The sequence below is a fragment of the Burkholderia sp. M6-3 genome, from assembly GCF_050858985.1.
Lineage (GTDB): Bacteria > Pseudomonadota > Gammaproteobacteria > Burkholderiales > Burkholderiaceae > Paraburkholderia > Paraburkholderia caledonica.
Window position 1 is genome coordinate 748,621 of sequence record NZ_CP110091.1, and the last position, 55,242, is coordinate 803,862.

Annotated in this window: 57 protein-coding genes and 3 pseudogenes (2 of these 60 cut by a window edge); 28 read left to right on the forward strand and 32 right to left on the reverse strand. The window is 60.4% G+C overall.

Annotation, left to right across the window (positions count from 1 at the left end):
- From OH764_RS20645 to OH764_RS20655, 3 genes are all read right to left on the reverse strand, one after another.
- On the reverse strand, positions 1-164 hold the start of the coding sequence (locus tag OH764_RS20645; RefSeq protein WP_020068346.1) for a hemerythrin domain-containing protein. The gene continues 424 nt to the left of window position 1, outside the view; only the first 164 of its 588 coding nucleotides appear in the window; the start codon lies at positions 162-164; its stop codon lies beyond the left edge, outside the window.
- A gap of 149 nt (positions 165-313) precedes the next feature.
- Positions 314-2,362, reverse strand: coding sequence for a glutamine-dependent NAD(+) synthetase (locus OH764_RS20650; RefSeq protein WP_498850570.1), 2,049 nt, complete (start codon positions 2,360-2,362; stop codon positions 314-316).
- 93 nt (positions 2,363-2,455) lie between these two features.
- The gene (locus OH764_RS20655) at positions 2,456-2,989 is read right to left on the reverse strand and encodes a CinA family protein (RefSeq protein ID WP_498850571.1); all 534 of its coding nucleotides are present in this window, start codon (positions 2,987-2,989) and stop codon (positions 2,456-2,458) included.
- Between the two features lie 284 nt (positions 2,990-3,273).
- Between OH764_RS20655 and OH764_RS20660 the strand changes: the two genes are divergently transcribed.
- Positions 3,274-3,783 (forward strand): GNAT family N-acetyltransferase, encoded by a 510-nt coding sequence (locus tag OH764_RS20660; protein ID WP_498850572.1) that lies wholly within the window; start codon positions 3,274-3,276, stop codon positions 3,781-3,783.
- A 32-nt stretch (positions 3,784-3,815) separates the two neighbouring features.
- Here the strand turns inward: OH764_RS20660 and OH764_RS20665 are convergent, their stop codons facing one another.
- From OH764_RS20665 to coxB, 6 genes are read right to left on the reverse strand one after another with little or no spacing between them, the layout of a single operon-like run.
- Complete coding sequence (locus OH764_RS20665; RefSeq protein ID WP_498850573.1) at positions 3,816-5,120, reverse strand: c-type cytochrome; 1,305 nt, start codon at positions 5,118-5,120, stop codon at positions 3,816-3,818.
- On the reverse strand, positions 5,117-6,085 hold the full coding sequence (locus tag OH764_RS20670) for a cytochrome c oxidase assembly protein (RefSeq protein ID WP_498850574.1): 969 nt from the start codon (positions 6,083-6,085) through the stop codon (positions 5,117-5,119). Before OH764_RS20670 ends, OH764_RS20665 begins: the two co-directional genes overlap by 4 nt.
- Entirely contained in the window at positions 6,058-6,390 is a 333-nt protein-coding gene (locus OH764_RS20675; RefSeq protein ID WP_498850575.1) for a hypothetical protein, read from the reverse strand. The genes OH764_RS20670 and OH764_RS20675 overlap by 28 nt, the downstream gene beginning before the upstream one ends.
- 12 nt (positions 6,391-6,402) lie before the next feature.
- The gene (locus OH764_RS20680) at positions 6,403-7,053 is read right to left on the reverse strand and encodes a cytochrome c oxidase subunit 3 family protein (RefSeq protein ID WP_498850576.1); all 651 of its coding nucleotides are present in this window, start codon (positions 7,051-7,053) and stop codon (positions 6,403-6,405) included.
- Positions 7,050-8,999, reverse strand: coding sequence for a cytochrome c oxidase subunit I (ctaD, locus tag OH764_RS20685; protein WP_498850577.1), 1,950 nt, complete (start codon positions 8,997-8,999; stop codon positions 7,050-7,052). The genes OH764_RS20680 and ctaD overlap by 4 nt, the downstream gene beginning before the upstream one ends.
- Positions 8,996-10,093: a cytochrome c oxidase subunit II gene (coxB, locus tag OH764_RS20690; protein ID WP_498850578.1), complete on the reverse strand. Its 1,098-nt coding sequence runs from the start codon at positions 10,091-10,093 to the stop codon at positions 8,996-8,998. Before coxB ends, ctaD begins: the two co-directional genes overlap by 4 nt.
- 322 nt (positions 10,094-10,415) lie before the next feature.
- Here coxB and OH764_RS20695 point away from each other — a divergent pair, with 322 nt between their 5' ends.
- Complete coding sequence (locus OH764_RS20695) at positions 10,416-12,764, forward strand: hybrid sensor histidine kinase/response regulator (protein ID WP_498850579.1); 2,349 nt, start codon at positions 10,416-10,418, stop codon at positions 12,762-12,764.
- A 21-nt stretch (positions 12,765-12,785) separates the two neighbouring features.
- On the opposite strand, the gene OH764_RS20700 is transcribed toward OH764_RS20695, so the two are convergent.
- The gene (locus OH764_RS20700) at positions 12,786-13,064 is read right to left on the reverse strand and encodes a hypothetical protein (protein ID WP_498850580.1); all 279 of its coding nucleotides are present in this window, start codon (positions 13,062-13,064) and stop codon (positions 12,786-12,788) included.
- A gap of 134 nt (positions 13,065-13,198) precedes the next feature.
- Positions 13,199-13,687 (reverse strand): hypothetical protein, encoded by a 489-nt coding sequence (locus OH764_RS20705; RefSeq protein WP_498850581.1) that lies wholly within the window; start codon positions 13,685-13,687, stop codon positions 13,199-13,201.
- A 251-nt stretch (positions 13,688-13,938) separates the two neighbouring features.
- Between OH764_RS20705 and OH764_RS20710 the strand changes: the two genes are divergently transcribed.
- On the forward strand, positions 13,939-14,379 hold the full coding sequence (locus OH764_RS20710) for an Hsp20/alpha crystallin family protein (RefSeq protein WP_310353448.1): 441 nt from the start codon (positions 13,939-13,941) through the stop codon (positions 14,377-14,379).
- 22 nt (positions 14,380-14,401) lie between these two features.
- On the forward strand, positions 14,402-14,809 hold the full coding sequence (locus OH764_RS20715) for an Hsp20/alpha crystallin family protein (RefSeq protein ID WP_498850582.1): 408 nt from the start codon (positions 14,402-14,404) through the stop codon (positions 14,807-14,809).
- Between the two features lie 57 nt (positions 14,810-14,866).
- Here the strand turns inward: OH764_RS20715 and OH764_RS20720 are convergent, their stop codons facing one another.
- Together OH764_RS20720 and OH764_RS20725 are read right to left on the reverse strand one after the other, a co-directional pair.
- Entirely contained in the window at positions 14,867-15,952 is a 1,086-nt protein-coding gene (locus tag OH764_RS20720; RefSeq protein WP_498850583.1) for a glycosyltransferase family 4 protein, read from the reverse strand.
- A gap of 74 nt (positions 15,953-16,026) precedes the next feature.
- Complete coding sequence (locus OH764_RS20725) at positions 16,027-16,200, reverse strand: hypothetical protein (RefSeq protein WP_498850584.1); 174 nt, start codon at positions 16,198-16,200, stop codon at positions 16,027-16,029.
- 299 nt (positions 16,201-16,499) lie between these two features.
- On the opposite strand from OH764_RS20725, the gene OH764_RS20730 reads away from it, so the two are divergent.
- From OH764_RS20730 to OH764_RS20750, 5 genes are all read left to right on the forward strand, one after another.
- Positions 16,500-17,042, forward strand: coding sequence for a DUF4142 domain-containing protein (locus tag OH764_RS20730; RefSeq protein ID WP_310069375.1), 543 nt, complete (start codon positions 16,500-16,502; stop codon positions 17,040-17,042).
- A 223-nt stretch (positions 17,043-17,265) separates the two neighbouring features.
- Positions 17,266-17,694: a GFA family protein gene (locus OH764_RS20735; RefSeq protein WP_498850585.1), complete on the forward strand. Its 429-nt coding sequence runs from the start codon at positions 17,266-17,268 to the stop codon at positions 17,692-17,694.
- A 57-nt stretch (positions 17,695-17,751) separates the two neighbouring features.
- A complete protein-coding gene (locus OH764_RS20740; protein WP_006049380.1) occupies positions 17,752-17,877 on the forward strand; it encodes a hypothetical protein in 126 nt (41 codons plus the stop codon).
- A 164-nt stretch (positions 17,878-18,041) separates the two neighbouring features.
- On the forward strand, positions 18,042-18,335 hold the full coding sequence (locus OH764_RS20745; RefSeq protein WP_087753779.1) for a DUF6723 family protein: 294 nt from the start codon (positions 18,042-18,044) through the stop codon (positions 18,333-18,335).
- A 55-nt stretch (positions 18,336-18,390) separates the two neighbouring features.
- On the forward strand, positions 18,391-19,026 hold the full coding sequence (locus OH764_RS20750; RefSeq protein WP_498850586.1) for a ParB-like protein: 636 nt from the start codon (positions 18,391-18,393) through the stop codon (positions 19,024-19,026).
- Here the strand turns inward: OH764_RS20750 and OH764_RS20755 are convergent.
- The 3 genes from OH764_RS20755 to OH764_RS20765 form a co-directional block, all read right to left on the reverse strand.
- Complete coding sequence (locus tag OH764_RS20755) at positions 19,023-19,550, reverse strand: low affinity iron permease family protein (protein WP_498850587.1); 528 nt, start codon at positions 19,548-19,550, stop codon at positions 19,023-19,025. The two genes, OH764_RS20750 and OH764_RS20755, sit on opposite strands and share 4 nt — an antisense overlap.
- A gap of 56 nt (positions 19,551-19,606) precedes the next feature.
- Positions 19,607-19,822: an FmdB family zinc ribbon protein gene (locus OH764_RS20760; RefSeq protein ID WP_498850588.1), complete on the reverse strand. Its 216-nt coding sequence runs from the start codon at positions 19,820-19,822 to the stop codon at positions 19,607-19,609.
- A gap of 63 nt (positions 19,823-19,885) precedes the next feature.
- Positions 19,886-22,054, reverse strand: a complete 2,169-nt coding sequence (locus OH764_RS20765; RefSeq protein WP_498850589.1) for a response regulator — start codon at positions 22,052-22,054, stop codon at positions 19,886-19,888.
- Positions 22,055-22,268: 214 nt separating this feature from the next.
- Here OH764_RS20765 and OH764_RS20770 point away from each other — a divergent pair, with 214 nt between their 5' ends.
- A complete protein-coding gene (locus OH764_RS20770) occupies positions 22,269-22,490 on the forward strand; it encodes a DUF2795 domain-containing protein (protein WP_498850590.1) in 222 nt (73 codons plus the stop codon).
- Positions 22,491-22,645: 155 nt separating this feature from the next.
- Here OH764_RS20770 and OH764_RS20775 read toward each other — a convergent pair whose 3' ends face one another.
- Complete coding sequence (locus tag OH764_RS20775) at positions 22,646-23,065, reverse strand: hypothetical protein (RefSeq protein ID WP_498850591.1); 420 nt, start codon at positions 23,063-23,065, stop codon at positions 22,646-22,648.
- A gap of 536 nt (positions 23,066-23,601) precedes the next feature.
- On the opposite strand from OH764_RS20775, the gene OH764_RS20780 reads away from it, so the two are divergent.
- The gene (locus OH764_RS20780; protein WP_498850592.1) at positions 23,602-24,063 is read left to right on the forward strand and encodes a VOC family protein; all 462 of its coding nucleotides are present in this window, start codon (positions 23,602-23,604) and stop codon (positions 24,061-24,063) included.
- Between the two features lie 91 nt (positions 24,064-24,154).
- Here OH764_RS20780 and OH764_RS20785 read toward each other — a convergent pair whose 3' ends face one another.
- A complete protein-coding gene (locus OH764_RS20785; protein WP_498850593.1) occupies positions 24,155-24,802 on the reverse strand; it encodes an SNARE-associated domain-containing protein in 648 nt (215 codons plus the stop codon).
- A 133-nt stretch (positions 24,803-24,935) separates the two neighbouring features.
- Here OH764_RS20785 and OH764_RS20790 point away from each other — a divergent pair, with 133 nt between their 5' ends.
- Entirely contained in the window at positions 24,936-25,463 is a 528-nt protein-coding gene (locus OH764_RS20790) for a GNAT family N-acetyltransferase (RefSeq protein ID WP_498850594.1), read from the forward strand.
- 157 nt (positions 25,464-25,620) lie between these two features.
- Here the strand turns inward: OH764_RS20790 and OH764_RS20795 are convergent, their stop codons facing one another.
- The 3 genes from OH764_RS20795 to OH764_RS20805 all read right to left on the reverse strand — a co-directional run bounded on the left by OH764_RS20795 (position 25,621) and on the right by OH764_RS20805 (position 27,670).
- Entirely contained in the window at positions 25,621-26,682 is a 1,062-nt protein-coding gene (locus OH764_RS20795; protein WP_498850595.1) for an alkene reductase, read from the reverse strand.
- A gap of 93 nt (positions 26,683-26,775) precedes the next feature.
- Positions 26,776-27,093, reverse strand: coding sequence for an ArsR/SmtB family transcription factor (locus tag OH764_RS20800; protein WP_027777718.1), 318 nt, complete (start codon positions 27,091-27,093; stop codon positions 26,776-26,778).
- 274 nt (positions 27,094-27,367) lie between these two features.
- A complete protein-coding gene (locus OH764_RS20805) occupies positions 27,368-27,670 on the reverse strand; it encodes a putative quinol monooxygenase (protein WP_498850596.1) in 303 nt (100 codons plus the stop codon).
- Positions 27,671-27,717: 47 nt separating this feature from the next.
- Here OH764_RS20805 and OH764_RS20810 point away from each other — a divergent pair, with 47 nt between their 5' ends.
- Positions 27,718-27,882 (forward strand): hypothetical protein, encoded by a 165-nt coding sequence (locus OH764_RS20810; protein WP_498850597.1) that lies wholly within the window; start codon positions 27,718-27,720, stop codon positions 27,880-27,882.
- A gap of 604 nt (positions 27,883-28,486) precedes the next feature.
- On the forward strand, positions 28,487-29,323 hold the full coding sequence (locus OH764_RS20815; RefSeq protein ID WP_498850598.1) for a c-type cytochrome: 837 nt from the start codon (positions 28,487-28,489) through the stop codon (positions 29,321-29,323).
- Between the two features lie 243 nt (positions 29,324-29,566).
- On the opposite strand, the gene OH764_RS20820 is transcribed toward OH764_RS20815, so the two are convergent.
- Entirely contained in the window at positions 29,567-30,442 is an 876-nt protein-coding gene (locus OH764_RS20820; RefSeq protein ID WP_498850599.1) for a patatin-like phospholipase family protein, read from the reverse strand.
- A 426-nt stretch (positions 30,443-30,868) separates the two neighbouring features.
- On the opposite strand from OH764_RS20820, the gene nthA reads away from it, so the two are divergent.
- The 4 genes and pseudogenes from nthA to OH764_RS20840 all read left to right on the forward strand — a co-directional run bounded on the left by nthA (position 30,869) and on the right by OH764_RS20840 (position 34,439).
- Complete coding sequence (nthA, locus tag OH764_RS20825; protein WP_498850600.1) at positions 30,869-31,537, forward strand: nitrile hydratase subunit alpha; 669 nt, start codon at positions 30,869-30,871, stop codon at positions 31,535-31,537.
- A 23-nt stretch (positions 31,538-31,560) separates the two neighbouring features.
- Positions 31,561-32,113 (forward strand): annotated as a pseudogene (locus OH764_RS20830) (SH3-like domain-containing protein); the annotation flags it as partial.
- A gap of 195 nt (positions 32,114-32,308) precedes the next feature.
- Positions 32,309-32,566, forward strand: coding sequence for a nitrile hydratase accessory protein (locus OH764_RS20835; RefSeq protein WP_498851250.1), 258 nt, complete (start codon positions 32,309-32,311; stop codon positions 32,564-32,566).
- A gap of 343 nt (positions 32,567-32,909) precedes the next feature.
- Positions 32,910-34,439: a CYTH and CHAD domain-containing protein gene (locus OH764_RS20840; protein ID WP_498850601.1), complete on the forward strand. Its 1,530-nt coding sequence runs from the start codon at positions 32,910-32,912 to the stop codon at positions 34,437-34,439.
- A 78-nt stretch (positions 34,440-34,517) separates the two neighbouring features.
- Here the strand turns inward: OH764_RS20840 and OH764_RS20845 are convergent, their stop codons facing one another.
- Positions 34,518-35,132 carry a hypothetical protein gene (locus tag OH764_RS20845; protein ID WP_498850602.1) on the reverse strand — a complete coding sequence of 205 codons (615 nt, stop codon included), beginning with the start codon at positions 35,130-35,132 and terminating at the stop codon, positions 34,518-34,520.
- 617 nt (positions 35,133-35,749) lie between these two features.
- Between OH764_RS20845 and OH764_RS20850 the strand changes: the two genes are divergently transcribed.
- Entirely contained in the window at positions 35,750-36,073 is a 324-nt protein-coding gene (locus OH764_RS20850) for a hypothetical protein (RefSeq protein WP_498850603.1), read from the forward strand.
- A gap of 207 nt (positions 36,074-36,280) precedes the next feature.
- Here the strand turns inward: OH764_RS20850 and OH764_RS20855 are convergent, their stop codons facing one another.
- The 3 genes from OH764_RS20855 to OH764_RS20865 form a co-directional block, all read right to left on the reverse strand.
- A complete protein-coding gene (locus tag OH764_RS20855) occupies positions 36,281-36,649 on the reverse strand; it encodes an NUDIX hydrolase (RefSeq protein WP_498850604.1) in 369 nt (122 codons plus the stop codon).
- Positions 36,650-36,864: 215 nt separating this feature from the next.
- Positions 36,865-37,818: an IS5 family transposase gene (locus tag OH764_RS20860; protein WP_498847679.1), complete on the reverse strand. Its 954-nt coding sequence runs from the start codon at positions 37,816-37,818 to the stop codon at positions 36,865-36,867.
- Between the two features lie 243 nt (positions 37,819-38,061).
- Positions 38,062-39,015, reverse strand: a complete 954-nt coding sequence (locus OH764_RS20865) for an IS5 family transposase (RefSeq protein ID WP_498847679.1) — start codon at positions 39,013-39,015, stop codon at positions 38,062-38,064.
- Positions 39,016-39,250: 235 nt separating this feature from the next.
- Between OH764_RS20865 and OH764_RS20870 the strand changes: the two genes are divergently transcribed.
- Complete coding sequence (locus tag OH764_RS20870; RefSeq protein WP_498851251.1) at positions 39,251-40,162, forward strand: CHAD domain-containing protein; 912 nt, start codon at positions 39,251-39,253, stop codon at positions 40,160-40,162.
- Positions 40,163-40,910: 748 nt separating this feature from the next.
- Here OH764_RS20870 and OH764_RS20875 read toward each other — a convergent pair.
- Both OH764_RS20875 and OH764_RS20880 read right to left on the reverse strand, forming a co-directional pair.
- A complete protein-coding gene (locus tag OH764_RS20875) occupies positions 40,911-41,258 on the reverse strand; it encodes a hypothetical protein (RefSeq protein ID WP_498850605.1) in 348 nt (115 codons plus the stop codon).
- Between the two features lie 229 nt (positions 41,259-41,487).
- Positions 41,488-42,909: a UbiA family prenyltransferase gene (locus OH764_RS20880; RefSeq protein ID WP_498850606.1), complete on the reverse strand. Its 1,422-nt coding sequence runs from the start codon at positions 42,907-42,909 to the stop codon at positions 41,488-41,490.
- A 249-nt stretch (positions 42,910-43,158) separates the two neighbouring features.
- Between OH764_RS20880 and OH764_RS20885 the strand changes: the two genes are divergently transcribed.
- The 3 genes from OH764_RS20885 (at position 43,159) to OH764_RS20895 (ending at position 46,847) form a co-directional block, all read left to right on the forward strand.
- Entirely contained in the window at positions 43,159-44,319 is a 1,161-nt protein-coding gene (locus OH764_RS20885; protein ID WP_498850607.1) for a hypothetical protein, read from the forward strand.
- Positions 44,320-44,646: 327 nt separating this feature from the next.
- Positions 44,647-45,270: an MlaC/ttg2D family ABC transporter substrate-binding protein gene (locus OH764_RS20890; protein ID WP_498850608.1), complete on the forward strand. Its 624-nt coding sequence runs from the start codon at positions 44,647-44,649 to the stop codon at positions 45,268-45,270.
- Between the two features lie 393 nt (positions 45,271-45,663).
- Positions 45,664-46,847, forward strand: a protein-coding gene (locus OH764_RS20895) for an IS3 family transposase (RefSeq protein ID WP_498848630.1) whose coding sequence is annotated in 2 segments (ribosomal slippage) — positions 45,664-45,928 and positions 45,928-46,847 — 1,185 coding nt in all. Because the reading frame shifts where the segments join, the coding sequence is not laid out codon by codon here.
- 283 nt (positions 46,848-47,130) lie between these two features.
- Here the strand turns inward: OH764_RS20895 and OH764_RS20900 are convergent.
- A pseudogene (locus OH764_RS20900) lies at positions 47,131-47,258 on the reverse strand (type 1 glutamine amidotransferase domain-containing protein); the annotation flags it as partial.
- Positions 47,259-47,310: 52 nt separating this feature from the next.
- Positions 47,311-47,766, reverse strand: coding sequence for a BON domain-containing protein (locus OH764_RS20905; protein WP_498850609.1), 456 nt, complete (start codon positions 47,764-47,766; stop codon positions 47,311-47,313).
- 463 nt (positions 47,767-48,229) lie between these two features.
- Between OH764_RS20905 and OH764_RS20910 the strand changes: the two genes are divergently transcribed.
- From OH764_RS20910 to OH764_RS20920, 3 genes and pseudogenes are all read left to right on the forward strand, one after another.
- A complete protein-coding gene (locus OH764_RS20910; protein WP_498850610.1) occupies positions 48,230-49,435 on the forward strand; it encodes an alcohol dehydrogenase catalytic domain-containing protein in 1,206 nt (401 codons plus the stop codon).
- A gap of 273 nt (positions 49,436-49,708) precedes the next feature.
- A pseudogene (locus tag OH764_RS20915) lies at positions 49,709-49,951 on the forward strand (IS6 family transposase); the annotation flags it as partial.
- Positions 49,952-50,175: 224 nt separating this feature from the next.
- Positions 50,176-51,186 carry a zinc-binding alcohol dehydrogenase family protein gene (locus tag OH764_RS20920; protein ID WP_498850611.1) on the forward strand — a complete coding sequence of 337 codons (1,011 nt, stop codon included), beginning with the start codon at positions 50,176-50,178 and terminating at the stop codon, positions 51,184-51,186.
- 360 nt (positions 51,187-51,546) lie between these two features.
- On the opposite strand, the gene OH764_RS20925 is transcribed toward OH764_RS20920, so the two are convergent.
- A complete protein-coding gene (locus OH764_RS20925) occupies positions 51,547-51,876 on the reverse strand; it encodes an ArsR/SmtB family transcription factor (protein WP_498851252.1) in 330 nt (109 codons plus the stop codon).
- Between the two features lie 85 nt (positions 51,877-51,961).
- Here OH764_RS20925 and OH764_RS20930 point away from each other — a divergent pair, with 85 nt between their 5' ends.
- Together OH764_RS20930 and OH764_RS20935 are read left to right on the forward strand one after the other, a co-directional pair.
- On the forward strand, positions 51,962-53,059 hold the full coding sequence (locus tag OH764_RS20930; protein WP_498850612.1) for an NADH:flavin oxidoreductase/NADH oxidase: 1,098 nt from the start codon (positions 51,962-51,964) through the stop codon (positions 53,057-53,059).
- A gap of 474 nt (positions 53,060-53,533) precedes the next feature.
- Positions 53,534-54,919, forward strand: coding sequence for an FAD-binding oxidoreductase (locus tag OH764_RS20935; protein WP_498850613.1), 1,386 nt, complete (start codon positions 53,534-53,536; stop codon positions 54,917-54,919).
- A 307-nt stretch (positions 54,920-55,226) separates the two neighbouring features.
- On the opposite strand, the gene OH764_RS20940 is transcribed toward OH764_RS20935, so the two are convergent.
- Positions 55,227-55,242, reverse strand: the final stretch of a protein-coding gene (locus OH764_RS20940; protein WP_498850614.1) for an alkaline phosphatase family protein. It continues 1,328 nt past the right edge of the window; only the last 16 of its 1,344 coding nucleotides appear in the window; its start codon lies beyond the right edge, outside the window; the stop codon is at positions 55,227-55,229.

A 55,242-nucleotide genomic window follows, 5' to 3' on the forward strand; every position in this document is an offset into this window, starting at 1 on the left:
TGCGCGTGAATTTCGAGTGCCGCACAGACGGAATTGACGATTGCGCGCTTGCGCCACCACGGCGTGTCTGTGTGATAACGATGAAACGCGGCAAGTACATGCATATGATCGAGCCGGATCATCGCGGTAATGGTGGGAGACATCGACGAATTGGTATCGGGCATGGCAGTTCTCCAGAATGACGCGGCGCCGCGCGTCGGTTTGTGGGGATTGTCTGCACGCGAAGTCGACATGCGCAATGGGCACGCGAATCCGGCATGCGGGCGCTCGCGGATGCGCCACACACCGCATTCGCCATACCTGCAACGTCCCGCTAACCGGGAATCCTTTCGATGTCTCGCAGCCAGATCGTTGCCTCGCTGTCGCTCGGTGCACGCCAGTCGCCGCGCGGCGACAACGAGCCGCCCGATCCCACCTTGGGCGCATTCGGAATGCAGGAACGCTTGAACTGGCTGGTGTGAAAAAAGCGTTCGGCGAAGATCGCCAGATTGCGCTTGATATCGCCAAGCGTGTATTCGTTGCGCGCCACATGTGGACCCGCCGGCCAGACGCCGCGCTCGCGGTCGGCCCATGCGCAATGCGCGAGGAACGCGACCTTCGACGGTGAAAAGCCGAAGCGCAACAGGTAATAAAGGTTGAAGTCCTGCAACTCATACGGGCCGATAATGCTTTCGGTCTTCTGGTCGATGACTTTGTCGACCTTGCCGGGCACCAGTTCCGGACTGATCTCGGTCGCCAGTATCTGCTCCAGCACATGCGAGCCCGCGTCGCCGACCTGCCCGGACTCGGCGACCCAGCGCACCAGATGCGTAATCAGCGTCTTCGGCACGCTTGCGTTGACGCTGTAATGCGACATGTGATCGCCCACGCCATAGGTGCACCATCCGAGCGCCAGTTCGCTCAGGTCGCCTGTGCCGATCACGATTGCCTGATGAAAATTGGCGAGCCTGAAAAGATGACTGGTGCGCTCGCCCGCCTGAACGTTTTCGAACGTGACGTCGTATTGTTTTTCGCCCGACGCAAACGGATGGTGCAAGTCGTGAAGCATTTGCATGCAGCTCGGGCGTATGTCGATTTCCTCCATCGAGCAGCCCACGGCTTGCATCAGATCTTTCGCCTGTTGGAGTGTTCGGCTGCTGGTCGCGAAGCCCGGCATCGTGTAGCCAAGAATATTCGAGCGCGGCAGCTTCAACCGGTCCATGGCTTTTGCGCACACTAGCAGCGCCTGCGTGGAATCGAGGCCGCCCGAGACACCAATTACCACTTTCGAGATTCCAGCCGCGCCGAGTCTTTGCAGCAGCCCCTGCACCTGAATGTTGTAGACCTCGGCGCAGCGTTCATCGCGTGTCGCGGGATTTGACGGCACATAAGGGAAACGGTTGATTGAACGCATGAGCGGCAAATGCTCCGCATCGGGAAGCGAGGTCGGCACGCTGATCACCTGGAATTTGCCGACCTCGTTTGCGTGGCGGCGCGTGGACTGGCCGAACGTGGTTTGCCTCATTCGTTCGCGCGACAGCCGTTCAAGGTCGATGTCGCCGTAAATCACATGGGACGTGTCGACGAAACGCTCGGATTCGGCGAGCAGTTCGCCGTTTTCGTAGATCAGCGCCTGGCCGTCCCATGCAAGGTCGGTTGTAGACTCGCCGCGGCCTGCAGAGGAATATAGATACGCGGACAGGCATCGTGCGGATTGCTGCCCAACCAGTTGGTGCCGATAACCGGACTTGCCGATCACAATATTGGATGCCGAAAGATTGACGAGCACTGTCGCGCCCGCGAGCGCCGCAAACGACGACGGCGGCACGGGAACCCATACGTCCTCGCATATTTCTACGTGAAAGCGAAAGAGCGGTGCGTGCGGGACGTCGAACAGCAATGACGCGCCGAAGGGCGCATGCTGTCCGCATAACGTCACTTCGGATGTCGACGCGTTCTCCGCCGCACTGAACTGGCGGGCTTCGTAGAACTCGCCGTAGTTCGGCAGGTAGCTTTTGGGGACCACACCGCACAGCTTGCCGTTCGAAATCACTAATGCGCAATTGAACAGCTTATGCTCGATCTTCAGTGGTGCGCCGATCACCAGTACCGCGGGTATGCTCGTAGAGGCCGCAACGATCTCGCCGATTGCCGATTCGCAAGCGTCGAGCAGTGCTCGCTGGTGGAAGAGGTCGTCGCACGTATAGGCCGATATGCCGAGTTCGGGAAACACGACCAGCAGCGCACCTTTTTGTGCGGCCTCGCGGGCCAGTTGCAGCGTCTGTTGCGCATTGAATTGGGGATCGGCCACGCGGCACACCGGAACGGCAACCGCGACACGTGCAAAATCGTGACTGTACAAGTTGAAGAATGATTGTGTCATGATGTGCGGCGCCTATGAATAGCCGGTTGGATGCGAAAGCTTATCCGCTCCAACCAGTGTTGAACACAGCCCGATGCAGCGTTCGCGACGCGTTCAGGCGGCGTGCGGCGAACCGGGTCGAGCGTATCGTACGTTCGGCAACTGATTGAAGTAATACTCGACTCGCGAAAGCGCGTAAAGCGCTGCGTTTCGGCGGATGGTGGTGCGGTCTCCGTCGAACACTCGCGTTTCGGCAAACATGAATTCACCGTCCCGGCGCTTGTATCGCCACGCAAAGCATTGTGTGCCTGCCGGCAGATCCGTGCCTTTCGGCGGCGGACCCGCGAGCCCCGTATTCGAGACTGCGATATTGGCCGAGCACCCTTCGAGTGCGAGTACACCTGTGGCCATCTCCCGGGCGACTGCCTCGCTCGTCAGACCATGTTCTTCGATCGTCTGCGACCGCACGTTGAGTACACCGCATTTACCCGTCGGCGAGTACACGACAAGGCCCACGTCGAGGCATGCGCCGCTGCCCGGTACGTCTGCCAGCAGGGATGCAATGAGACCGCCGGTACACGATTCGGCGGTTGCGATCACAAGACCGCGCGACGAGAGAAATCCAACCACGCTGCGGGGAATGTTCATTTTTTCGTCCTCGTTTATCCGGGCTCGTTCATTTACGATAAGCCAGTCAGTTGTCATCGAGCAAGTGCAATACCCGTGGCGCATTCGTCTTCATCCAGCGGCACGGCGATTGCTCGATGCGCTTGTCCCTTCACCGGGACGCCATGGTTGTTTGTTCGGTTAGGCGCGCCACACGGCGAGCCGCTTTTTTCTGGGCTGCACGCGCAGCGTTTGCGCGCCGCTTTGTTGTCGGTACAGCGCTTGCTCTTTTTGCTTCGCATGTGACGGCTAGGGAGGCGACGTACATGATGTTTCCAACAATCGTTATCAACCGCGAGGATCCGTCCTCGATTGACGCACAGACGCTACTCGACGAACTGAGCGCGACGCTGGCCGTGTTTACCGGCGATGGCGGACAGAGCCGCTTTTCCATTCACGACGTCGCACTTGAGCGCTCGCGCTTTCTCGTTGCGAGGACCGGCTTTTCAACGCCGCTTGGCTGTGGCGCGTTTCGGCCGTTAGGCGAGCACATTGCCGAGATCAAGCGCCTCTATGCGCGCCCCGGCGCGGAGGGCGCAGGCAGTGCGATTCTCGCGCGACTCGAGAAAGAAGCAGCAGATCTAGGCTATCAGGCGTTATGGCTCGGCATGCACGTGAACAATCGTCGCGCGATCGAGTTCTACGAGAGACACGGTTTCCATCGCATCGCACCCTATGGCCCATACGTGAGCAAAGACGATTCGTGCTGCTTCGAAAAGCGCCTCGACGGACAGGCGCCCGATAACCAGCGCGAGGCCACCACGCGCGGGGCGTAATGCACATTGAATCGCACAGGCTGCGAGCCACGCTACTTGTGAATTTTTTCGCGCAGCGATTGAATGTCGTTGGCCGTTACAGGTCGTGCGTCATTGCCCCATGAAGTGCGGATCCATGAAAGCACGTTCGCCATTTGCGCATTGGTGAGCGTTTGAGCGAAACCGGGCATTGCTTGACGTGGCGGTCCGCTAATAGTCGCGGGACTGTTGCCGCCTTCCACCATCAAGCGAATCAGCGAGGTCGTATCTTCGGTGATCACTGATGGGTTGCCAGCCAGCCGCGGAAATACATTGGGCACGCCCGCGCCTTGCACACCGTGGCACCGCGCGCAGAACGAGATATAGACCCGCGCACCGACCGATTGAGGCGCATCGACTCGATTGCCGTTGCGCGACGGCAAGTCGGGCTGCGCATGCGGCTCATAGCTCCCGGAGGGCTTTTGCGCCGGCAGTGACTTCAGGTAGTGCGCCATGGCGAGCGCATCTTCGTCGGTCAGATATTGGGTGCTGTCTTCCACTTGCTCGACCATAGAGCCGAATGCGACGAGGCCCGCACCGTGTCCCGTCTTCAGAAATGCGGCAAGATCTTTTTCGCCGATACGTCCGAGTCCCGAGCCCGGATCGCGGGTCAGATTCGGCCCGAACCAGTTGTCGTTGACTCCACCCGTCAAATACAGGGGCGACGACTCGTCGTAGCCGCGTTCCTGAAAGCCTGGCCCACGAGGCGTGTGACATGCGCCGCAATGCCCCGGACCTTGCACGAGAAATGCCCCGCGATTCCACTGCGCGTCACGTCCGGCCTTCGGCTGATAGGGTTCTTTCGGTGCAAACGCGAGTTGCCAGAAATAAAGCACCCAGCGCTGATTGAAGGGGAACGGCAGCTTGGTGGGCGGAGCCGGTTCGGGCGCCGGTTTTACACCGTGCATGAAATACGCGTAAAGCGCGCGCATGTGGTCGTCGGACATTTTTGAAAACGACGCATACGGCATCGCCGGATAAAGCCGCTTGTTGCCCGGCGACACGCCCTCCCGCACGGAACGTGCAAAATCTTCGTAACTGTAGGCGCCAATGCCGTACCGGCGGTCCGGCGTGATGTTGCTGCTCATGATCGTGCCGAATGGCGACGTGAGTCCCAAGCCGCCGCCATAGGCTTGTCCGCCGACGGCGGTGTGGCAACCCGCGCAGTCCGAGGCTTTCGCGAGATATTCACCACGCGCTACGAGGGCCGCGAGCGCCGGGTCCGATGCGCCGGCGGGCTCGGCTGTGACACGCGGAGCCGTGAACGCGCCGAGCATCGCCGTGCCGGCCAGCACGATCAGTTTGAAGCGCCGCATCATGAGGTGGTATCCCGACGCGCGGCCAGTGTGTTAGGCATGAGGGTGACTGGCGCTCGATGCGTCAGCCAGCGCGCGCCAGTCAGAAGCGCTGCGATCAGATAGGCCAGACCGCCAGGCACCCACATTACGAGGCCGCCGAGTTGTTGATCCTGCAACGGATCGAAGCCGAGCGCCGAGGTTGGCTCGATATAAGCCGGGTACCAGAGCCCCGGCGCAAGCGTCAGTAATGCGCCCAGCGCGCCGGTGTGAACCATCGTCGTGAAGAGCGACAACATCGCATAGCCGCTTTGATCGCGCCGCGCGCCTTCTCCGAAAACGACCCACCAGAACACGAGCGCGCTCAGCAGGAAGCTCGCGTGCTGAAGCGTATGGATACCGGCCGACGCGAGCGCCGCTTCGAAAAAGCGGGGCATGTGCCACGCCCACAGCGCGGCGGCGTGCAGCAGCCATGCGACGGTGGGCGCACACAGCGCGCGCCACAGTCCGTACGGCACCGGCGTGCGGACCGCCGCGGCTATCGCGTGCCGTGCCGCGGGAGGAAAGGCCCACAGCCATACCGCGAGCGGTCGGCCGAGCACGAGCAGCGGAGCGGCCACGATCATCATCAGTTCATGTTGAACCATATGCGCGGAAAAGAGCGCCGCGCTCAATGCGTCGAGTGGCGAGTTGAGCGCGGCGACGAGCGCGAGCCATCCGGCTATGAACGCGCATAGCTGACGCGTGCGAATGCCGCGCCCGCGTCGGCTGCGCGCGCGCAGACGCCGGTAGCCGGCTGCATAGAGGCCGAGGCTCACGACGAGCAGTGCGACGACCCATGGTTCGAAAGTCCAGCGCAGCACGGGCGGCGCGCTTCTCTCCGCGGCAGTCAGCACATGTGCCTGTGCGCCCGGCGGAATACACAATACGGCCAACGCGAGTGCGCAGCGCATTGATTTGTTCATTGCACGCAGGGGGAAATAAGCCATTGCGGTATCCACATTGCGACGAGTGCAAGCGTCGACAGCATGCCGACCCAGGTGGCCGCGCACGCAAGCATTGCGGGACGCGCGGGGAGCGCGGTCGCCGTCGCGGGGGCGATCATGCCGGTCTCGCGCCAGCGGCGCCACGCCAGCAGCGTGGCGACCATCGAAAACAGCAGCGCACTGCCGGTCACGCTGCCCAGAGGCAGGACCGTTCGCCACGCACAGGAGGGCGTGACGAGCGCATAGTCAGCGCTCAGCGCGGCCAGTACCGCGGAAGGCGCGCCGAGGAGCGCGAGCCAGGTTCGCATGGCAAACCTCCATCACAAGCGGGGAGCGAGGTAGATCACCGCATAGATCGGCAACCAGCTGAGTACGACGAAGTACCAGTACAGCGCGTTCTCGCTCACGTCGACGAAACGTTTACCTTCAAACGGACCGGTGAACAGCAGCACGGCGAGCACCGCGGTGTCCAATGTGTCCGTAATGAGGTGCGTCGTGTGCAGGCCGAGCAGCAGCCACACGACCGAGCCGTAGGCGTTCGTGTACCAGCTCACGTTCAGTGCGGCGAACTCTACGCCGCGCACCACCAGAAAGCCCACGGAGAAAACCAGGCATACGGAGAGCCACAGACGCGCGCGGGCGCGCTGCTGGCGGTCCGCAGCTCGCTTTGCAAGCTGGTTTGGCCACATGCTCACCAGGAGAATCGCGGTGTTTGCGGTGCCCCACAGAAGGTCGGGCGGCGCCGCATTGAGCGGCCACTTTGCAGTGAGACCGCGTAGATAAAAGTACGTCATTGCCGCGATGGCAAAAACGGTCCCCTCGATCAGCATCAGGCAGATGGTGCTCCACCACATCAGGCTGCGATGCCCGAAGCCGAAGCTCGGCAGATGGCGCACGTCCAGCATCAGCACGGGAGTGGCGCCCGCATCGTTTTGCATCGCGTCTACCGGCGCTTTGCGCAGTTCCGTCATGGCCGCTGCTCCAGTTGCACCGCTTGCTGGTTCTGGCCGCGATTCGGCCAGAACCAGCCGATCAACGCGACCGTGACCGGCACCGAGCCCCACACGACAGCCCATGGCGAAAAGATCGAGCCGATAAACAGCACGGTGGTCGCCACCGCACTGATAAACGGCCAGATGGAAGGCGACGGAAACAGCAGACGCAAATCGGGCAGCGCGTCGAGCGCAGTAGTAGACAACACCTCACGCGATTCGGCAGCAAGGCCGCTGACGTAGGCAGGCTGCGCTGAGGGTTCCCACAAAGGGTCGCGTCCGTGAACCACTGGCAGCGCGTCGAAGTTGTGCGGCGGCGGCGGACTCGTGGTGCTCCATTCGAGCGTGCCCGCGCCCCACGGATCGGCGCCCGCCACTTCGCCATGCCGGTAGCTGTGCACCGCGTTGACAATAAACAGCAGCACGCTGACACCTATCGTTAGCGCGCCTATCGTGGCGGCCAGGTTCATACCGTCCCAGCCCATGCCGTGCGGGTAGGTCCACACGCGGCGTGGCATGCCGTGCAGACCGAGCACGTGCATTGGAAAGAACGCGACGTTGAAGCCGATAAAGAACAGCCAGAATTGCAGGCGCCCCAGCGTCTCGCTCATCAGCCGGCCAGTTGCTTTTGGATACCAGTAGTAGAACGCGCCGAATAGCGGAAATACCGCGCCGCCGAGTAAGACGTAATGCAGATGCGCGACCACGAAATAGGTGTCGTGTACCTGCAAGTCGAGCGCCACCGATCCGAGCATCACACCGGTCATGCCGCCCAGCACGAGAATGAAGAAGAAGCCGAGCGCAAACCATAGCGGCGTCTTCAGATTGAGGCGGCCGGTCCACAGCGTAGCGATCCAGCAGAAGATCTGCACGCCTGAGGGGATGGCGATTACCAGACTGGCGGCTGTAAAGAAGTTCTTGCCGAGCGCCGGAATACTCGTCGCAAACATGTGATGCACCCATAGACCGAACGCGAGAAAGGCCGTCATGATCAGCGCGAGCACCATGACCGGGTAGCCGAAAATCGGGCGGCGCGCGAACGTTGGAATGATCGAAGAAAGAAAGCCGAGCGGCGGAATGAAGATCAGGTACACCTCGGGATGTCCGAAGAACCAGAAAAGGTGCTGCCACAACAATACGTCGCCGCCGCGCGCCGCGTTGTAGAAATGCGTCCCGACCAGACGGTCGAGAATCAGCGCGGTGCTGCCGAGCATCACCGCCGGCATCGCGAACAGCACCATGAATTGCGTGATCAGCGTGGCCCACACGAATAAGGGCATGCGGTTGAGCGACATGCCGGGCGCGCGCATCTTGAAGATCGTCGTAATGAGCACGACCGCTTCGAGCAGCGAGGCGAGTTCGGTGAAGGTGATCATCTGCGCCCAGATGTCGACACCCTTGCCCGTCGAGTAATCAGGCCCGGCCAGCGGCACGTAACTGAACCAGCCTGCATCCGGCCCGGCGCCGAGCACGAACGCCACGTAAAGCGTCACGCCGCCGAACAGGAAGACCCAGTAGGCGTAGGCATTCATCCGTGGGAAGGCGACGCTGCGCGCGCCGATCATCAGCGGCACGAGCCAGGTGGCGACGGCCTGCATGACCGGCACGGCGAAGAGGAACATCATCGTCGTGCCGTGAATCGTGAAAAGCTGGTTGTATAGCTCGGGACCGACGAGACGATTGCCGGGCCGCGCGAGCTGCAGGCGCATGGCTAGCGCGAGGAGGCCGCCCAACAGGAAGAAAACGAACGTGGTGATCACGAAGCGCCGTGCCACGGTTTTGTGGTTGACAGCGGAGAGCCGGCCCAGCCAGCCCGGGGAATCGCTCCATGTGCGCGCAAGCGCTTCGGCGACCTGCTGGCCGGCAGCGGGGCCGTCCACCAGATGCGCGGCCGGCCGTCCTGGCGGGGATTGGCGTTCGCTCATTGGAGAGTTCTTATCCATGCGATAAGGGCATTCAGGTCCTGCGCCGACAGCTGGCTTGCCGGCATCGTGGTGCCTGGCTTCATGCTGCCGGGCGCCTTGATCCAGGACTCGAGATTGGCGGGGGTGTTTTCGAATGTTTCGGCGGCCAGCATTGGACGGCTCATCACGTGGGTGAGGTCGGGGCCGATCACCCCGTTTGCGGACGTGCCCCGCACGGTATGGCAGCCGGCGCAGTTGCCGGTCGTAAAGAGCCGCTCGCCTTGCGCCTGTAGCGCGTCGACAGGCTGCGGTGCAGGCGTCCGCTGGCGCGCGACCCACGCGTCGTACTGGGCGGGCGGCTCGGCGACCACCGTGAATGCCATCAGCGCGTGTTCGAGGCCGCAGAATTCGGCGCACTGCCCGCGATACGTGCCGGCGCGGTCGGCACGGAATTCGATCGTCGATTCGCGGCCTGGAATCATGTCCTTCTTGCCGTGCAGATTCGGCACCCAGAACGTATGAATCACGTCGTCGGCTTTGAGCGAAATGACGACGGGCCGCCCGACTGGCACGTGCAGTTCGTTCGCGACCGCGAATCCGCTGCCGGGCGTGTCGTCCGCGTAGCGCGCCTCCCACCACCATTGATGCCCGGTCATCTCCAGATGAACCGCGCCGGCGACGGGTAGTCGCGAGAGCGCGCGATCCGTCATGATATCGGCGAGCAGCAGCCCGAAGAGCAACACCACCGACGCAATCGACGCCCCGCTCACCACGCGGCCCACGCGTCTCTCCGGGCGCTCGAGCGAGCCCAGATCCGGGCTCGCATCGCGGCTGACACGCGGCGCCCGCGCCACGGCGAGGAGCAGGGCGATCAGCACCGCCGCGAACACGAGCGAGCAGACGGTCAGCGTGACGGTCCAGAGTGAGAAGATGTGCGCGGCCTGCACGCCTGCTGGACGCAGCGCGTCGTGAGCCGGGGCGGCGGGCGCTTCGAACGCAAGGCCGCCGGATAAAGCAGCCGCGAGAGCGGCTGCGGCCCTGAGCGCAATCGCGCCGCGCGGCGGCCTGCCTGCAACGCGCTGCAGATCGGTTCGGGGTGCTTGGCCGGATTTCATGCTTGGGCGCAATGGCTCATGGGGCTTTTGTGAGTGGCTTAGCAATCCCTGTACCGGACCAGATCAGGCGTTGGGCGTACTATGGGCGGCTCAGGCCGCTTACACTCGCTTACGCTCGTCGTGGCGGTCTTACGGAAACACTCTTCATATCGCAGGCGTTCGCTAATAAAATGTCAGATGCGCATAAAGCCGCAAAAGGACCGGCTTGACGTGGGCTTTACGTGCAAAACAACGAGAACAGTAGAAAACAACATGCGGTGCGCCGTCAGCGGCGCACTAAAAGCAGATTAGGTCCACAGCCTATTCTCGATGGAGCAGGTTAATGGCGCATGCATACGAGCCCGATGACATCGTTCAGAACTGGGCCAACATCTGGGTTCAATCCCTGCGCGACTACGCGGTGATCGGTCTGTCCGAAGACGGCCGCATCCGCTCGTGGAATGCGGGCGGTGAAGCCATTCACGGCTTTCGCGAGGACGAGGTCGTCGGCAAGCCGCTAGATATCTTTTACACAGCTGAAGAGCGCGCGAAGGGCTCGCCGCAAAGGGCGCTCGACACGGCGCGTAGCGAAGGGCGCTTCGAGGGTGAAGGGTGGCGGCTGCGCAAAGACGGTAAAGCATTCTGGGCGAGCGTCGTGCTCACGGCGCTGCGCTCGCAGGACGGCGCGCTTCTCGGCTATGGCGAGATCGTGCGCGACATGACCGACAAAAAGACGGTGCACGACGCGGTGCTCGAAAGCGAGCGCCGTTTCCGCCTGCTGGTGGACGGCGTGACCGATTACGCGATCTTCATGCTGTCGCCGGAAGGCATGGTGACCAACTGGAATTCGGGCGCGCGCCGTATCAAGGGCTATACGGCGAGTGAAATCATCGGCTCGCATTTTTCGCGCTTCTATACGCCTGAAGACGCCGCCAGCGGACTGCCGCAGCGCGGGCTCGCCGCCGCTGCACGCGACGGCCGTTTCGAAGCAGAAGGCTGGCGCGTGCGCAAGGACGGCTCGCGTTTCTGGGCACACGTCGTAATCGACGCGATCCGCGACGGCGGCGCGCTGGTCGGATTTGCGAAGATCACGCGCGATATCACTGAGCGCATGGAAGCGAATCGTCTGCTTGAAGAGACACGCGTCGCGCTCGTGCAGTCGCAGAAAATGGAAGCCATCGGCAAGCTGACGGGCGGCGTCGCGCACGATTTCAACAACGTCATGCAGATTTTGCGCGGCAACCTCGAATTGCTGGAAAGCCGGCATAAACGCGACGGCTGGACACGCGAGCGCCTCGACAAGGCGATCGACGCGGTCGAGCGCGGCGCGAAGCTCGCGTCGCAATTGCTCGCGTTCGGGCGCCAGCAGCCGTTGCGGCCTATCGTGATCAATCTTGCCGCCGCGATTCGAGGCATGGACGACCTGCTGCGCCGAGCGCTCGGCGAAACGGTCGAGATCGAGACCGTCGTGTCGGGTGGATTGTGGAATACCCTCGTCGACGTCCATCAGATGGAGAACGTGATCCTCAATCTCGCGATCAATGCACGCGACGCGATGAAGGAGGGCGGCAAGCTCACGATGGAAGTGTCGAACGCCATGCTCGACGAACAGTACGTCGCGGGCTTCCCAGACGTGCCCTCCGGCGAGTACGTGATGCTCGCCGTAACCGACACGGGTGCCGGCATGGCACCCGATGTCGTGCAGCGGGCGTTCGATCCGTTTTTCACGACCAAGCCCGAAGGCGAGGGCACCGGCCTTGGTCTGAGCATGGCCTATGGCTTCGTCAAACAGAGTGGCGGCCACATCAGGATCTACAGCGAAATCGGACACGGCACAACGGTGAAGATCTATCTGCCGCGCTCGATGGGAGACGCGGTCGAGGCACCGACCTCGCCGCCGGTCACATTAACGCTGCTTGGCGGGACGGAAACGATCCTGGTCGTCGAAGACGACCAGGCGGTGCAATCGACGGTGGTCGACACGTTGTCGGGTCTCGGCTATAGCGTGCTGAAGGCCAACGACGCCGAGCAGGCGCTCGCGGTGGTTCGCAGCGGTGTGCACATCGACCTTCTCTTTACAGACGTGGTGATGCCCGGTCCGTTGCGCAGCCCCGCCATGGTCGCCCAGGCGGTGCAGTTTTTGCCGCGCATGAAGGTGCTATTCACGTCCGGCTATACGCAGAACGCGATCGTGCATGGCGGGCGGCTCGATCCTGGCGTTGAATTGCTGAGCAAACCATATAGCCGCGAACAATTGGCGTACAAGATCCGGCAGATACTTGGCGTCGCTCCACTCGCGCGTACCGGCGACGCCGGCGAAAATGAGGGAGGAACGGCCGACAAGGGGCTGCGCCTGCTGCTAGTGGACGACGATCTCGATACGTCCGAGGCGATCGGCGAACTGCTGAAGCTGCTGGGCCACGACCCCGCTGTCACCGGCTCGCCGCAAGAAGCGTTGCAGCTCCTCTCGGAACAACCGTTCGACGTGCTGATTACCGATCTGTCCATGCCGGTCATGTCCGGACTCGAACTCGCGCAACGGGCTACCCAGATCCGGCCTACATTACGTGTGATTTTTGCTTCGGGTCACGAGATGCCGTCGGTGGACAAGCTGCCGTTTCGCTGGGGAGCGCTGCGCAAGCCCTATAGCATGGACGAATTGGGCGCGATGCTGCGCGGTTTCGACAAGTAGTCCGGGTAGGCTCCCCGCGCGTCAGCGCCCGGTGCAGTTGCAAACGAACTTGAATTGAGCGACCGCAAGCGCGGCTTCCTTTTTGCCGCGTTGTCGCAATTCTTCTGCGAGGAGCTTCTGGAACAGGGGCAGCTTCGTTTCGCCGTACAGGTCGCAAAACTCGCCGATCGTTTCGACGATTGCGCGCCTTTGTGTCTCTGGACTTAATGTACTGCTAATGTGCGAAGCGCCGCGCGCGAGTTCAAGCGCGTAGGTAACACGGGCAGTCGCGGCGGCGGCGCCTGAAGGTCCCTTCGGCATAGGGGTTCTCTCGTATTTTTATTTGATGTTCGGCGAGCGTTGCTCGCCAGTGTCGCGTGGCAAAAGGCTTTCATTAAATTTATCGCGCAAATTCTGAAGGAAATCTTAAGGCAGGGCTTTTGCGGCCAACATGCCTAGCTTTTGCTGCGCATAGCATCAACGGTGTCGGAAAACTCCAAGGTGCCCAAGGTGCCTTGTCTCGCTGTCTGTGCGCAAAGGCGCGCGCTATCCTGCTCACTGCGCCTGATCGGCGCCAGTCCGCTGATCTTCTCGGCCAGCATTCGCTCGTACACGCCGAAGTGCAAGTCCACCTCTTCCTGCGTGACGACTGTCACGAAGATCCGCACTTGCGAGGGCATCAAGCCGAGAACCGTGGCAATTGCCGTTTCGAGTTGCGGAGCGCAAAGCCGGTCTTCGGCGAAGGTCGTTCCGACCGATACGTCGTACGATTTTTCCTCTCGCACCGTGACATCCACGAGCCTCGCGCGCGCACTCATATTGTTCTCTATCGCCATGCGTATGACGTCCACGGCGGTTCTCATTGCTTCCGTTGGAAAGCCTCCCGGCGAGCGCAGGTAGACCCGATGCCGTCCAAGAGTCAGCCAGTCCGAATCGAATTCCATGCCTGTTTCTCCGACACTTTGATCTCGCACGACTATGTGGTTTCCGTTGTGTTTTTCAAGGCCAAATATTTGCGCAAAAGGGTCTTGAAATCGTCGTGTCCGAATCTATTTTAGATTCCGCTCAGGCAGACGCGCCGTTCCGGCGGCGCGCTGCGTGTTTCGATTTGTCTGTCAGCCGGTGCGGGCAGGCGGACTGGAGCGCGTAGGCCCGTCCGTCTCCTTGCCCCGGTGCTACCGAGGAGGAAACGATCATGAGTGACCTTTACTTCGCGACCGACCTGTTCAGCCAGCTCGACCGTTTGCAGCAGCAGATGTCGGCGGTGTTCGGCGGTTTCCCTTCGAGCATCCGCTCTGGCCGGATGTCGGCCTTTCCGCAAATCAATATCGGCACCACCGACGACTCGATCGAGATCGTCGCGTTTGCGCCCGGTATCGATGCGTCGCAACTCGACGTATCCATCGACAAAGGCTTGTTGACGATTGCCGGCGAGCGCAAGCGCGTCGCGCCCGAAGCGGACGAGTCCACGCGCCAATATGCGCAGGAGCGTTTCACAGGCTCTTTCCGCCGCGTAATCGAACTGCCGCAGCAGGCCGACCCCGACAAGGTCGAGGCGCGCTACACGAACGGCTGTCTGTCGATTAGCGTCGGCAAGCGCGAGTCGTCCAAACCGCGTGCAATCACCATTCAATGACCTCACGATGATGGAGCGAATCATGAGCGATACGACTGAAGTTGTTCAAAAGGAGCAGCAACCCGTGGCGCGCGGCGAGCGCGAGCCGGCTGAGCAGCGCGCGACGCTGACGCCGCCCGTCGACGTGATCGAAAACGCACACGGCGTCACGCTGTGGGCCGACCTGCCGGGTGTGTCGAAAGAGAATCTGGAGGTGCGTGTGCACGACGGCAATCTGCACATCGAGGCCGAAGCGAGCGTGCCGACGCGTGCCGGCTTGCGTCTGCAACACGCGGAAATCCGCGCGCCGCATTTCTCGCGTTCGTTCACGCTGGGTGCGGAATTCGACACGTCGAAAATCGAGGCAAACCTTCAGGATGGTGTGTTGAAGCTCGTCATTCCGCGCCGCGAAGAAGCGCGGCCACGCCGCATTGAAGTGAACGTCGGCTAATGCTGTTTGCCACGGCCCCGCAAGGGTCGTGGCTTATTGATTCGGCCCGGCAGATTGCTATCCGAAAAGTTGTGCGCCCGCGCTGGTGTCGGATGCCGGCACCGGCGCACGCGTTCCCGCAAGAAGATTTTCATAAACGCGCAGATAGTCGCTCGCCATGCGTGCAGCCGAGAAGCGCTGCTCGAACGAACGGCGGCATTGTGCGCGATCTATTTCGCCGACTCGCGCGACCGCGCTGACAGCCTGCTCGACGTTATCGACGATGAACCCGTTCACGCCATGCGTCAGCACTTCGGGCACCGCGCCGCGTCCAAATGCAATGACCGGCGTCCCGCATGCCATTGCCTCGATCATCACCATCCCAAACGGCTCCGCCCATTCGACCGGAAACAGCAGCGCTCGCGCATTCGCGATGAGTTGCCGGCGCAGTTCACCGCCGACTTCGCCGAGGTAGTCGGTGAAGTCGCGCGAACCTTCCAGCAGCGGTTCGATTTGCTGTGCGAAGTACTCCCGCTCGCCGGGATGAATTTTGCCGGCCATTTTCAACGGCAGTCCAGCGCGTCTTGCGATTTCAACGGCGAGGTCCGGCCGCTTGCCGGGCATTAAGCGGCCGAGAAAGAGTAGATACGACGCAGGCTCCGGCTGAAACGCGAATTCGTCGAGCGGTAGACCGTGATAGATCGTTGCTTGCCAGTTGGCGGACGGCACCGGCTTGCGCTGATCGTCCGAAATCGACACGAGCGGCGCTGACGCGAATTCGCGAAAAAGTGGCCCGTGATCCACAGGCAGCAATTGCCCATGAAGCGTGGTTAGCGACTTGCACGGTAACGCTCGTGTTAGCGGAAAGTGCAGCGGATCGCCATGAAAATGCACGACGTCGAACTCATTCGCGAGATCCGCAACACGCGCCAGCTGCCTCACGTGATGCGTGAGCGTGTCCCACACGGCCGTATCGCGCCACAGTCCGCGCTCGCAGATCGGCACCAGACGTGCAGCCGTGCTCGAGTCGGCCGTAGCGAACAGCGTGACATCGTGGCCGCGCCGAACGAGCTCTTCGGTGAGGTAGGACACTACGCGCTCGGTGGCGCCGTAAGCAAACGGTGGGACGCATTCGTAGAGAGGGGCGACTTGAGCGATTCTCACGGGGGCAGTCGTGTCTTGAGGTTGGGTGGAACGCGCGTCCGCGGAACATGCGAACGCGGCCATCGTTGCAGGCTTCAGGATTTGTCTTTCTTCACTTCCGACAGATCGTCCTCTTTTACTTCCGCTTGCCGGACCGTGGTGCCCTCGTCGTCGGTTTCGGAGACATCGGTTTCAAATGTTCCTTTGCCGGACTGATCGTTGCCCGTGCTTTGCGCGGTGTCGTCTGGATCATTCGGTTTCGTCGCCATTGCATTCTCCCGTGGGTTGGTTGGAAGGCAACCGGAGTCGAGCAAGGGACGCTCCCGGCCAACATCAACAGACGTCTTTAGATGACGCCGATTCTCGTCAGGCACGCTTGTAATCGTTGCGATGAAACGGCGAAATTTCTGCCTGGGGAATGCCGCGATCACGAACCCGCGTCGCGGCAGGAGCAAGGTAGATACGCATCACGGGCGCGGGCGCGGCATGGCGGTTGCTGCGTCTCTCATGTCGCAACGAACATTGCGCCGCTTTGAGCTACCCCGTTCGAAAATCAGTGAGGAAACGCATGAAAAAGATGACAGTAATTGCAGTAGCGTGCGGTTGTTTCAGCCTGCTTCCGGTCGCCGCGAATGCACAGACACAAGCCGCTTCCACTACCGCCGCGAATCCGCTCGCACAGGTGGACAAAGACTTCGTTCAGGCCGCATCAATGTCTTCGTCGACGGAGATCGACGCGGCAAAACTCGCGACTAGCAATTCCAGTGATAAAGACGTGAAATCCTTTGCGCATCACATGATGCTCGATCACACGAAGCTGACCGTCCAGCTGAAAATGGCCGCCCCGCATGGCGTGGAAGTACCGAAAGACAATTCGGACCCGAGTGTGCTCGACGCATTGAAGCCGCTAAAGGGCAAGGAATTCGATCAGGCGTATATCCAGAAGGTCGGTCTTGAAGGACACAAGCAAACCATTGCAGCCTTCGAAAAGGAAATTGCGGAAGGGCAGAACGCCGACCTGAAGAAGGCCGCGCAGAAGGCGTTGCCGACAATCAAGGAGCATTACCAGCGGGCTCAACAACTTGCGGCGAAGAAGGGCGTGACCCAGTAGTACTGTTGTTGTCTGCGATTCGGGCTCGGCGTCAATGCTCGAATCGCACAGGAAATGGTATGTGCGCGACGCGTGGCACGCTGCCTGCTGCGCCGTTCGGCGGGCGGCCGGCATTGCGTTGAGTCGGGCTCAAGAGTCTGAGCGAGTCTGGCACGGGCAAACGCAAACATGGCAACCAGTGCCGTGCCCAAAGGTCACCGCACCATCGTATTGGGAGAGCGATATGCACACTGAGGACGCCCCGCGCTCGGCGGTCGGTCAGACGGCGCAGACAGGTGGGTGCGCCTGCGGAGCCGTGCGGTTTGAGGTTAGTGCAGCGCCGAGGCGCGTCTCTCTGTGCCATTGCATGACCTGCCGTCGCGTGCATGGCAGTGCATTTGGCGCATATGCGATGTTCGCGCGCGACGTCGTCCAGTTCTCGGGACCTGTCCAGATGTGGCAAAGCTCGCAGGAGGGCAGGCGATATTTCTGCCCGACCTGCGGATCGGTTGCGTTCATGGAGTACGTAGAAAGCGATGAACTCGACATACCACTCGGCGCGTTCGATAGCGTCGGGATCTACGAGCCGACTTACGAATTATGGTGCTGCCATAAAGAACCCTGGCTACCGCAGGGCGTTCGTACCGAATACGAAGAAGAAAGTCCCAATTAGTCTTGCAAGCAGTGCGCAGTACTTTGACGAACTACTTCGTGAATGAAGGAGCTGAAAATGAGTGATCCAAAGCAATCCAACACACAACCGGGTAATCCGAAGAACGCGGGCAAGCAGAGCGGGCAGCAACAGCAGAATCAGCAGAAGACGCCGCAGCACCAGGGCGGTCAACGTCAGCCCTGATCGGCCTCTGAACGTTTCACCGGCGCCGTAATTCGGGCGCTGATGTCCCGTTCCGCGGGAGAGGGCGCGGCGCGCATTCGATGTGCGCCGCGCCTGCGTTTGACGGATCGATGCACGTTATTCGTGGCCCCTGAAACAGTCGACTCGCAATTGCAGGAATCGAGATGGTGAGAAGGAAGTTGCACTTTCACAATAGTTCGCTGCGGCATCCTGCATCGCCCGACGGTATAACCATTACCGCCAGCGATTACAGAATCTACCCGACGTATCGGCGCACCGTGACCGGCACGTTTACCGGCGACCTGAAAGTCGTACGCACAACGGACGACCGGCTGATATTTCCGTACGACGGCGCGCCGATGATAGGTCCGTTCGAAACCGCGCTGGAAGCACGTGAGGCCGCAGCGCGCAAAGGCGCCGAAGTTGTTGCGGCGGACCTGCTGAACCCGGAGTACTGATCCGCCTGATTGGCCGGGAGCCCATCGCGTTGTGCTAATAAAAATGGAGACGTCAATGAAGTCACTGGACATCGATCGTTTGCGCCCCACGCAAGTCACGCACGGATTGCGCGAGGTAGAGGACAAAACGCGCTTCTATCAGTCGCTGTCCGGTCATGAACTTGACATGGCCATTGCGGAGAAACCCGTCCCGATCGTCCTTGGGCCTCGGGAAGAACCGTACGTGATTGACCATCACCACGTGGCCGCGGCTCTTTGGCAGGCTGATATAACGTCGGTGCCGGTCGTGCTGATCCGGGATCTGTCCACGTCTTCGCTGCCTGAATTCTGGCTCACGCTCGAAAACAATCGTTGGACATATCCATACGATCAGCGTGGCCACAGGGTGTCCTTTGCGGATATGCCGCTGCGCGTTTGGGAGATGATAGACGACGAGTTCCGCAGCCTCGCCGCTTCGGTGCGCGATGCCGGCGGTTATCAGAAAACGAGTGTGCCTTTGGCGGAATTCCGTTGGGCGGATTTCTTTCGCCAAAGGCTCGCGCTTCCCGCGGACGCGTCGGAATACGGTGCCCTGGTGCAACGAGCGGTTGAACTGGCGAAGAGCCCGGCTGCGCTTGGCCTGCCCGGCTATGTCGATCCCGACGCCGCTGAACAGGGTGCCTCGACCGGTTCGGGCGAGGCACAGAATTAAGCGCGTTCGTGCTCTTTGCCCTTTCCGGCGCCCGTTTTTTCCACGCAGGCATCCACGTCGACAGTCTGCTTGCCTGGTGTGCCTACCCGGCTCGCCAACCGCAAATATGCTTCGGCGAGCCGGCGAAGATCGTCTTCGGATGCGTCTTCAATACCGATTAACTGATTGTTCGCCGCGCGATGCGAAGCCAGCAATTCGTTGAGCTTCAGATGCATCGCAACACTGTCCTTGTTCTGACTTTGCTGGATCATGAAGACCATCAGGAAAGTGATGATGGTCGTGCCCGTATTGATGACGAGCTGCCAGGCGTCGGAATAGTGGAAGAAGGGTCCCGTGACGGCCCAAACGATAACCGTGATGACGGCGATACCGAATGCAATCGGTGATCCGGCGAGCCGGGTAACCGAACTCGCGAAGTTGTCGAACGCCCGCGTGACGGGATTGCGCGCCGCGTAGGCCGGGCTGGACGTTTGCGGAACGGTGTCGATGCTATCCGCGCTTGAGCGGGGTTCTCCTGGTCGCATTTCATTCTCCGGGATGTTGCTCATGACCGGGAGGTAGCACATTGCGTGCCGTCATCTCAGCAGCAGGAGCATCCGCCGAAATGCCGCATCCCGTAGCTTCCGGTTTCCTCGCGGGCGTCTGGCGAGCCGCCACCGAGCGAGGGCGCGCCGATTACAACCCGTGCAGCTGCGGCCCCGCACTGAGGGCACGCCACAGGTTCATCACGCTCCGCAATGCGGCGCACCGTTTCGAAAGCGCCGCATTCGGCGCACTCATAGTCATAAACTGGCATGGCGTGTGGCTCGGTTAGGTCAGTAGTCACTCGAGCCTACTGACCGCGGGTTAAGTAAACAGTCTAGTCTGCATCGGTGCGCGCCTGTTCGAGCTTTGCGCGCACGCGGTCGGCGAGCACTTCGGGAGCAAAGGGTTTGCGGATGACTTCCATATCGGAGAGCGCATCGCCTGGCGCATAGCCGGTGACGAGAATGACCGGCATCGACGGATACCGTTGCCTCACGGCTTCCGCGACCTGCCGCCCGTTGATCGTGCCGGGCAAAGCGACGTCGCTGATCAGCAGATCGAAACGCGCGCCTGCGTGCAGCAGCCGCAGTGCCGCGGCGCCGCTGTCCGCCTCCAGTACCCGGTAGCCCTGTTCCCTCAATTGCTCCGCGGTGACTTCCCGCACGATTTCTTCGTCCTCGACAAGTACGATGGTTTTTGCCGGATCCTTGTACTCGTCTTGCATATCTTCCTTCTGCACGGAGGCGGGCAGGCACAGGCGTACGGTCGTTCCTTTGCCGAGAGCGGTTTCCATCTGAACGATTCCGCCGGATTGCCTGACAAAGCCGTAGATCTGGCTGAGGCCAAGACCGACGCCCTGGCCCGACGGCTTGGTCGTGAAAAACGGCTCGAACGCGTGTTCCATGATTTTCGGTGACATGCCGGTGCCCGTGTCCGACACAGCAATGCAGCAGTAACGTCCGGGTTGAGCATCGTCGAATCCGGCGACTTCTGCGTCAGTCAATATGACTTCGCTCGTGCTGATGGTGAGCCACCCGCCGTCCGGCATCGCGTCGCGAGCATTCACGCACAGATTGACCAGCGCGCTTTCCATCTGGTTCGGGTCGCACAAGACCAGCCACGTCCCGTCACCGAGTTTGAGTTCCAGGTTGATGCCCGAACCGACGACGCGGCGAATCATGTCTTCCATGTCATGCGCGATTGCGTCCAGACTCACGAGACGCGGCTCGAGCGTTTGTTGGCGTCCAAACGCGAGCAGCCGGTGTGTCAATGTCGCCGCACGGCTTGCGCCTTTTTCCGCCCGCTCGACCAGCGTGACGACGTCGGTTGGCCGGCCCTGCTGCATGCGCACCCGGATCAGACTCAGACAACTCATGATGGCCTGCAGCATGTTGTTGAAGTCGTGAGCGATGCCGCCGGTGAGTTGGCCAATGGCCTTGAGTTTCTCGCTGTGGCGCAAACGTTCTTCGGCGCGCGAGCGTTCGCGGCTTTCACGATGAAGCGTATCCACCGCCCGCTGCAATTCCGCAGTGCGCTCGGATACACGTCTTTCGAGTTCCTCGCTGCCGCGTTCGAGCGCTTCGCGCGCGCGAACCTGGTCTTCGATATCGGTCGATGTGCCGAGCCATGCCGCGACGCCGCCTTCGGCACGCAACGGCTTCGCGCGGGTCTGGAACCAGCGGTACGTGCCGTCGGACGCGCGGCGAATGCGGTGCTCGACCGCATATTCGCCTTTCATGCCGCACGTGGTCCAGGCCGCCATGGTTGCCTCGCGATCGCCGGGATGCACAGCGTCCAGCCATCCGAAGCCGAGGCTGTCCTGCTCCGAAATGCCGCTGTATTCGATCCACTGTGGACTGCCCCACGTGCGCTCGCCGGTAATGAGGCAGGTGAACACCAGTTGCGGTATCTGCGTCGCAAGCATGCGGTAGCGCTCTTCGCTCTCATGCAGCGAGACGGCATGCTTGCGCGTCTCGGCCGCAATCCGAAGCCGTTCGACCGCGGCGGCGAGCAGGTTCGCATACGAGCGCAGAAATTCGGTGTCGAGGTCGTTGAAGTCGCGCGGCGTGCGACTGTCGACTTGCAACACGCCGTATGCAGGCCGTTCTTTTCCGCCGAGAATGACGACGTTGATCAGTGCCTTCACGCCCGCATCGACGATGAACTGCGAATAACGGAAGCGCTTTTCGTTGGCAATGTCGGGCGAGATTGCGGGTTTGCCAGTTTGCAGCGCATAACCTTCCGACGAACCGCGCTCCGCTCGCGCCGTGGCATGGCCGACCACGCCCGGCGGCCAGCCCACGCCGGCGCGCACGAGAAGCGTAATTCGATCGGCCTGCAATTCCATGACTTTGGCCATGTCGGCTTGCAGCGCCTGAGCGACGAGACGGCATGCTTCGCACAATATTTCGTCGAGGTCGTCGGAGCGAAGCGCAAGCTCGCCGAATTCGGCCAGAATCGCCTGCTGGTTGAAGAGAATGGCTTCGCGGTCCGCTGTGCTCACGGCAAGTGCCCCTGCTTGCTATGGTGATGAAAGTGAGCCATCCCAACTAACGAAGGCTCTTTGAATGTAACTGTCGAGCCAGATTCATTCCTGCCAGGCCGAAACACCCACTACGTTGTGCATTGCGGCGGCAGAACACACGTGAGGGCCGGACGCCCGCGAGGAACGCGCGATGCTGAATTAGCGGGAGTGCATGCAAACCAAGGAGAGGCACATGGCGACGTCTAATTCAAGTTCGAGCGGCGGTCCCATCCGCAAATTCATCGATGTTCAAAAGGCGCTGAAGGGCGCTTCGTATCCTGCCGACAAAGCGAGCCTGCTGGACACTGCGAAGGGCAATGGCGCCGACGATGAGGTGCTCGATGCACTCGAACGCTTGCCGGATCAGGAGTACGGCAGCCCCGCCGAGGTGTCGAAAGGCGTGGGCGACGAATAGTGGCCGGCGGACCAACCCGGGCGCCCGACGCGCGGAGGCAACTGTCTCCGCTGTCAAATGTGCAAGCGTCCGGGAAGTAAATACACGTGGCTCGCGCGTCTTTGTTGAGGCATTCCCATGGAATCTTCCGACGGGCGTTCCACGCGTATGCGCGATCACCGTTCCTCTGGCTCGTCGAGCATCACCGACAGCGTGCCCGAATCGTTCTGGATCCCTGCATCGAGATTGATCGCCCCTGGCGTTTCTTTCTCGATTGCGCGCAGCAGGCGCGGGGTAAACGTTGCGCCGAAGCGCGAAATCATCGCCTCGCGCGCCATGTCGTCTGCGTAGGCGAGGTTGCGTAACTCGTCGAGCGGCACTCCGACGAAGAGGTTCAACGGATACGGCGGCGCTTCCGGGTCCTCCGATGCCGCGTCCGGCGCTGGGGCACGGATGCGCAGTCCGGGTTGCAGATGCGCCTCGAATTCGGCGGTGACTTCAAAATTCGGTGCGAAATTGAGCGACGTCTTCGCCTCGCTCTCGAGAAACGGCGCGACGCCGTCAAGGCGCGCAAGTTCTTCGTCGCTAAGCAGCATGATCCGGTTCTCCTTGGGTTTGACGGAGTGCAGTGTGCGGTATGTGGTGCATGTAACAGGAATTGCAGCAAACCGCTTGCCGCGCCACGTGGATTGATCTATTAGTTTCACCAGGCACAGTCGATGCTGCGCCGTTCTGCTATCGACAAAGTCATGCCGCGCCTCGCGCAACGACGAGTCGAAACCGAACGGGTGCCACCATGCATTGCAATCCGAAGAGCGCGTTACTCGCCATATCCATTGCGGCGCTAGCCGTAGGTGCGTCTGGCTGCAAGAAAGAGGACAACACCAGCAAGGACACGATGAGTTCCGCGAGCAGCGGGGTGATGAGCAATTCGGCGGGCGCGAATGGAACCAGTGGCCAAAGCGACGCCGCGAAGCGCGCGAGCGAGAGCGCAGCTGCGGGCGGCACGAGTCAACCCAGCAGCGCGCCGCCTGCTGCCTCCGCAAGTCAATAGTGTGTGCGCGTCTGAGTGCATGCACGGTTCGATCCGCGGTCATTCGAGCTGCGTTTGCTGAGCCTGTAAGGGGATCTCATGAGCGAATCTTTGCATCGGCCGTCACTCGGCGCCGCTCTCTATTACAAAGATCCGTTGGCCGCTCTTGAGTGGCTCGAACGGGCCTTCGGCTTCACCCAGCAACTCGTGATTACCGACGACGCCGGGCAACTCGCACACTCCGAGATGCGTTTCGGCGACAGCTACGTGATGATCAGCCGCGAATGGTCGGCAGACTCCGTGAGCCCGGTTACTGTGAGCGGGAAAAATACACAGTCAGTGCATGTGCAACTGCGCGACGGTATCGACCAACATTGCGCTCGCGCGCGTGCGGCGGGTGCGGTCATTACCCGCGAACCCGCGGATCAGTTTTACGGCGACCGCGTTTATGCGGCGCGTGACCCGGAGGGGCATATCTGGAGCTTCGGGCAAACCGTGCGCGCGGTATCGCGGGAAGAAGCGGAACGCGCGAGCGGGCTGAACATTGAAGGCTGGATCTAGCGGTGAATGCGGGGGAGCAAACGCAGGTCGGCAGCCCCGCGCGATTCGCGAAGAGGAGCGCGCAGAAAGTAAGCTGAAAGCGCTCGCTCGCTCAATGAATACGCGAGCGGCTGTTGACGAGTCGCCACAGCGCGCTTGCGATCAGCGATCCGACGCCGAGCGCAACGCCTAACAGCACGATGGAACTCATGTGATCGCGTACGAGCGGCACGTTGCCGAACAGATAGCCGGCCGCGACGAGAGAGCCGATCCACAGTGCCGCGCCCGCGGTCACGAACGATACGAATCGCGCAAACGTCATGCGTGAAACGCCGGCCGCGAACGGCGCGAACGTACGCACTACGGCAATGAATGGCGATAACAGAAAGGTCAATCCGCCGCGAGCTTCGTAAAAGGCATGCGCGCGGCGCAGCGCATTCTTGTCGAGCCAGCGGTAATTGGCCGTATAAACCTTTTCACCGATCGCGCGCCCAATTGCATAGTCGACGATGCTTCCCGCCACCGTAGCCGCGAATAGCACTGCGATCACGAGCCAGACGTTCAACGCGCCGGTGGCTGACAGGCCGCCGCAAATGAAAATGAGCGGGTCGCCCGGCAGGAAAAATAACGGCAGAAAGCCGATTTCGACGAACACGATAATGAACAGCATCGCGTACACGGCTGTACCGTATTGGACGATCAGGCTGCTCAGGTGCTGATCGAAGTGCAGAGCGATCTGCAGCATTTGCATGAGTTGCATGCTGGCCCCAGGTGGTCGAATGTTCAGCAGTGTAGTCCGGCCGCCGCGCGGATACTTGTGTATTTGCGCGCGCGGATGTCAATATCGCGTGTCACATCCGTGAACGGACGAACATCAACCATCGAATAACACCATGCAACATTTAGCCGATGTGACCTTCCGTCTTGCCGCGCCCGACGATGCCGAAACGGTTCGCACGATCGAATTCGAGGCAAGCTTGCGCTTTGTCAGCGTCGGCATGTCGGGCATTGCGGATGCGCCGCCGATGAGTCTCGCTCTCGTGGAACGGAAGATCGCGGCACAGGAGCTGATCGTGGCGGTGAATGCCGAGGGAACATGCGTGGGCTTCGTGATGTTCGAGCCGCAGCCCGCGCGTATCTATATCCAGGAACTCGATGTACTGACGTCGCATGCCGGTCGACGCATCGGCGCCGCGCTGATCGAACAGGTCGCGCAACTCGCGCGCTCGCGGCAGATCATGCAACTGGTCCTGTCGACGTATCGCGAAGTGCCGTGGAACGCACCGTATTACCGGCGACTCGGTTTCCGCCATATAGATGAAGCCGAACTCGACGCGGCTCTACGCGCACGGCGCGATGCACATATCGCACGAGGCCTCGACGAGTCGAAACGCGTATTCATGCGGCGCGATCTTGGCTAACGGTTTGCGTTACAGAGACGAGCGTCGCCGCAGACGGAAAAAAGCGGCGGCGCCGCAGGAGATTCACTCTCCGACCCCGCCCGCCGCTTTTCGCTTCGTTTTACAGCCGCTGCTTTCACAGCCACATTACGGCTGCTTCACGATCACGCGATTGCGCTTACTCCACCGTTTCAAGCGTGGGGTAATCGACGTAACCGGTCTCGCCACGTGCGTAGTACGTGGAGGGATTCGGCTTGTTCAACGGCGCATTGGTCGCAAAACGGCGCACGAGGTCCGGGTTCGCGATGACCAACTGGCCCCACGCAACCGCGTCCGCTTCGCCTGCGTCGAGTACTTGCTGCGCGGTTTCCTTCGTGAACTTCTCGTTTGCGATGTAAGGGCCGCCGAACTCCTTCTTCAGCTGCGGGCCGAGACGGTCCTCACCCAACGCTTCGCGCGCGGCGATGAACGCGATTTTGCGCTTGCCGAGTTCGCGAGCCACATAGCCGAAGGTCGCAGCCGGATCAGAATCGCCCATGTCGTGCGAGTCGCGACGCGGCGCGAGATGCACGCCGACGCGATTCGCGCCCCACACGTCGATACATGCGTCGGTGATTTCAAGCAGCAAACGCGCGCGATTTTCGATCGGGCCACCATACGCGTCGGTGCGCTTGTTGGTGCTGTCCTGAAGGAACTGGTCGATCAAATAGCCGTTTGCGCCGTGCACTTCAACGCCGTCGAAGCCTGCTGCTTTCGCGTTTTCGGCACCTTTGCGGAATGCCTGCACAACGCCCGCGATTTCGTCGAGTTCGAGCGCGCGAGGCGTGACATACGGGCGCTCCGGACGCACGAGACTCACGTGGCCTTTCGCGGCGAGCGCGCTCGGCGCCACCGGCAATTCGCCGTTGAGGAACAGCGGATCGGAAATGCGGCCCACGTGCCATAGTTGCAGGAAGATCTTTCCGCCGGCTGCATGCACTGCGTTTGTGACGAGCTTCCAGCCTTCCACCTGTTCCTGCGACCAGATGCCCGGCGTCTCGGCATAACCGACGCCCTGCGGCGTGACCGAGGTGGCTTCGCTGATGATGAGGCCCGCCGTGGCGCGTTCAGCGTAGTACTTCGCCATCAGCGCGTTCGGCACGCGGATTTCCTCGGCGCGCTGACGCGTCAGCGGCGCCATGATGATGCGGTTGGACAACGTGAGGTCGCCAATTTGCAGCGGATCGAAAAGAGTCGGCATAAATGTTCACCTTTGGCTGAGGCGAGGACGCCTTGAGCCGAGAAATAGTTGCATTGCAACGAAAGAGTGAAAGAAGCGGCGATGCAAGACCGGTCAGAGCTTCGAGTTCATGTGCTCGAGAAAAGCCTGAATCACGGGCTCGTTGCGTTTGAAGAACACCCATTGCCCCACGCGTTTCGACGTGACGAGCCCCGCGCGCTGCAACGCCGCGAGGTGGGCCGACACGGTGGACTGCGAGAGCCCGCAGCGCGCGTCGATTTTGCCGGCACAGACGCCATGGTCGAGCGGGAGTTCCTGATCGGCGAAGTGCGCATGCGGCTCGCGCAGCCAGCCAAGAATCTCTCGACGCACCGGATTGGCGAGCGCCTTGTGTATCGCGTCCATGTCAGGCGCGATGGGAGTTCGTTTCATTCGTCAACTACCAGAACTGCTGTAATGGTCAGGCGTGGGCGAATTGCCGCCCACGGACTTGCATCGCTACAGAACGAAGTATATATCGGAATTAAACGATATGTTCGGAGGCACTACCGGCGGCAGGGAAAAGACTGGTAGGCACACAACAAAGCGTGCACTTTTCCATAGAGGTTAGAAGCACACGCAAAAGCGTGGGCATCTTCGGGCGGCGACCAATCTTTTTGTTGCCTCGGAAGAGCGATAGGAAGTCGCGCGCCCGAACCGGACATGGCTACGATGGCAGCTTTGCCGCGAGTACATCGATGTTCATGATTTCCGGCGGTTTGGCGAAGAGATCTGGCGCCTTCGCCATCAGCGCCTCGGCAACTTTGCCCGAGAGGTGCGCCTGGCGGCCGGCGTCGTCGGGGAACGCATCAAAGATGCCGTACACCGACGGCCCGATTTTGAGCCCGAACCACGCAATCGTCGCGGGTTCCTGCTCGACGAGCGGCAGTCCACCCATCAGGAAGTTTTCGACTTCCTGCTCCTTACCCGGCTTCGCTTCGAGCCGGACGAACAACGCTGTCCTGATCATGCCTGCCTCCTTGTTGATGCCGTTTGCGGGTGTCGACGGACACCCCCATGATCTCCAAGCACTGCGGCACGGTCGGCCTCGTCGATCTACCAGGTGTCCTGGCCGATTACCGCGACGTCGCGCATCGTGAAAACGAACCGGCGGGGTTCCATGTTCTCACTTGCGTTCCCCACGATATCACGAAGAATGACGCCGCCCGCGCGCAGTGCTGAACAGCTTGAACATTTCTCGATTGAATGCGGGGATGAGGTCATGCGCCGGCCGTGCGCCGCGCCGGTTTCGATGATGGTCCACAGGCGGTGGCAGATTGCTGCCACCGATGATGCTGCCTGGTTCGGCCTCCCGCGCCGACGCCCACCGATTCTTCGAGCATGTCGAGTTCAGTGCCGACCTCGAGCGCGGCTTTGTGAAATACCGCCGGCAATTCGCCTGCACGTAGTTTCTTGCGTCGTCAGTCAATGACGCATAAGACGACTTGCCGTGGCCTTGAGTGTCTTGACACACGAGGCAACATACCCGCCTGACTGCTTATGAGAGACACCTCGTGGTGTGATTCCTTGTTGCTCGGTCGTCTCCTCATCAAACGTTCGAGTGGTGCGAGATGGGCATACGAAAGGCGGGACATTGATAGTTACGCTGTACGGTGTTCGTGCCTGAACTTCAGGGCAGTGCGGAAAGCATTCATCGCCTCGCAGAAGCGCGCGCTACCGACGATTCTCCGCAACTGACATAATCCGCTCACCGGTGTCGAATTAATGAGCTGGTTCGGCGATGTCACCGCCGACGTCGCCGGCGACAACAATGCATGGAGGACAAATGTCGAAGCGCGGGTTGTTTGCGGTATTGCTACTGACGCTTGGCGTCATTGCGCATTGTGCGGCCGCGGAACCCATGATCGAACTGACGATAGGCGGCAAGACTCAGTCGTTCAGCCGGGCGGCATTACTGGCGCGCCCGGATGCCGCCGAGATTCACGTTCCGCGAGATGTCGCCTACGGTACGACGACCACCTACCGCGCAGTGCCGCTGGCCGGCCTGCTCAACAGTGCCGAGTTGCCTGCGGACAGCGTGCTGGAGGCACGTGCAACCGACGGTTTCGCCGCGCAATTGCCGATGGACCTTGTGAGTAACCGTAATCCCGCGACAGCCGTCGCATGGCTCGCGGTCGAGGACCCGGTGAAGCCATGGCCGAACCTACCGGGAAAGGCGGTCAGCGCGGGACCCTTCTACCTGGTCTGGGTCGGCAGGGAAGCGGTATCCGTACGCAGCGAGCAGTGGCCTTATCAGATCGCGAAACTTGCTACGCAACCGTCTCCATCCGCGCGTTGGCCGGTGCTCGCCGTCGATCCGGCGCTGCCGGCAACCGATCCGGTCCGCGCGGGCCAAGGGCTGTTCATCACTCAGTGTCTCGCCTGTCATCGGCTCAATCACGCGGGGAGCGCCGACACTGGCCCCGACCTCAACGTGCCGATGAATCCAGTCGAGTACTTCCAGCCCGCTGCATTGCGCCGCTACATTCGCAATCCCGCATCGGTTCGCGACTGGCCGGGCCGCACCATGCCCGCTTTCCCGCCAGACCAGTTAAGCGATCGCGAAGTCGATCTGGTCGTCGCTTATCTTGCGTATATGGCACAGCGGAAGGTAGGACGGTAACGCATACGGGTCCAGGCCTGGACGATGCAGAGTAGTCGTTAACCGGTCCACGCAAGTTGGAAGCTGCTTCGTCAGGCGGGCGTTCTGGCGCGCGGAAATCGACCAATTTTCGCCGTTCGCCCATTGTCTGAAACGGACATTCGCATGTCGGCCTGATTCACATAGCGGACCTTCGGCAGCCGGTATGTTCTTTGGGTCATTGGCCCTTGGCACAATGTAGCTCGTCGATATTTGCTTGCGCCGCTAACGTGCGGCATGCGCATGCTCACGCAACTCACCGGGAATCAACGCGCGCTCGAGGCCACCATCACTGAGCCATACGCGCGTTTTCTGCGCGGCCCGTTCGATCAATTGGGCGCACTGGGTATAGTCGTAAGGCGAAACATCGAGTGGACACAATGGCGGAACGACATAGATCTGCGCTCGCGTCGAATAGAATTCCAGGTCGCGAACGAGCTGGCGTGCGATGACGAGCGTCAGCGCATGCATGGCTTGCGCGATCGCGCTACGCGGCGGCGCATGCAGCGCACATGCGAAGCCGGCTGGCAGCACGATGATGCGCGTCGCACCACGCGCGACCGCTACTGAGATCGGCGTGTTGTTGGCTACGCCGCCATCGACGAGATCCACGCCGTCGATACGCACCGGCGGAAACACGCCGGGTATCGCAGCGCTCGCCTGCACGGCGTTCACGACGGGACCGGCAGAAAGAACGACTTCGCTGCCTGTAAGCATATCGGTCGCGACGATGTGAAGCGCCAACGTCGCTTGCTCGATCCGCTCATACGACAGATGTGTCGCCAGCAGTTGGCGCAATGCGTTCGCCTCAACGAGGTGAGGACGACTGCGCAGAATCATCGCAAGCAGGCCGAGCATAGAAAACGGCATGATGTCCTGTCGCCGGATCTTGCACCATAGCGTTTCGAGCATTGCGACGCCATCGCCGTCCGGACGTCCGGCGAAATACGCTGCGTTGATTGCGCCCGCGGAGGCGCCTACCACGCAGCCTGGATACTCACCGCGTTCGAGCAGTTCGCGCAGCATGCCAACCTCGATCGCGCCGAGACTGCCGCCGCCAGCGAACACAAATGCGGTTAAACCCGAAGGGTGAGCGTTCATGGCTCTTTGAAACTTCTGCTCGTGGATGAATACGCAGTGCTGCGACCCAGCAGTTCAGTCTGCATCGTACGTCCCTTTCAGGATACCCGCCAAACGTCGGCAAGATCAGACGTGATCCTTCGGGCTTTTCGGAAAGCTGATATTCGCGCACGTTGCCGTGCAGTCTCTGCCGGCAATGCGTGACCGTTCATGGACTCGACCGTCGTCGCGAAGGAGCGGGCGACCGTTGGACCGCTGGAAGCGGCCGTTGAAGTGGATCGGCATCGGGTAGCCGCAGCGGGTCGGAATCAAACGGCGGCGAACCTGCCTCCACCGTCGAGCGGTTCCGCGGCGCAGCACGTCGGCGGGGTGGGTACCTTGCCGGTTTGCATTTGCGTCTTGCGGCAACCATACTCGTTCCGTAAGGCATTTTCCGGGCGAACTGCGATGAACCGTAGCGTTTCTCAAGGCAACCAGCAGGAGCATGCGCATGCCGACGCTCACAACCACGACGGTAGCGCGTTGTCGGAGATGGAACTGCGTGTCCGTGCGCTGGAATCCCTGCTGGTAGAGAAGGGGTACGTCGATCCTCGTGCTCTAGACATCCTGATCGAGACATACGAGCACAAGGTAGGGCCGCACAATGGCGCACGCGTGGTTGCGAAGGCGTGGCGCGACCCGGCGTTCAAGCAATGGCTGCTGGACGACGCTACCGCGGCGATCGCTTCGCTCGGCTACACCGGCAGGCAGGGCGAACACATGGTGGTGCTGGAGAACACGCCCGCTGTGCACAACATGGTGGTCTGCACGCTGTGCTCGTGCTATCCCTGGCCGGTGCTGGGGCTTCCGCCGGTATGGTACAAGTCGGCGCCGTACCGGTCGCGCGCAGTCATCGATCCGCGTGGTGTATTGAAGGAGTTCGGCTTCGAATTGCCCGCCGAAGTTGAGTTTCGCGTGTGGGATTCCACCGCGGAGGTCCGGTATCTGGTGTTGCCCATGCAGCCTCCCGGAACCATGGACTTTTCCGATGAGGCGCTGGCTGGACTGGTAACACGTGACTCGATGATCGGGACAGGATTGTCAAAGACACCGGAATCGAAACAGGAGCCCGCATGAACGGCGCACAAGACCTCGGCGGCATGCAGGCATTCGGTCCGATACTGGCGGAAGCCGACGCCGCGCTCTTTCACGCTGAGTGGGAGCGCCGCGTGCTGGCGATCACGCTGGCGATGGGCGCAGTCGGCAAGTGGAACATCGACATGTCCCGTGCCGCAAGGGCCGCCTGCGCAGTACCTCTCCAGCAGCTACTACCAGATCTGGTTCGAGGGACTTAAAAAGCTGCTGGAAAGTACGGGACTGGCAACGGCGGAGGAAATTGCGACCGGCGTGTCGAGAAGTGCAGCGGCACCGGTCCCTCGCATATTGATGGCCGACGAAGTAGCCGCCGCGTTGCTCAGGGGCAGCCCTGTCGATCGCGCCCCGGCCGCCCGCGCACGCTTTAGCGTCGGCGACAGAGTGCGGAGCCGTCCGCTGAATCCGCCTACGCACACCCGTTTGCCGCGCTATTGCCGCGACAAACCAGGGTGCATTATCGCCGTGCACGGCGCGCACGTTTTTCCCGATGCCAACGCGGTTGGGCTCGGCGAACAGCCGCAATGGCTCTATACGGTGCGCTTCGATGCCGCCGACCTGTGGGGGACGGATACGACAGCGGCGTCGGTCTGTGTCGATTGTTGGGAGCCGTATCTCGACTATCCGAACGCCGGGCTGCCTGACATGACTTCCGACCGGCCGAACTTGCCTGAACTGCGTACCGCTTTGCCGGCGTTGCCTTGCGACGACGCAGGGCCCGTTTTTAGTGCACCGTGGGAAGCCCAGGCCTTTGCCATGACAGTAGCCTTGCACAGGCGCGGCATGTTCACCTGGGCCGAATGGGCAGAATGTCTGAATCAGGCAATCCGTGACGCGCAGGCCGCTGGCGACCCGGACCGCGGCAACACTTACTACAGCCACTGGATGACGGCACTGGAGCGCATCAGCACCATCAAGCGACTGGTGACGGACGACATGCTTCGGCAACGTCGCACTGCGTGGGAAGTCGCCGCACGCCGTACCCCGCACGGGCAGCCGATTGAGCTTGGGTGACGACCATCGCACGCCTGTGATATAGGCTGCTGAGCGCTGGATATCGGCCATTTCGCCTCTCGCACTTGACCGGCGGCAATGGGGTCGACCTCTGCCCGGCGCAGAATAATCGCGTTGGCAGGCGAATCCGTCGGCTGACGTCGGACGCGTTGGGCAGATCGGGCCGTAAGACCAGCCCTTCGCATAGACATTCGAACAGCGGCTCTGCCGTGGACACCGGTCAGGCGAAGGGCAACGTCCGGCATTGAGGGTCATGCCTGCACTCGCCAGCGAGCCGCACACCCGACATGCAATCCCGCGTTTTCGGTATAGGCTGATAGCCAGGAGCGCAATAGGAGGCGGCATGGAAACGGAGCTGAAGCTGCGAATCCCCCCCGAAGATCTCGAGAAGTTGCGCCGCGCGCCTTTGCTTTCGCGACCGGAAGGCGAAGTGGAAGATCCCCGATTGCTGACAAGTACTTATTTCGATACGCCCGAGCTTGCGTTTCACCGATGCAAGGCTTCGCTGCGCGTGCGTGTCGTGGGCGACCAGCGAGTCCAGACGTTGAAACTGGAAGGATCGATGCAGGCGGGCATGTTCGACAGGGACGAGTTCGAGATGCCCGTCGATGGCGACACGCCCGATCTGAAGCTGCTGCAGGACCAGATATCCGCTGATACGGAATGCGGCAGGCTGATCCGTGACAAGGCCACGGCCGCCCGGTTGGAGCCGGTGTTTGTCACGCGGATCAAGCGGTCCGCCATTGCGCTGCGCTTGCCGTCCGGAGACGAACTCGAAGTTGCGCTCGACGAAGGGACTGTCGACGCGGAGTCCGGCTCGATACCGATCGCGGCTGTCGAACTGGAGCTAAAACACGGCCAGCCAGAAAGCCTGTACGGCATCGCGCTCGAACTGCTGGAAATCGTGCCGCTGCGTATCGACCATCTCAGCAAGGCCGATCTTGGCTATGGACTGCTCGTCGCGGAGCACAGCGACGCGGTCAAGGCCGAGCCGGTGCAACTGAACAAGCGCGATTCGGTCGAGGACGCATTCTGCAATATCGCGTGCAACTGTCTGGCTCAGGTCCACGCGAATGAACGTGGCGTCGTGTCCGGCCACGATCCGTCGAGCGTCCATCAGATGCGCGTGGGGCTTCGCCGTCTACGCTCCGCACTCGACCTGTTTGCAAAGCTGATTCCCGCTTATCCCGGCCTTGACGACGAACTGCGCTGGATTGCATCGGAACTCGGCGCCGCACGTGACTGGGAAGTGCTCGCGGGATCGACGCTCGAACATGCGGGGACCAACGGCAACGCGGACGAAATCCTGCCTGTCCGGCAGGCGTGCGAACAGATCGCGGTCAACAACCGGCAGCGGGCGGCAGCCGCAGTCGAGTCGGTTCGCTATACCCGGCTGGTTCTCCAACTTGCGCTCTGGTTGAATCGAAAGGGATGGCAAGACGGGATGTCCGACAAGCAGCGCGAGGGGATTGGCAAGCCCGCCGCGCCGTTCGCCGCGGACGTCCTGCGTCGTCGACACAGGAAACTGCTTGACCGCGGCAAGCGGCTCGCCGATCTCGATGATCATCGTCGCCACCGTGCCCGAATCGCAGCCAAGAAAGTCCGATACGCCACCGAGTTCTTCGCGTCGTTGTGTCCAAGACGCGCCGTCCGGCATTACGTCAAAGCGCTGACGGCGCTTCAGGACGATCTGGGATGGCGTAACGATGCGGTCGTCGCCGACCAGTTGCTGAAGCAGGTGACGCGAACCTCCCCCAATGCCGCACCGGGCGCCGCTTTCGCGCGAGGTTATCTCGCTTCACGCGTCGCTGCCGATTATCAGACATTGAAGAAACGGTGGAAACGTTTCAGACGCCTTTCACCACCGCACTGAGCAAGCCTGTGGTTCCGCGGGGAAAAGGTCGCCTTTCCGGCTGGTGGAAGTCGGACGCTTTCGAGGTCAGAGGATTGCTCAGCCCTCGGTTGGTCGTTGCGGTGACTTCCTGGTAGTGATCGTGGCGTCCGTCTCGCGCAGCGCAGCATTCGCGTTCACTAACAATGCCGCGTCGTGGCCAAGCAGCACTGCCTCGACTGCTTCGAAGGCTTTCTTCAGCTCCTTCTGCCCAGGCTTCGTGGCACTACCGTTCTTCGAAATGGCGTCAGCTTCCTTCTTCAATCGCTTTACCAGCTTTGCAGCAAACCGGCTGTCGAGCGATCTGTTCTGGACGAGTTGCTTGATCTGAACTGCCAGCACCGTCAACGCCTGTTCAGTCGTCTCATTCGAGGTGCCGTCATCGTCGGACCGCAATCTCGTGCCTATCAAGTTCTCCAGTGTGTATTTACTTTCTACGGATCGCGGCGAAATAGAATTGTGAAGCTGCCAATCGGGATGTATCGAAAAGTCTTCCTCACAATTTCGGCCGGTCGCCCCTCGTTTTCGTCTTCCGAAGTGTTCTTTAGCCACGGCAGAAAATTGAAACTCGCCGATCGCGCCAGCCCAAGCCGTTACCCACCGAGTGGCGAGATCCCGCTCAAAGTCTGACCCGGCACGCATGAGACGGTCGGTCGCGAGACGCAGGCGGCTCATTGCGTATTGCCTACGCTTGCGCTCCCGGCATCGGCTCGAGACGTGTGTCTGCATCGCTGGTGAATGAGGAAGATGGAGGTGCCGAGGCACGGCCAGACTGGCAATTCATGCTACCCCAATGAAGCGACGTCGAACGCGGCCCAGACGTGTTTTTTTGCAGATGGAGATCGGGTCACTGGCTGCCGCCAGTAAGGTCAGTTGTGTGAGCCGTGGTATGAAAGGCCGGCTAGCACCTGATGCTCGTCTCTGCGGGCAGCGTCTTCCACCGGGAAGGTTCTATCGCTGAAAGCGATCAGTTTGAAATCGCATCCCCTGACTCGCGGAACGGTGATGCCTCAAGGCCCGTTTCCCGCTTGCTCGAAAACGTGCAATTCCGGAACGGCGGGGTAACCTAAGTCCTGGATAGTAGTCATGGTGCATTCTTCCGTCTGAGCAAGCGCAAACGCGGCGACGTTAGTTTTCCAGTCTAACTGTACCTGGATGCGTCGCAATATTGGCGTTGTAAAAATATCAAATCTTTGCGTCACACAGTTCTGAAAGATATTCGGCCACCGCTCAGTGTGCGACCATCAAACGACCAGCTTTTCCTGAACACAGAATGAAGAACCGGGGGCTCCATGAGCAGCGATGCGCTCGTTTGGGCGGGGGTGCCGCATAACAGTGATGGCATCGTATTCCAGGTCCGTGTGGTCCGAGGACTTCAGCGTTTCCATATGTCGCGCCGCGTGCTCGAGAATGTGTTCGACCTGGAACCAGGCGCGTCTGACGCAAGACAGCTTGAACTCTTCTACACGTGTCTGAAGCGCATCCTGGTTCAGGCCACAAGCAAGCGGCCGATTGCCGGTTCAGACACGGTCGCACTCCAGTCGACTGACTTCATCGCATCGGGCAAAAACGAAAATCGTTCGAGTCTCCATGCACTGGCGGAAGGAAGAGCATAAACATCGCTTTGGGTAGCCCGTTTTTGCGGCCACGTCGTTCAATTGTCCTACTGACCTTCGGCATCCTGGACAATGGACTCGCTGCAGTGCGACCGACGGATCGAGAAGCCGCTCCAATTGGAAGTCGCCGTTGTAGTCGCGTTGCGTAGTGTGAAGCCGAGGCTTCCTGGCGGCGTTGGTTGCGTGCTATTCACTTTGAAAACCGCGCTACTTCCTGCGCTGTTGGCTCATGAGTTTCACGATGCCGGTTGTCGGCCCGCTTGTTATAAGGCGAGGGACGTCGTCAACGTGCACCCAGCGACATTTAGATATTTCGTTACTGGGGCGAGCCTTGGCGCGATTCGAGATTTCGCAGGAGAACACGTGATGGTGCTTCTGCTTGCCACGGAAGTCGAAAAGATGTTTGGCTGACTTGCCGGTCAGCCGCGTTTCTTCCTTGAGTTCTCGAAGCGCGGCGTCCGAGCGATGTTCTCCCCGCTTGAGGATTCCGCCCGGCAAAGCCCACCTCGATTCATTGCGTGCGACCAGGAGAATTCGCTTGCCTCTGCGGCAGACCACGGTGGCGCGTTTCTTCAAAACAAACTCCCACGTATGTTCCAGGAATTTTGGAGGCGCGCTCGATGCGCGAGCGTATGACCTAGGGAAGGTCTGCACAACATGTTTTCATGTGCGCCGATCTTTTTTCACGTTGGGCGTATCGGCCGCAGAGTCTGCCAGCAGGTTGATCGTGCGGCTTTTGAAGCATGATGACCTTCGTTTGCCGAGATTCACGGCCTGATGCGCCGGGCGTTTCACGCTTTGTTTAAAGCCTTGCGCGCCATCCAGAGGTTGCCCAGCGCAAACAGTGTCGTGATCTGCGCGGTGTTCTTCACCAATCCTCGGTAGCGGGTCTTCGTGTAACCAAACTGCTGCTTGAGCACGCGAAACGGATGTTCAACCTTGGCGCGCACGCCAGCCTTCAGGCGCTCAATCTGGTTGTATATCGCGTCCAGACGATTGGTCAGGTCCAGTTGTCGACGCTTGCCCGGTCGCATCGCGACATGCCAGCGTACCGGGTTCGCCTGACATCGCTTTTCTATACCCTGATATCCGGCGTCAGCGTACACATCCTTTTCCTGGCCGTGCAACAACGCTTCGGCCGCATTGATGTCGTGCACGTTGGCTGCCGTACCAATGACGGTGTGGACCAGCCCCGACTCTGCGTCCACGCCGATGTGCGCTTTCATCCCGAAGTACCATTGATTCCCTTTCTTCGTCTGATGCATCTCCGGGTCCCGTTTGCCAGAGCCGTTCTTTGTCGAACTCGGTGCGCTAATCAAGGTCGCATCGACCGCTGACCCTGCCTTCAACATCAAGCCTTTTTCACTCAGGATCTCATTGACCAGGGCGAGCATCTGCGCGGCCAGTCCGTGCGTTTCGAGAAGGTGGCGGAACCGCAGAATCGTGCTTTCGTCTGGCAAACGCGTCATACCTTCGTCCAGCCCCGCAAACTCACGGTACAGCGGCACGTCATAAAGCGCCTCTTCCATCGCCGGGTCCGAAAGCCCAAACCACTGCTGCATGAAGTGAATCTGCAGCATCGTCGCAACCGGAAACGGCGGCCTTCCAGTCTTACCCTTCGGATAGTGCGGTTCGATCAACGCAATCAACCTCGACCATGGCACAACGCGCCTCATCTCATCGAGAAATTCCCGCTTGCGCGTGCGTTTCGTTGAAAGATCCAGGCCAAGACCGAGCTGTGTCATCGAGGAACTCCTTTAATTCCCGTTCTTCCAGGATAGGACAACCAGACTTCGACGCCAGGACTTTTGCAGACCATCCCTAGCCACGCATGCTAAGGAAGGTCTGCACAACATGTTTTCATGTGCGCCGATCTTTTTTCACGTTGGGCGTATCGGCCGCAGAGTCTGCCAGCAGGTTGATCGTGCGGCTTTTGAAGCATGATGACCTTCGTTTGCCGAGACTCACGGCCTGATGCGCCGGGCGTTTCACGCTTTGTTTAAAGCCTTGCGCGCCATCCAGAGGTTGCCCAGCGCAAACAGTGTCGTGATCTGCGCGGTGTTCTTCACCAATCCTCGGTAGCGGGTCTTCGTGTAACCAAACTGCTGCTTGAGCACGCGAAACGGATGTTCAACCTTGGCGCGCACGCCAGCCTTCAGGCGCTCAATCTGGTTGTATATCGCGTCCAGACGATTGGTCAGGTCCAGTTGTCGACGCTTGCCCGGTCGCATCGCGACATGCCAGCGTACCGGGTTCGCCTGACATCGCTTTTCTATACCCTGATATCCGGCGTCAGCGTACACATCCTTTTCCTGGCCGTGCAACAACGCTTCGGCCGCATTGATGTCGTGCACGTTGGCTGCCGTACCAATGACGGTGTGGACCAGCCCCGACTCTGCGTCCACGCCGATGTGCGCTTTCATCCCGAAGTACCATTGATTCCCTTTCTTCGTCTGATGCATCTCCGGGTCCCGTTTGCCAGAGCCGTTCTTTGTCGAACTCGGTGCGCTAATCAAGGTCGCATCGACCGCTGACCCTGCCTTCAACATCAAGCCTTTTTCACTCAGGATCTCATTGACCAGGGCGAGCATCTGCGCGGCCAGTCCGTGCGTTTCGAGAAGGTGGCGGAACCGCAGAATCGTGCTTTCGTCTGGCAAACGCGTCATACCTTCGTCCAGCCCCGCAAACTCACGGTACAGCGGCACGTCATAAAGCGCCTCTTCCATCGCCGGGTCCGAAAGCCCAAACCACTGCTGCATGAAGTGAATCTGCAGCATCGTCGCAACCGGAAACGGCGGCCTTCCAGTCTTACCCTTCGGATAGTGCGGTTCGATCAACGCAATCAACCTCGACCATGGCACAACGCGCCTCATCTCATCGAGAAATTCCCGCTTGCGCGTGCGTTTCGTTGAAAGATCCAGGCCAAGACCGAGCTGTGTCATCGAGGAACTCCTTTAATTCCCGTTCTTCCAGGATAGGACAACCAGACTTCGACGCCAGGACTTTTGCAGACCATCCCTAATCCAAATAGCGGATGCGCGACGACGTCGCGAGGTACGGGCGGCATATGCGCCACACTTTAAAGGGATGTCATCAAAGGTCACAAAGAGCGCCGACGCCAGCAGATGAGTATGGTAATGTCCGGGCAAAATGTATTTTGTCCACCTCGAGGCCAAAATGGATATGGACGGTGACTGGCCCTTGCCGCGGCTAAACAACCGCTTCAAAGTTGACCGGCAGCGGCCCGGTTCATCGCTATCAAAAACCAACTCTATCGCCAGCACGTTCGCATCGTTGGCGGCGCCGGTGGTAGCCGAGGCTGTGCAAAAGGCGAGAGATCTGTCCACACAGAGCGATGCCGAGGGCTTCCATCAGCTTCGAGTCGCGTTCAGAAGGCTTCGTGCTTTGTACTGGGCGTACTCGCCTTACCTCGGAGAGGAAGCGACCGCACAAGCCACCGATGAATTCAAGCGTCTTGCAGCGTTGGCAGGCGGAACGCGTGATTGGGATATCGCAAGCGATCTCCTGGAATCCGCTCAGGCGTCCCGCGCATCGATCGCGCTGCTCGTGGCCGCGGCGCGCGAGAAGCGAGCACAGGCGGTGGTGCATAGCCAGACGATGATCAAAAGCGGCGATGTCGAGGTATTTCTGAACGACGTCTTACTTCGCGCGCAGGCAACGCTGCAGTCGCGTTGCAACGATCTTCCTGTCGGAGCTTTTGCCAAGGCGCGGGTTCGTCTTGCTCAGCGCGCACTTCGAAAGCGAAGCAGGCGCGCAGCACGCAGCGGGACCGCCCACGAGGAAACGCTTCACGATGTTCGAAAGGCGAGCAAGAGGCTGAGGTATCTGCTCGAATTTTTCCAACCTGTTATCAAAGGCGAGCACGCACGCACGATCAAGGAACTGGCGTCCGTGCAGAACAAGCTGGGACAGTTCAACGACATTGCCGCAAGTGAGGCCCTGATTCGCAGCGCCTCATTTAGCGAAGTCCCACCTGAAGTTGTGCAGGAGTCGTTGCAATGGTTGGAAAAGCAGAAGTCTCGACGAATGCGTGCAGCGTCACGCTGGGTTAGAGCCATCGCTAGTTGAGCCTGGAGTGAAGCTCACGCGCTGAGTGTGGGGGCAGCACATAGGGGTTTTTGAGCGCGTTGCCATGCTGCGATGAATCGGATACAGCGCGTGAAGCTCGCTGGGTTCCCGTCTCAATGATGAAAGTACCCGCACTAACGTACCTGCCGTCAACGAGGGAGCAGCGAGGTAGCTTGGCAGAAAACCTATCCCGGCGCCGCCTTCAAGAACGATTTTGCGCGGCCGCGTCAGGGATGATTGCCTTACCACGCGGCTGTATGGTCAATTCCGTTTGGCCATCCTGAAAGACCCAGCTAGTGGGAGCCTCCCGTATGACGAGCGTATGTCCATGAAGATCAGCTGCCGCCATCGGCACGCCCGATCGCGATAGGTAGCAGCCCGCGGGGTTCCCTGAGGACATCGCAACGCTTGCTGCGGCCGTTCCGCTCATCAAGCGGCTCGGCGATTCCAGTCTTCCATAGCCTTTGCGGCTTCTCAAGCTTCCTCGAAAGGATGAACCATAAGTTTCGTTGCGATCTTCTTCGCGGGTGCCTTTTTGTGTAACGCGATGCCGCATCTCACCGCAGGTCTGCGCCGTGAGATGTTCCCGTCCCCTTTCTCGAAACCGCATGGCAGGGGGCCGTCGTCGCCGCTGGTCAATTTTCTGTGGAGCATGCTCACGCATTGGTCGGTCTGGCGCTGCGTGTTCCCAATCCGTTCGCGCCCGGTGTGAACGTCGATAGCGCGGCGATGCTCGTCGGCGTGCTTGTCATGGGTGTTTTCTCATCGGTTCATTTCGGTCGAGTGCGTCGCGAAGGGCTGTTTTGAGCGCGGCACAACGCGAGCGGCTGGGTCCGCTGGTCTGGAGAATCACGACCGTCGCCGTACTCGGCTCGCTGCTTGCACAGCTTGATGCGGCATCGTCAACGTGTCGCTGTCCGGTCTCGGGCTCATGCTGCTGTCGCCCGCAATCGCGATGATATTGTTCGGCGCAGAGCGCATCGGGCAGCATATGGGGATCGTCGCGATGGTGGCGGGCGTCGTATTGTTCGTCGTGCTTTTGCAGGTTGAAGCACGCAAGGCGGGGCGGGCGCTGATCGATCTGAGGCAGTTTCACAATCGCACGTTTACGGCGGCCGCACGGTGGCGAGAGATAAGGGCGGCAGAACCAGCCGAACTGTTCATAGGTGCAAGGCTCGGCAGTACGCTAGCGAGCGCACTGAGCGTGCCGGCAGGGGGGACAATAGGGTCATTAGTCGCTATGAGCGTCGCAAAGCTCGCTGAATGTCGCGCGGCGATTTGTTGATCGGACTGCCGCCGCGGCAGGCGCCGATCGCCTTGCGTCTTCAGATTGCCAGGACGATGCTGGCGACGCACGACGCCAGCACGAGAACACTGACCTTGTCTCTCAATGCGAACACAATTGGATCGTCGTGCATCTTGCCCCGAAAAGCTTTCATCCACACCCGGCTGATCCAAAACAGCATCAGGCCAAACAGCGCCCAGAGGCTTTCCTGATGGCGGTACATCAACCGTACCTCAGGCGAATTCAGGTACAACGCTAGCACCAACACGGCCATGTATCCCGCTGCGGTGCCGAACGACTGGAGAATAGCGAGGTCCTGCGTAAGATATCCCCGACCGGCTGCGGCTGCCTTACCTTCCTTTTGTACCACGTTGAGTTCGGCGTAGCGCTTCACCATCGCCAGGCTCAGGAAGATCGACACTGAAAACAATATGAGCCAGTACGACAGCGGAATTTGTCCCGCTGCGCCGCCCGCAACGATTCGCAACGTGTAGAGCGCTGCGAGCGAGAACACATCGACGAGCATCAGTCGCTTACACACGAACGAGTAAGCCAGCGTTAGCGTTAGATACAGGGCTAGCACTAGCCCGAAAGTCACTGGGAGAAATGTCGAGAGGCCAGCGCTAAGGGCAAGCAGTAAGAAGGCGAAGGCTATCCCGAACCAAAGTGGAAGCGCGCCGGATGCGAACGGTCTATTGCGCTTCCGCACGTGCCGTCGGTCCGCATCAAGGTCGAGCATGTCGTTGACCAGATATACAGACGACGCGCACATGCTGAAGGCTAGAAAGGCGATCACGGCATTCAGGACTGCAGTTGTATTCGTGAACTGATGCGCGGCGAGAAGGGGTAGAAAGACCAGCGTGTTTTTGGACCACTGATAGACCCGCGCCGCTCGCAGTACGGTGTTGAGCGACGGCCTCGACTCGTGGAAGAGAATGACTTGCTCATTGACCTTGCGGGCGGCCGCCGCAATCCTCTGATCGCCGACAACGATTGCCGCACGTGCCTTCTTCCAAACAGGCAAGTCAGTCATATCGTTCCCACAGTAGTCGAAACCATATTCACCGAATCGGTCTGAGAGCGCGCTGGCCTTATTTTCGCCACGCAGGTTCAACTCGCCATTGCTTGCCATCACCCCGCTAAAGATTCCGATGTGGGCAGCAATTTGCTGTGCGAATTGTTCATTGGACGCGGTGCATAGAAACAACTCTCGCCCGCGTTGCTGCTCGGTCCTTAGAAAGGCGAGCAAACGGCCGTTGTACGGAAGAAGTTCAACGTCGATGGTTACGCGCCTTGCGACCTGCTCTTTCAGGCAACTCTTGCCATGCATAAGCCATGCCACGCACATAAAAATATAGAGCGGATTGTGCTTGACGAGGGCCAGGAGGGATTCGACCAGGAGGTCAGTTCGGGCGAGCGTGCCATCGAGATCGACACACAGCGGAAGAGCTTGGAATCGCATGGCGGCTCCCAGTGGCAAAGCAATTTAAGCGGCACTGTTATCCCCTACACCCGAGCTCCGCCGCAGCGCGGACCTTACGGCGACTTCAACTGCATGTCTGTTCGAAATCGCACATAGCGGGGCGCATGTTCCTCGGATTTCCGGGAGTTGGCGTGCGATATAGCACAGACGAAAAACGGTCGCGTTAGAATAGCGGCAGTTGCGCAGGCTCGTTGGGCGGCGGCTCGACAGATTGATCAGGAGTTCTCCATGTCGAAACGAGTGGCACTATCTCGTCATGCCGCGTGGGTATTCCTTGCCGTTGTTTATTATCTAGCGGCGGGTGCGTCTTTTAGTGGCTTCTTCCTCAAGTGGCACTTTCATGAGACGGAGCAGTATTCGCTTCCAAAAATGCTCGATGGCAACGCCCCACGCCCGTTCGTGTATCGGCAGTTACTGCCAATGAGCGCGAATGCCATAGCGAGATTTGTACCACCGGTAATCGAAAGGAAGTTTTTAGACAAACTAGCGGAGGAGCCACCCGTCTCAAACCCAATTCAGCGCTATTATCCAACCGCAACAGACGCTGCCAATCGGCCCTACGCGCTACGCTATTTTCTGGTGTACGCGGCGTCCTTCCTGTCGATGGTCGCCGCAATGTTTGCGATCCGCGCGGCATGCATTGAGGTCATCGGCGACAAGGTGGCGGCCACGCTCACGCCACTTGTGTTGGCCCTATTTTTCCCACTCATCCTCACTGAAGGTGGCTACTTCTACGATATGCCGGAGCTGATGTTTATGGCGGTCGGAATATGGCTAGCGCTAAAGCGACGGATTATAGTGCTCGCCGCAGTCACCGTGGTCGCCACGCTTAACAAGGAGTCGTATCTCTTCTTTGTGCTAGCGCTTGTACCTTTCATCGCAGTGCACTACTCGCGAGGAAAGACAGCGACGCTGGCAAGCGTCCTTCTCGCGCTCGCCGCTTCAGTCAATATATGGATGAAACTTCGGTATGCGGCCAATAGTGGTGGCTCTGCGCAATACCAACTACTATCGCACTTGGAGTATTTGATCGATCCCCGCAATTACTTCAGAATGGAGATGAACTACGGGATTTTGACGACAAAGGGATTCAACGTGATCCACTTGTTGCTAGTCGTGCTCTTGTTAAAGAACAGCTGGCGCACCTTACCTCCGGTTGTCCGTTCGCACGCATGGATCGCGCTATCAATCAATGTGCCCCTGTTCATTGCGTTCTGCTATAAGGACGAACTGCGCAATTTGAGCCTGCTTGCAATGACTCTCGCATTTTTGATATGCGCGACCATCTCGTCGGCGCTGCAGCAAGCGGCCGCGCAGAGTCACGCGGACAGTTCGGATCACGCCAGCTTGCCCGCACGAGCGGACCGGACAGTGTCCGAAGGACAGTGAAGCCTTCTGGCGGCTCGTTCGAGGGCAACCTGGATAGCCGCACCCCCATGGGTCAGGATTCAATGGTACCGTTTCACGCGCAGTTCTCCGTTGTCAGTTCGATTCGGTCGTCTCGTCACCGGCCAGTTGACAGTCACATCATCGTCGCATTGATTACGCACAACCATATCGGACTTGCCATCACGTTCCTCTCCGTGGACAAAACCCGGCTCTGGTTATCGGCCAGTTTCGACTTGAAACAGCGACGAGTGCTTACGCGACGCATTCGGGCGCAGATGGAGGATACTTGGTAGCAGCAAGCCAACGCGTCCAGCCGGGACTCTACACATGAAGACACTTTCTCTACTGACTCTTTGCGCAGCGCTGTTCTCGTTCGGCGGTGCGGCGTACGCGCAAGTGGACCAATCGGAGCCTCAGCTTCTCATCAAAACCGCGACGCAACAGATACTCGACGAGGTGCGGACCCGAGCGATCGCGCCAGATGATATTCCTCGCATCGTCGATATCGTGAACCGGGACATTCTTCCCTACACTGATTTTCACCGCACGACGTCGCTGGCGATGGGCCGCCACTGGCGGACAGCTACGCCCGCGCAGCAGCAGCAACTTGTTGAACAGTTCAAGATGCTCTTGATCCATACCTATTCAGGTGCTATCGGTCAGCTCCGTCCAGACCAACGGATCGACTACCCGCCGATACACATCGCTCCAACCGATACGGACGTGGTGGTGCGCACGGTTGCAATCAGGAACGGAGAACCAGCAGAGATCGACTACCGGCTGTACAGCACGCCGCAGGGCTGGCGGTTGTATGACCTGAATGTACTCGGCGTCTGGCTAATCCAGACATATCGGCAGCAGTTCAGCGACAAGATCCAGGAAAGCGGTGTTGACGGCCTGATCCAGTTTCTTGCTGAGCGCAACCAGCAACTCGCTTCCGGCAAGCAGTAAGTGACCGACGGGTATGGTGGCGGTGGACGCGCACCGGCCCAGCCTCGAAAAACTGGAGCGCGCGTAGATCGGCAATCGGTTCGCGGCGACAGACCTTACGCAAGAGCAGTGATGGTGATGAGGCGTGGCTAGCCCGCACCGTCGGGTTCTCCGTCTGCCGCCTCGTTTGCAAAAGACTGGGAAGAGCAGTCGCCAGCGGAGGACCTGGACGCGCTCATACATGCTTTCGGTGCACCGCCGTTCCCCAAGGCCCTCAGAGTTTACACATTGAAGATGGCCGCGTTTGCACGACTGATTGGGCTCTTTTATCCTATTCGAGTTGAAAAGATCTGAGCTTGCCCCCGAAAAACGAATCCCTTGCTGAACAGGTAAACTCAAGCAAGGAGAAGAACGATGACAAGCAAGGCAAAGCGAGCACAGTACACGCTCGAGTTCAAGCTGGAAGCGGTACGGTTGGTGAAAGCCGGGCAAAGCATGGCAGCAGTGGCGGCGACACTGGGTGTGGTTGAACAGACACTGTACAACTGGGTGAAGGCTGACCGGGAAGGCAAGCTCGCGGGAGCAGGCACGAAGCCCGTGAGCCCGGAACAGATGGAGCTGGCGCGGCTGCGTGCGGAGGTAGCGCGCCTGAAGATGGAGCGAGATATATTAAAAAAGTGCGCAGCGTACTTCGCGAAGGAATCGATGTGAAGTACGCCTTCATCGAGCACAATCGACGCTACTGGCCAGTCTCGGTGCTATGCGAAGTGCTGGAAGTCAGTCCCAGCGGATATCATCAGCGCCGGCAACGCACCGCGCAGGACAAGCCGCACCGAAGCCGCGTAAGCAACGATGCACTGCTCGCGCAAGTCAAGGCAATTCACACGCAGGTTAAAGGCGAATACGGCTGGCCCCGCATGTGGAGGGAGTTGCTCACACAAGGCGTGCGCGTGGGTAAAGAACGGGTTCGCAAACTGATGGCGCAGCATGGCATTCGAGCTCGCCACAAGCGCAAGTACATCGCGACGACAAACTCTAACCACGATTTGCCGGTGGCGCCGAATCTGTTGGAGCGCAACTTCACCGCTAACGCACCGAACCAGGTCTGGACGACCGACATCACGTACCTGGCGACAGCCGAAGGCTGGGTCTACCTCGCGGTTATCATCGACCTGTTCAGCAGGCAGGTGGTGGGCTGGTCGATGCAGCCACACATGAAAGCTGAACTAGTCACGGACGCATTGCGAATGGCGTGGTTCCGGCGTCGCCCTGACGCCGGCGTAATCGTGCATAGCGACAGGGGCAGCCAATATTGCAGCGGCCTGTTTCAGGACACATTGAAGGCCTACGGCATGCGTTCGTCGATGAGCCGACGTGGAAATTGTTGGGATAATTCGCCGACGGAAAGTCTATGGGGTTCGCTGAAGGTAGCACGCATGCACGGACGACACTTCGCCACTCGGCGAGCAGTAATGGATGAGGTGATTGACTGGCTGGGCTTTTACAATGCGCGTCGGTTACATTCAACGCTCGATTACGTCAGCCCCATGACGTTCGAAAAGAACTGGTTCGCAGCTCAGCGAGGCGAAGCCGCATAATTCCCCCCAGCTATGGGATTCGTCAAACGAGGGCAAGGTCAATCAACATGAGCACCGGGAAGCCCCAAGAGGGGGCTTTAGCGGCGTGCGACAGTTCAATGAGGTCGCGTTAAAAGACATGATGAAGAGCGGAGTGTTTCCCCGCAAACTCGTCAGCGATGTCTTTGCACTATTTTGTAAAGACTCCTTGCCGAATGCGGTAGATCTCGACATGAGCCGCGAATGATCGCCCCTTTATGGTGGGGCTAATCCGCAGCACGCTCGTCAGCGAAGAGCCGTGCGGCAGTGTCATCTCGACGCCTGCGTCCTTGAACACGAAATAAGGCGCGGCAAACTCTTCGAGCCAGAATCCGGTTTTCCGGCCCGTATCGCCGAGCCGTCGTGTGAAGTCAGTACCACCAGGATTTTCATGACAACCTCGCGAGTCCGTTCAATTCACGTTGCAACGAGCCGAAAAGCGGTGTCAGTGATCGATGGTGATCCGGTCGTCGACCCGCATCACACCGGGAGCAAGCCACGCGATCCGCTCGGCTTCCTCGCGCTCGGCCCACGACCGAGCCGTGCCGCGCAGGACGACCTTATTGCGTTCGGCCTCAACTGTGATGTGCTGTGCGTCGACTTCCCCGTTGCGCTTGAACGCGTCGTCGATCTTGCGCTTGAGGTCCTCGGGCTTGACCTTCGGCTTGATCTCGATCTCGATCTCGATCTCGTTCGTCAGGCTGGTCACGCCGCTCACACGCAGCGCCGTGTCGGCCGCGCGGCGGCGCTGATAATCCCATTCGACTTCGCCCTTCAGCGTCACGTGTCCGTCCCTGACGACTGCCTTGATATCTTCCGCCGCATAAGGCACCTCGGCCTCCAGTTCGGCAATGATCTCGCGCACGATCTCCGGATCGGGCCGCTTGTTGATCTGCGGCAAACGCACCTCCACGTCAGTTCGTACTCCACGTCCCGCTTGATGTCGTCGTCGGTTCTCATCGCTGCTCCTCCTCGGTTTGCTGAGGGACTAATGCGCGCACGCGGGCCACGCGCATCCGTCCACGGTACGACAACGGTAGGGCGGCGCGGGGCAGAATTTCTTCCCTTCGCCTGCGCAGTTTTTGTGGAATGCTGCCGTACGTTCACATCTGAAAGCCGTGCAGCAGGAGCGCAGAGATCCGACACGTCTCTGCAGGAATGAGGAAGAAGTGCAGCCGGCAGGAGCCTAGTGTTGAGGTCATCGTCATCGGGTCAATGGCCACGTCGACGAGATCGGCGCCATCTCTCAGCCTGCATCCGTGGTCGGGATCGCGATGATCGGCAGGCTCCATTCGAGCGTGACGCCTTACCTAGGCCGCGATGGGAACATCGATCGGACCTCACACCCAACAAGGAGAAATATCATGGCTGGGAGTGGCAATCGCGTAATAACGTTCATGGGTCCGATGAAGATGGAGCTGCAGACTTTCGACTATCCGAAGCTGGTCACGCCGACAGGCAAGAAAGCCAATCACGGCGCCATCCTCAAGATCGTGACGACGAATATCTGCGGCAGCGACCAGCACATCTACCACGGCCGCTTTGCCGCGCCTAAGGGGATGGTGATGGGACATGAGATGACCGGGGAAGTCATCGAGGTCGGGCCGGACGTCGAGTTCATCAAGAAGGGCGACATATGTTCGGTCCCGTTCAACGTCTCTTGCGGGCGCTGCCGCAATTGCAAGGAGCGGCACACCGATGTGTGCATGAACGTCAATGACGCCGTCGATTGCGGCGCCTACGGCTTCAATCTCGGCGGCTGGCAGGGTGGACAGTCCGACTACCTCATGGTGCCGTACGCCGATTGGAACCTGTTGTCTTTCCCGGACAAGGACCAGGCGATGGAGAAGATCCGGGATCTCACGCTGTTGTCGGACATCCTGCCGACCGGCTTCCATGGTCTGATGGAGGCCGGGGCCAAGGTCGGCTCGACTGTCTATATCGCCGGGGCCGGGCCGGTGGGCCGGTGTGCCGCGGCCGGAGCTCGCCTGATTGGCGCGTCCTGCATCATCGTGGCCGATACCAACCGGGCGCGGCTGGACCTGGTGAAGAATAATGGCTGCGAGGTGGTCGATCTCACCAGGGACACGCCGGTGGCCGACCAGATTGAAGCGATTCTGGGCAAGCGGGAGGTGGATTGCGGCGTGGATTGCGTCGGGCTGGAGGCGCACGGCAGTGGTCCAGAGGCGAACAGCGAGCACTCGGAGGCGGTAATCAACACGCTTATCGAAGTGGTGCGGGCGGGTGGGGCGATGGGCGTCCCCGGCATCTATACCGACGCCGACCCGAAGGCGAGCACCGATCTGACGAAGAAGGGCAAGCTTCCCATTGACTTCGGCAAGGCCTGGATCAAGTCGCCGAAACTAACGGCGGGGCAGGCACCGATCATGCACTACAACCGCGACCTGATGATGGCGATCCTGTGGGATCGGATGCCCTATCTTGGCGCCATGCTGAACACCGAGATCATCACGCTGGAGCAGGCGCCTGAGGCGTACAAGACGTTCAGCGAGGGCTCGCCGAAGAAATTCGTCATCGATCCGCACGGCAGCGTGAAGAAAGCCGCATAGAGCCGGCAGATGATACGGATCGCTCGGCTGCTCCTCCCCTTCGGGCGCCCCGATCTGTCACATGAGGCGTGCGAGATAACGGGACGGGTCATCGGCTCGCGAGGGCGCCGGAGATAGACGCGTGACATCACGCTGGACCATGGAGCAGGAAGTCGTGGCAAGCAATCGGAGCGTCGTCGATCGAGGTCCCGGCAAGGTCGCCGTCGAGACCTTCCCAGACCCCGCTCGGGCGCAAGCTCGATCACGGGGTCTGACAGATCTTGACAACTTCCTGCTCATAGAAGCCATCAGCCGACTCGCTGGCGGGAACGACACATGTGCGGCTCGCGATATGCACGTCGCACACAGGCGTTTCTCTCGTGCTTTGGCCCGATCAGGCAGCACTTCGCTTCGCCCAGACATCAGGTGAACACGTCATGTCATCGCGCCATACCCAAGAAACGCATCGCCGCCCGGCATGGTTGGACCGTCGACGCTGAATCGGAGCAGCTATCTGATCAGGATACCTACGGTTAACCAGAAACATACCCTGTGCAGCGCCAAAGCCTGTCCACTACGCATTCAAGACACACGCCTATACGATGATCAACCTGCGACAACACGACTGAGCGTCGGTGCAGGGCATGCAGTTCATTCATGTCGCGAGGCGCCACGAACAGGCACGTTATCGCCAATCCGTTCTAGTGTGTTGAACAACTCTCGCCCGCTGTAACGGAAACTGGCATTTTTATGGAGTACCTATGAAAGCTGTTGTCTACAACGAGTCGGTTCCGCTCGGTTCGCCGGATGCCCTGACCGACACCACGTTGCCCGAGGCTGAGCCAACCGGGTATGACCTGTTGGTGGAAGTGCATTCGGTCTCGGTGAACCCGGTCGATACCAAGATCCGTGGCGGTGTTCTGCCGCCCCCAGTGGTGCCAAAGGTGCTGGGCTGGGATGCGTCCGGCGTGGTGCGCGCCGTGGGCGACAAAGTAACCCTGTTCAAGCCCGGCGATCGCGTCATGTACGCCGGTTCGCTGTTACGGGCGGGCACCAACAGCGAGCTGCACCTGGTCGACGAGCGCATCGTCGGTCCGATGCCGAAGAGCCTCAGCTTCGAGGAAGCGGCCGCCCTGCCGCTGACCTCGGTCACGGCGTGGGAGTTGCTGTTCGACCGTTTGCAAGTGCGCGAAGGCAAAGAGCCGATCGGAATGCTGCTGGTCATTGGCGGCGCCGGCGGCGTCGGCTCGATACTGATCCAGCTGGCGCGCCAGCTGACCGGCCTGACCGTGGTCGCCACCGCGTCGCGGCCGGAAACGCAGGAGTGGGTGCGCGAGCTGGGTGCGCATCACGTGATCGACCACACGAAGCCGATGCCGGCGCAGCTGCGCGGCCTTGGCATTGATGAGGTCGATTACGTGGCGAGCCTGACCCACACTGACAAGCACCTGGTTGAAATCGCCGAGATGCTGGCGCCGCAGGGCAAGCTGGGGCTGATTGATGACCCCGAGTCGCTCGACGTGCCGATCCTCAAGCCCAAGAGCATCTCGCTGCACTGGGAATTGATGTACACCCGCTCGATGTACCAGACCCCGGACATGATCGAGCAGCACAATATTCTGGTCCGGGTCGCCGAGCTGATCGACGCCGGCGTGCTGCGCACAACGCTGGCCGATCACTTCGGCACCATCAACGCGGCCAATCTGCGCCGCGCCCATGCCTTGCTCGAGAGCGGCAAGGCGCGCGGCAAGATCGTGCTGTCCGGCTTTTGAGATTTTGAGGAACGCGCCATGAAAACCAAAGTAGCCATCGCATGACTACTTGGTCGGCGATAAGTTGACGGGTGTCGACATCAACTCTCGTTTGTTGCCCAGACCTGCCTGAAGTTTTGTGGACGCGACGCGTTCCCGACTATCACGGCGTTTGTCAATCGCATCGAGACACGGCCTGCTTACCAATGCGCGATGGAAAAGGGCGTCGCGTAAGCGACCCAACGGTGCGTGAAATCGGGCCGCCGTGAGGCGCCGTCTGGTGCTGACACCGCTGCTTTTGGGGAAAGGGTTCGTCGTCCCGGCTTTGATGGTGCGCACCGTTACTCTCGCGTCCATCTTCCACCGACCTTCAGTCGACTTTCACGCCGATTCGCTCAATGCGGGTTCATTGGCGATCTGCTTGATGACCGCCTCCATCAAGCCCGGAAAGCGGGCATCCAACTCGGCGCGCCGCAATGAGTTCTGATGCACGGTGCCAGCAACGCGCGTGCGCACCAGGCCCGCTTCGCGCAGGATCCGGAAATGATGGGAGACGCTCGACTTGGGGCGGCCACCGTCGAGGTCGCCGCAGGTGGCCTCGTCGACCGTTGAAAGTCGACGGACGATCTCAAGGCGCACGGGGTCGCTAAGCGCGTGGAAGAGCCGCCCGAGCGTGAAGTCCTCGGCGCCAGGATGGGTATAGGTGCGCATTGTGCAAATGGAAGTGGTTTCTGCCATACTCAATAGTTCGATATTCGTCGAACTAACGTACAAGCCTTATCTGGAGTTTAACCTGATGTCCGCATTATTTCAGCCCTACAAGCTCAAGGACGTTTCCCTACGCAACCGCATCGCAATTCCGCCGATGTGCCAGTACACCGCCGAAGACGGTCTGATCAACGACTGGCACCGCGTGCACCTGGCCGGTCTGGCACGCGGGGGCGCGGGGCTGGTGATCGTCGAGGCAACCGCGGTGTCGCCCGAGGGCCGGATTACCCCGGGCTGTGCGGGCATCTGGACAGACGAGCAGGCGCAGGCTTTCGCGCCCGTGGTCGCATCGATCAAGGCAGCGGGCGCCGTGCCGGGCATTCAGATCGGTCACGCGGGCCGCAAAGCCAGCGCGAACCGACCATGGGAAGGTGACGACCACATCGCCGACAGCGATCCCCGGGGCTGGGCGACCCTCGCCCCGTCGGCGATCGCCTTCGGCGGTGGCCTGCCGAAAGTACCTAAAGCGATGACGCTCGACGACATCGCACGCGTTCGCGAAGACTTCGTCGCGGCTGCCAGGCGCGCGCTCGACGCCGGGTTCGAATGGCTCGAATTGCACTTCGCGCACGGCTACCTCGGGCAGAGCTTCTTTTCCACGCACTCCAATCAACGCGACGACGCGTACGGCGGCAGCCTTGAGAACCGCAGCCGCTTCCTGCTGGAAACGTTGGCCGCCGTACGCAAGGTATGGCCTGAGCATCTGCCGTTGACGGCGCGATTCGGCGTGATCGAGTACGACGGACGCGACGAGGAAACCCTCGCTGAGTCGATTGAACTGGCGAAGAACTTCAAGCGCGAAGGGTTGGATATGCTCAGCGTCAGCGTGGGCTTTTCCACGCCGACGGCGGCCATCCCGTGGGCGCCGGCGTTTCTTGCGCCGATCGCCGAACGCGTGCGCCGCGAAGCCGGCATTCCGGTGTCGTCGGCATGGGGCATCGATACGCCGGAACTGGCGGACCGCTCCGTAAAGAATGGGCAGTTGGACCTGGTGATGGTAGGGCGCGCGCATCTGGCCGATCCGCATTGGCCGTACCACGCGGCGCGCAAGCTGGGTATCGAACGACCGTCGTGGACGCTGCCGGCACCGTACGCGCATTGGCTCGAACGTTACGCGGTTGCTTGAGCGACAACCGTATGTCGTGAAATGAAGGGGCGGAAAGTTATGGCTATCCGCCCCTTCGTTCCCGGACATTGATTGAATCGTCAACGGACTTCCGCCCGCACGGCCGATCTTGGCACTGCGTTTCAACTGAATCCTTTACTACCACCCCGATGAAGGGGATGGATGTCGATCAACGGAGCGCAACCGGCGCGGCTTCCGGGGTCCACCGATTGCGCGTACGCCCGCGGATCGGGTAGGGTATCAACTTCACTTCATGCCCTTGCACGCCAAACAATAAACAAGCAGGCACTGATCGATGCGGTCGCCGCGAAGACGGGCTCCCCGACGAGATCGCGCCGGGCGTGATCTACCTCGCGCCCAAAGCGAGCGCGTTCATGACGGGCTCGGACCTGGTGATAGACGGCGGCCACACCGTCTGGTGAACGGTCGTGAGCGCACGCTATCGGAAACAGACATCTGAAACGGAAACCTGACATGTCGAAATCGACAGTAATCGATGCGCTGCTCGCCGAACTCGGCGCGGATGTCGTGCAGTTGCCGGCCGAGTTCGGCAGCCGGCAACTACAGGACTGGAGTGGGGTGCCCGGCGCGGTGCCGGCTGTCTTGATCCGGCCGCGCAATACGGAGGACGTGGCCAGGGCGTTGCGCGTGTGCCATGCGTTCTCTCAGCCCGTCGTGACGCAGGGCGGCCTGACCGGTCTCGTCGGCGGAGCGAACGCGCTCGGCGGCGAGGTGGCGCTGAGCCTCGAGCGGATGAACCGGATTGTGGAAGTGGATCGCACCTCGGCGACGATGACGGTCGAGGCCGGCGTGCCTCTGCAGGTCGTTCAGGAGGCGGCGCTCGATGCGGGCTTCTATTTTCCGCTCGACCTCGGCGCGCGTGGCAGCTGCACCATCGGCGGCAACCTCGCGACCAATGCGGGCGGCAATCGTGTGATCAAGTACGGCATGATGCGCGACCAGGTGCTCGGTATCGAAGCCGTGCTCGCCAATGGCGAAGTGACGAGCGGCATGCACAAGATGATCAAGAACAATAGCGGCTACGATCTGCGGCATCTGCTGATCGGCAGCGAGGGCACGCTCGCAGTGATCACGCGGGCAGTGCTGCGCCTGCGTCCACGGCCGACGGCCGTCGCCACCGCGTGGTGCGCATTGCCCGACTACGACGCAGTAACGAAACTGCTGGCCTGCTCTCAGGCGCAGCTGTCCGCTGGCGTGTCCGCTTTCGAGGTGATGTGGGCGGGCTATTACGACGCGGTGCTGGCGAATCTCCCGTTACGCGCGCCGCTGGACAAACACTACCCTTACTACGTGCTGCTCGAAAGTGTGGGCGGCGATCCAGAGCGGCATGCCGAGGCATTCGAGGCGTTTCTCGGCGACATGCTCGAAGCGGGCGTGGTCAGCGATGCGGCGCTTGCGCAGTCAGAAGCGGATGCGCAGGCTTTCTGGACGATTCGCGATGCGCCCGGCGAGTATCCGAAATTTATTCCGCACCACAGCGCGTATGACGTGAGCTTCTCAATCAGTGACGTCGGCCAGGTGGCCGCGCATTGCGAGCAACGTCTGCAGGAACGGTGGCCTGATGCGCTAGTCATGATCTATGGGCACCTTGGCGATGGCAACCTCCATATTGTTGTCGATATCCCCGGTTCGGAAGGGCGATTGCACGACGAGATCGACCGTGTGATCTACGACGTAACGCGCGAATTTCACGGCTCGGTATCCGCGGAGCACGGCATCGGCGTCAAGAAGAAGGCTTACCTTGGCCATACGCGCAGCGATGCGGAGATTACTGCAATGCGGCTCATTAAGACGGCGCTGGATCCGCGCTCGATCCTCAATCCCGGAAAGATCTTCTAATGGTGCGCGAGTTGGCTGCCATTGCCGCAAACGCTGAAGACGCCGACCTCTAGCGGTGGTTTTCGTGTCTGGTGAAAGAGCGCCGCGTTCGCTGGTGTTGTTCGCCGCGAGGATGGCTCGTCAGCGCGCTCGAATTGAAGCATGGACGCAGTACTGGGACCGGGCACGCGCCGCACGATTTTCGGGGCGGGCGTGCGGTGACAACGCTGATCCGGACCACGGCTTGTGATCCATCAAAGTTTGCCGACACTGGCCACGGCGATGGTCGCCTGCGGGGCACCGGATGTCCTCGTGTGAGCCGCCGGTTCTAGTGATGCGCATAC

Excerpts from the sequence above, each read along its gene's own strand:
- OH764_RS20650 (WP_498850570.1), bottom strand. The coding sequence starts at position 2,362 with ATGACACAATCATTCTTCAACTTGTACAGTCACGATTTTGCACGTGTC.
- OH764_RS20655 (WP_498850571.1), bottom strand. The coding sequence starts at position 2,989 with ATGAACATTCCCCGCAGCGTGGTTGGATTTCTCTCGTCGCGCGGTCTT.
- OH764_RS20660 (WP_498850572.1), top strand. The coding sequence starts at position 3,274 with ATGATGTTTCCAACAATCGTTATCAACCGCGAGGATCCGTCCTCGATT.
- OH764_RS20665 (WP_498850573.1), bottom strand. The coding sequence starts at position 5,120 with ATGATGCGGCGCTTCAAACTGATCGTGCTGGCCGGCACGGCGATGCTC.
- OH764_RS20670 (WP_498850574.1), bottom strand. The coding sequence starts at position 6,085 with ATGGCTTATTTCCCCCTGCGTGCAATGAACAAATCAATGCGCTGCGCA.
- OH764_RS20675 (WP_498850575.1), bottom strand. The coding sequence starts at position 6,390 with ATGCGAACCTGGCTCGCGCTCCTCGGCGCGCCTTCCGCGGTACTGGCC.
- OH764_RS20680 (WP_498850576.1), bottom strand. The coding sequence starts at position 7,053 with ATGACGGAACTGCGCAAAGCGCCGGTAGACGCGATGCAAAACGATGCG.
- ctaD (WP_498850577.1), bottom strand. The coding sequence starts at position 8,999 with ATGAGCGAACGCCAATCCCCGCCAGGACGGCCGGCCGCGCATCTGGTG.
- coxB (WP_498850578.1), bottom strand. The coding sequence starts at position 10,093 with ATGAAATCCGGCCAAGCACCCCGAACCGATCTGCAGCGCGTTGCAGGC.
- OH764_RS20695 (WP_498850579.1), top strand. The coding sequence starts at position 10,416 with ATGGCGCATGCATACGAGCCCGATGACATCGTTCAGAACTGGGCCAAC.
- OH764_RS20700 (WP_498850580.1), bottom strand. The coding sequence starts at position 13,064 with ATGCCGAAGGGACCTTCAGGCGCCGCCGCCGCGACTGCCCGTGTTACC.
- OH764_RS20705 (WP_498850581.1), bottom strand. The coding sequence starts at position 13,687 with ATGGAATTCGATTCGGACTGGCTGACTCTTGGACGGCATCGGGTCTAC.
- OH764_RS20710 (WP_310353448.1), top strand. The coding sequence starts at position 13,939 with ATGAGTGACCTTTACTTCGCGACCGACCTGTTCAGCCAGCTCGACCGT.
- OH764_RS20715 (WP_498850582.1), top strand. The coding sequence starts at position 14,402 with ATGAGCGATACGACTGAAGTTGTTCAAAAGGAGCAGCAACCCGTGGCG.
- OH764_RS20725 (WP_498850584.1), bottom strand. The coding sequence starts at position 16,200 with ATGGCGACGAAACCGAATGATCCAGACGACACCGCGCAAAGCACGGGC.
- OH764_RS20730 (WP_310069375.1), top strand. The coding sequence starts at position 16,500 with ATGAAAAAGATGACAGTAATTGCAGTAGCGTGCGGTTGTTTCAGCCTG.
- OH764_RS20735 (WP_498850585.1), top strand. The coding sequence starts at position 17,266 with ATGCACACTGAGGACGCCCCGCGCTCGGCGGTCGGTCAGACGGCGCAG.
- OH764_RS20740 (WP_006049380.1), top strand. The coding sequence starts at position 17,752 with ATGAGTGATCCAAAGCAATCCAACACACAACCGGGTAATCCGAAGAAC.
- OH764_RS20745 (WP_087753779.1), top strand. The coding sequence starts at position 18,042 with ATGGTGAGAAGGAAGTTGCACTTTCACAATAGTTCGCTGCGGCATCCT.
- OH764_RS20750 (WP_498850586.1), top strand. The coding sequence starts at position 18,391 with ATGAAGTCACTGGACATCGATCGTTTGCGCCCCACGCAAGTCACGCAC.
- OH764_RS20755 (WP_498850587.1), bottom strand. The coding sequence starts at position 19,550 with ATGCGACCAGGAGAACCCCGCTCAAGCGCGGATAGCATCGACACCGTT.
- OH764_RS20760 (WP_498850588.1), bottom strand. The coding sequence starts at position 19,822 with ATGCCAGTTTATGACTATGAGTGCGCCGAATGCGGCGCTTTCGAAACG.
- OH764_RS20770 (WP_498850590.1), top strand. The coding sequence starts at position 22,269 with ATGGCGACGTCTAATTCAAGTTCGAGCGGCGGTCCCATCCGCAAATTC.
- OH764_RS20775 (WP_498850591.1), bottom strand. The coding sequence starts at position 23,065 with ATGCTGCTTAGCGACGAAGAACTTGCGCGCCTTGACGGCGTCGCGCCG.
- OH764_RS20780 (WP_498850592.1), top strand. The coding sequence starts at position 23,602 with ATGAGCGAATCTTTGCATCGGCCGTCACTCGGCGCCGCTCTCTATTAC.
- OH764_RS20785 (WP_498850593.1), bottom strand. The coding sequence starts at position 24,802 with ATGCAACTCATGCAAATGCTGCAGATCGCTCTGCACTTCGATCAGCAC.
- OH764_RS20790 (WP_498850594.1), top strand. The coding sequence starts at position 24,936 with ATGCAACATTTAGCCGATGTGACCTTCCGTCTTGCCGCGCCCGACGAT.
- OH764_RS20795 (WP_498850595.1), bottom strand. The coding sequence starts at position 26,682 with ATGCCGACTCTTTTCGATCCGCTGCAAATTGGCGACCTCACGTTGTCC.
- OH764_RS20800 (WP_027777718.1), bottom strand. The coding sequence starts at position 27,093 with ATGAAACGAACTCCCATCGCGCCTGACATGGACGCGATACACAAGGCG.
- OH764_RS20805 (WP_498850596.1), bottom strand. The coding sequence starts at position 27,670 with ATGATCAGGACAGCGTTGTTCGTCCGGCTCGAAGCGAAGCCGGGTAAG.
- OH764_RS20810 (WP_498850597.1), top strand. The coding sequence starts at position 27,718 with ATGATCTCCAAGCACTGCGGCACGGTCGGCCTCGTCGATCTACCAGGT.
- OH764_RS20815 (WP_498850598.1), top strand. The coding sequence starts at position 28,487 with ATGTCGAAGCGCGGGTTGTTTGCGGTATTGCTACTGACGCTTGGCGTC.
- OH764_RS20820 (WP_498850599.1), bottom strand. The coding sequence starts at position 30,442 with ATGAACGCTCACCCTTCGGGTTTAACCGCATTTGTGTTCGCTGGCGGC.
- nthA (WP_498850600.1), top strand. The coding sequence starts at position 30,869 with ATGAACCGTAGCGTTTCTCAAGGCAACCAGCAGGAGCATGCGCATGCC.
- OH764_RS20835 (WP_498851250.1), top strand. The coding sequence starts at position 32,309 with ATGACAGTAGCCTTGCACAGGCGCGGCATGTTCACCTGGGCCGAATGG.
- OH764_RS20840 (WP_498850601.1), top strand. The coding sequence starts at position 32,910 with ATGGAAACGGAGCTGAAGCTGCGAATCCCCCCCGAAGATCTCGAGAAG.
- OH764_RS20845 (WP_498850602.1), bottom strand. The coding sequence starts at position 35,132 with ATGAGCCGCCTGCGTCTCGCGACCGACCGTCTCATGCGTGCCGGGTCA.
- OH764_RS20850 (WP_498850603.1), top strand. The coding sequence starts at position 35,750 with ATGAGCAGCGATGCGCTCGTTTGGGCGGGGGTGCCGCATAACAGTGAT.
- OH764_RS20860 (WP_498847679.1), bottom strand. The coding sequence starts at position 37,818 with ATGACACAGCTCGGTCTTGGCCTGGATCTTTCAACGAAACGCACGCGC.
- OH764_RS20865 (WP_498847679.1), bottom strand. The coding sequence starts at position 39,015 with ATGACACAGCTCGGTCTTGGCCTGGATCTTTCAACGAAACGCACGCGC.
- OH764_RS20870 (WP_498851251.1), top strand. The coding sequence starts at position 39,251 with ATGGATATGGACGGTGACTGGCCCTTGCCGCGGCTAAACAACCGCTTC.
- OH764_RS20880 (WP_498850606.1), bottom strand. The coding sequence starts at position 42,909 with ATGCGATTCCAAGCTCTTCCGCTGTGTGTCGATCTCGATGGCACGCTC.
- OH764_RS20885 (WP_498850607.1), top strand. The coding sequence starts at position 43,159 with ATGTCGAAACGAGTGGCACTATCTCGTCATGCCGCGTGGGTATTCCTT.
- OH764_RS20890 (WP_498850608.1), top strand. The coding sequence starts at position 44,647 with ATGAAGACACTTTCTCTACTGACTCTTTGCGCAGCGCTGTTCTCGTTC.
- OH764_RS20910 (WP_498850610.1), top strand. The coding sequence starts at position 48,230 with ATGGCTGGGAGTGGCAATCGCGTAATAACGTTCATGGGTCCGATGAAG.
- OH764_RS20920 (WP_498850611.1), top strand. The coding sequence starts at position 50,176 with ATGAAAGCTGTTGTCTACAACGAGTCGGTTCCGCTCGGTTCGCCGGAT.
- OH764_RS20925 (WP_498851252.1), bottom strand. The coding sequence starts at position 51,876 with ATGCGCACCTATACCCATCCTGGCGCCGAGGACTTCACGCTCGGGCGG.
- OH764_RS20930 (WP_498850612.1), top strand. The coding sequence starts at position 51,962 with ATGTCCGCATTATTTCAGCCCTACAAGCTCAAGGACGTTTCCCTACGC.
- OH764_RS20935 (WP_498850613.1), top strand. The coding sequence starts at position 53,534 with ATGTCGAAATCGACAGTAATCGATGCGCTGCTCGCCGAACTCGGCGCG.